Source organism: Enterococcus sp. DIV0756 (genome assembly GCF_051710745.1).
Taxonomy (GTDB): domain Bacteria; phylum Bacillota; class Bacilli; order Lactobacillales; family Enterococcaceae; genus Enterococcus_A.
Map to the genome: position 1 here is coordinate 3002501 of NZ_JBIOLF010000001.1, position 57671 is coordinate 3060171.

The window sequence follows — 57671 nt, forward strand, 5'->3', positions numbered from 1 at the left end:
GAAATCTCCGGATCAAAGCTTACTTACAGCTCCCCGAAGCATATCGGTGTTAGTCCCGTCCTTCATCGGCTCCTAGTGCCAAGGCATCCACCGTGCGCCCTTATTCACTTAACCTTATCTTGACTTTCGTCAAGGGTCTTACTAATTTCCATGAGCGATCATGTTCCTTAGTAATAAATAAGCAATTGAACTTATTAAAAAACTCATTCAACGCGGTGTTCTCGGTTTGTTTAAATTATTGTTTCTGTATCCAGTTTTCAATGAACGATTTGAGAGTAAACCTCTCAAAACTGAACGAATAAAAGCAAGCCTGTGTAGTTTCCGTAACGTTCATCTTAGATGAACTGATTCCTTAGAAAGGAGGTGATCCAGCCGCACCTTCCGATACGGCTACCTTGTTACGACTTCACCCCAATCATCTATCCCACCTTAGGCGGCTGGCTCCAAAAGGTTACCTCACCGACTTCGGGTGTTACAAACTCTCGTGGTGTGACGGGCGGTGTGTACAAGGCCCGGGAACGTATTCACCGCGGCGTGCTGATCCGCGATTACTAGCGATTCCGGCTTCATGTAGGCGAGTTGCAGCCTACAATCCGAACTGAGAGAAGCTTTAAGAGATTAGCTTAGCCTCGCGACTTCGCGACTCGTTGTACTTCCCATTGTAGCACGTGTGTAGCCCAGGTCATAAGGGGCATGATGATTTGACGTCATCCCCACCTTCCTCCGGTTTGTCACCGGCAGTCTCGCTAGAGTGCCCAACTAAATGATGGCAACTAACAATAAGGGTTGCGCTCGTTGCGGGACTTAACCCAACATCTCACGACACGAGCTGACGACAACCATGCACCACCTGTCACTTTGCCCCCGAAGGGGAAGCTCTATCTCTAGAGTGGTCAAAGGATGTCAAGACCTGGTAAGGTTCTTCGCGTTGCTTCGAATTAAACCACATGCTCCACCGCTTGTGCGGGCCCCCGTCAATTCCTTTGAGTTTCAACCTTGCGGTCGTACTCCCCAGGCGGAGTGCTTAATGCGTTAGCTGCAGCACTGAAGGGCGGAAACCCTCCAACACTTAGCACTCATCGTTTACGGCGTGGACTACCAGGGTATCTAATCCTGTTTGCTCCCCACGCTTTCGAGCCTCAGCGTCAGTTACAGACCAGAGAGCCGCCTTCGCCACTGGTGTTCCTCCATATATCTACGCATTTCACCGCTACACATGGAATTCCACTCTCCTCTTCTGCACTCAAGTTTCCCAGTTTCCAATGACCCTCCCCGGTTGAGCCGGGGGCTTTCACATCAGACTTAAGAAACCGCCTGCGCTCGCTTTACGCCCAATAAATCCGGACAACGCTTGCCACCTACGTATTACCGCGGCTGCTGGCACGTAGTTAGCCGTGGCTTTCTGGTTAGATACCGTCAAGGGATGAACATTTTACTCTCATCCTTGTTCTTCTCTAACAACAGAGTTTTACGATCCGAAAACCTTCTTCACTCACGCGGCGTTGCTCGGTCAGACTTTCGTCCATTGCCGAAGATTCCCTACTGCTGCCTCCCGTAGGAGTTTGGGCCGTGTCTCAGTCCCAATGTGGCCGATCACCCTCTCAGGTCGGCTATGCATCGTTGCCTTGGTGAGCCGTTACCTCACCAACTAGCTAATGCACCGCGGGTCCATCCATCAGTGACGCAAAAGCGCCTTTCAAACCGAAACCATGCGGTTTCGATTGTTATACGGTATTAGCACCTGTTTCCAAGTGTTATCCCCTTCTGATGGGCAGGTTACCCACGTGTTACTCACCCGTTCGCCACTCCTTTTCTTTCGGTGGAGCAAGCTCCGGTGAAAGAAAAAGCGTTCGACTTGCATGTATTAGGCACGCCGCCAGCGTTCGTCCTGAGCCAGGATCAAACTCTCATAAAAAGTGTTTGAAACAGTCTTGCGACTGTTAAGCTCAATTGTAATAATTGACTTGCTAGCATATTGCTTGCTATGTTGTTTGCTTCTATAACAGAAGCGCCCCACACATTTGGTTTGTTTTATTCGTTCAGTTTTCAAAGGTCTACATTGTTTGTCGCTTTGTTTCAGCAACTTTTAAATCATAACAGATTGCCGTTTTGATGTCAACAACTTTTTCAAAGTTTTTTTCGAAGAAATTATTGCCATCGCTTTATGCGACTTTGTTAGAATAACTGAAAGTCAGTCATCTGTCAATAACAATTTTAAGTTTTTTTGAGCGGTACTCGCTCGCTTTGGAACATTAAATAATATACCAACATAATCTTCTTCGGTCAATTAAAATTATTGTTTTTTTCAACTTTTTTTTCATTACTGACCGATGTTCTTTGTTGTTCGTGTAAATGTTCGCAAATAACATGAAAGCTGACTGAAAATTCCCTTTTCACAAAAAACTCAATCGCATTTTAGCATTATAAGATGACATCAAATTCTAATAATTCATTGGTCATATCAAAAAAAAGACGCTCAGCTTCACTGAACGTCTAAAAATTTTCAATTCTTAACGCATTGTTGGGAACAATAGAACGTCACGAATTGACTGCACGTCTGTTAGCAACATGACCAGACGATCAATTCCAATTCCCAATCCACCAGTTGGCGGCATCCCATATTCTAACGCTTCTAAGAAATCTTCATCCACACCATGCGCTTCATCGTTTCCTTGTTCACGTTCTTTTTCTTGTGCTTCGAAACGAGACCGTTGATCGATTGGATCATTCAATTCAGTAAAGGCATTTGCAAATTCACGCCCTACAATAAATAATTCAAAGCGGTCAGTAAAACGTCCATCCTCTGCATTTTTCTTCGCAAGTGGCGAGACTTCTACTGGATGACCATAAACAAACGTCGGTTGTTCCAGCGTCTCTTCAACGAAGGTTTCAAAAAATTCATTGATAATATGTCCAATTTCCATATTGTCATTAATCTCAACGTTGTGTTCTTTTGCTAATGAACGTGCGTCTTCAATCGTCATTTCAGGCCAAAAATCAACACCGGTTTGTTCTTTGATTGCATCAACCATGTGAACACGTTTGAATTCAGAACCTAAATTAATAGTTTTTCCATCATAAGTAAGCGTCGTCTCACCAAGAACATTTTCTGCAACATTACGAATGATTCCTTCAGTCAAATTCATGACATCTAGATAATCATGATACGCTGTATAAACTTCCATCATTGTAAATTCTGGATTATGAGTTGTATCGATCCCTTCGTTACGGAAAACACGACCAATTTCATATACCTTTTCCATTCCACCAACAATTAGACGTTTTAAATGCAGCTCAAGCGCTATACGCAAGTAAAGATCCATATCTAAGGCATTATGATGCGTGATAAATGGGCGAGCAGTTGCGCCACCAGCTTCATTATGCAAGACAGGTGTTTCTACTTCAATATAACCCAAACCATCTAAATAACGACGAATTTGGCTGATAATTTGACTGCGCTTAGTAAAACGATCAAAGCTTTCACGATTGCTGATCAAATCCAAGTAACGTTGACGATAGCGTTGTTCCACATTCGTTAAGCCATGATATTTTTCTGGTAATGGTCGTAATGCTTTCGATAGCAGAGTAATTTCTTTGGCTTTGATTGATACTTCACCTGTATCAGTCTTCATGATTTCACCAGTTACACCAAAGAAATCTCCTAAATCTCCCTTTTTGAAAATCGCATACGCTTCTTCTCCAACTTCATCTTTACGAACGTAAATTTGGATTTGCCCTTCACGATCTTGTAAATGTGCAAAACCAACTTTTCCTTTTCCACGCTTTGTCATCATTCGACCAGCGATACTTGCGGTTAATTGTTTTTCAAGAAGCTCTTCTTTGGTATTTGCATCATATGTTTCATGTAGCTCTTTTGAATTTGTTGTACGTTCAAAACGTGCGCCAAATGGATCAATACCTTCTTCACGAAGAATATCCATTTTTTCGCGGCGGACACGCATTTGATCGTTCATTTCTGTCAAATTAGTTTGTTCCTCAGTCACGAATGTTCCTCCTCAGTATGTAATTACTCTTTCTTATAATGCCAATGAATAGACAAAAAATCAAGCCGAATTCCTCATTCGGCTTGAAGTTTAGCTAATTTCCACCTTTGTTTCGGTCTTTTCGACAAGTTGATCTAATAAATCTAAGATTACCTGTTTTTCTTCCGTTTGATTGATGGCCACTTTTGTTTTAGCAGAGCGCGGAATTCCCTTGAGGTAATAACTAGCATGTTGTCGAAATTCGCGACTTGCAATTTTTTCACCCTTCAGGTTGATCAAGCGTTCTAAATGTAATTTAGCTGTTTCAATTTTCTCTCGTGCCGTTGGTTCAGGAATCAATTCACCTGTCTCCAAATAGTGCTGTGTTTGGTGAATCATCCACGGATTACCTAGCGCTGCACGTCCGATCATTACTGCATCAACACCGACGTCTTCAATCATTCGTTTGGCATCTTCTGGCGTACGAACGTCCCCGTTGCCCATAAATGGAACAGTTAATTGATCTGCAACTTGTTTTAATATAGTCCAATCCGCTTTTCCTTCATACATTTGAACCCTAGTCCTACCATGCATAGCAATTGCCGCAGCACCTGCGCTTTGAGCAGCTAATGCATTCTCAACGGCAAAAATATGTTGTTCATCCCAACCAATTCGCATTTTGACAGTCACGGGAATATCTACAGCAGAAGAAACTGCCTCTACCATTTCGTAGACTTTATTGGGGTCCAAAAGCCATTTCGCACCTGCCTCTGCCTTAATGACTTTGTTGACAGGGCACCCCATATTAATATCAATGATGTCTGCTTCCGTATTTTCCTGCACAAATTGAGCTGCTTCTACTAATGATTCTTTATTCCCACCAAAAATTTGTACACTTAATGGATGCTCCCGTTCGTCAATGTAAAGCATCTCCAGTGTCTTTTTGTTTCTGAAATGAATTCCTTGATCGCTGATCATCTCACAGACGACTAATCCAGCACCAAATTCTTTCACCGTCACTCGAAAAGCTGCATTCGTTATCCCTGCCATCGGGGCTACTACAACCCGGTTTGGAACCTCCACATCTCCAATTTTCCATGTGCCATTCAATGGTTTCACTACTATTCCCCCAAAATCTCCTGTTTCAACTCGTAAAGATCCGCTTCACTGTATTCATATTTATTATTGCAGAAGGCACAGACAGCTTCCGCACCATGATCCTGATCAATTAATTCTTGTATTTGCTCTGCACCCAATGTAATGATCGCTGATGCAAATTTTTCTTTTGAGCAATCACATTTAAATTGAACAGGCAGTTCTTCCAAAAATTCCACATCATCTGTTGCTAATAAGTTCCGCAGAATCTCTTCTGGCGTTTGACCGTCATCTAATAATGTAGAAATCCGAGTTGTTTCCTTCAAGCGCTCCTCGATTTGGTCAATAATTTCCTCACTAGCTCCCGGCATAATTTGGATCATAAAACCGCCAGCCGTTTTGATAGAGTCGTCTGTATCAACTAAAACTGAAACACCCACTGCTGAAGGAATTTGTTCTGAAACTGCTAAGTAGTAGGTAAAATCTTCTCCAATCTCACCTGATACGATTGGTGTCTGGCCGGAAAATGGTTCCTTCAACCCCAAATCTTTAATAACCGTAAACATTCCCTCTGTGCCAACTGCACCACGCACATCAATCTTTCCGATTTCGTTTAAAGGTAAGCTGATATGTGGATTTTTAATGTATCCCTTTACGTCACCTTTGCCATTGCTATCAACAACGATAGCTCCTGCAGGCCCATTCCCCTCAACTTTCACCGTCATTTTGTCTTCACCTTTTAAAGTTGCGCCTAGCATCAATGCACCAATCATCGTACGGCCCAACGCTGCAGAAGATGTATTCCATGTATCGTGTCGTCGCTGCGCCTCAGCAATCGTTTCTGTCGCATCCACTGCGTACGCTCTAACAAAACCTTCATAGGCTAACGCCTTAACTAAATAATCACTCATTACTTTGCTCCTCAATATTCTAATGGAGTTTATCCATTTTTTTCCACTCGTGATTGCATCATACTAGGTGTTCCAACTTTTTTCAACTTCTCCGTTCATTGTCAATGGAAAAGTTTAACAATCTTTTCCAATTGAAACATCGCTCCTTAAATTGTTTTACGAGCAAACAATCATTTTCTTTTCTAACAAATGAGCTCTTTCGCCAAAATCAAATCGGTTTGTTGATCTCTACCAACATAAAAAGTATGCTTCCCGATTTCTTTAAATCCAAATGTTTGATAAAAGGATAACGCCTGTTCATTCTTTTCCCATACACCTAGCCAAATAAGCTCACGATTATCTTTACGAGCATGATTAATCGCAAAATCTATCAACTGCCGTCCTAAGCCGCATCGTTTAAACTCCTTGCGAATATATATTCTTTCAACCTCTAATCCATTCATAGCTATCTGTTCTGTCTGTGCCGCACCAGTATTTAATTTCAAATATCCTGCAAGTTCATCAGCTAAATAGATAAAAGAGAAATGTGAATCTGAATTTCCCAGTTCCTGTTTCAATTTTTCTATTGCATAAGCTGAAACTAGATATTCCTCTAAATCTGTCGGATCATTTTGAACTGCAAAAGTATCGCTGAAGGTCCCTATACTAATTTCTTGCAATTTATCTAGGTCATCAAGCGTACATACACGAATTTTTCCTTTCATTTTTTCCTCCTATTTTTTGGCATCTACAAAAAGCAGCTTGGTTGGTTGTTAGTCTGCATAATAAGTTTCTATAAAATCTAACACTATAGACAATTCTGATAATCATCTAAGAAAGGCTTCGCGAACTCGCTCAGCTTTTGAGCAATAAGACCAAAATATTTCTAAATTGTTTCTCAAATTTCGAAATATTTTTGCTTATTGCCGATAAAGCTAGTTCGTGAAGCCGGACATGGATATTCCTGCTGTAAAGCGATTTATTTATGCGAAAATTTTATACTCCCTTTAAGTATAAAGAAACGGCATGTCCAAAGACATGCCGTTTCTTATTATTCTTGATTATCGTTTGTATCGTCTGGTTCAATCTTATCGTCTGAATTTTGATGTTCAGGCGCTTTATCTTCTGCTTGCTTCTCAGCGTCTTTTTCTTCCAAAGCACGTTTTGCTTCTTCGAAAGTTTGAGCTTGAGCTTTTTCACTTGGATAAAGACTTTCAGAACCGGCTGGCATTTCACCCGTTTCAAACAACGACTTGATTGCTTTAGCATCCAGTGTTTCGAATTCCAATAACTTCTCAGCAATCAGTTTATGTTGTTCTTTATGGGTTTCAATAATCTCACGAGCTTTTTCATGAGCCTGCATCAAGATGCTGCGAACTTCTTCATCAATTTCAAAAGCAACTTGTTCAGAGTAAGCTTTCGTCTGTCCATAGTCACGTCCAACAAAGACTTGGTGATTCCCTTCATATTGAACCGGACCAAGCTTATCGCTCATCCCATACTCGGTAACCATGCTTCGAGCTAAACCAGTAGCTTGCTCAAAGTCATTGGAAGCTCCAGTAGTTTGAGCATTGAAGACGATTTCCTCTGCAGTACGTCCACCCAATAATCCAACAATTTGTTCAAACATGTCATCTTTCGACATTAACATTTGATCTTCTTTTGGTAGAGCGATCATATATCCGCCAGCACGTCCACGTGGAATAATCGTTACTTTATGCACGACACGCGCACGATTCAAGACCATCCCAATGATTGTATGCCCCGCTTCATGGTAAGCCACCATTTCACGTTCTCGTTTGCTGATCACACGATCTTTCTTAGCAGGTCCTGCGATTACGCGATCCTCTGCTTCATCCACATCTGAGGCATCAATTTTCTTCTTATTACGACGAGCAGCAACAAGTGCCGCTTCATTTAAAACATTTTCTAAATCGGCACCAGCAAAACCTGGTGTTTGTTGAGCAACGACTTTCAAATCGACATCGTCTGCTAACGGCTTGTTCCGAGCATGTACCCTAAGGATCGCTTCACGTCCCTTAACATCTGGGCGGCCAACTAAAATCTGACGGTCAAAACGCCCTGGACGTAACAATGCTGGGTCCAACACATCTGAACGGTTTGTGGCAGCAATGACGATAACGCCCTCGTTCCCATCAAATCCATCCATTTCGACAAGCAATTGGTTTAAGGTTTGTTCACGTTCATCGTGACCGCCGCCCATACCAGCACCACGTTGACGACCTACTGCATCAATTTCATCGATAAAGATGATCGCAGGTGCATTTTTCTTGGCTGTTTCGAATAAGTCACGGACACGAGAAGCACCGACACCGACGAACATTTCCACGAAATCTGAACCTGAAATTGAATAGAATGGTACGCCTGCTTCACCAGCTACCGCTTTAGCAAGCAATGTTTTACCTGTTCCGGGAGGTCCTTCAAGAAGAACACCAGCTGGGATACGAGCCCCCAGTTCAACGAAACGACGTGGATCTTTTAAGAATTCTACAACTTCAACTAGCTCTTGTTTTTCTTCTTCAGCTCCGGCTACGTCGGAAAAACGAACACGGTTCGCTTTTTTGTCGGCTTCTTTGGCTTTCGATTTACCAAAGTTCATGACCCGGCCATTGCCGCCGCCACCGCCGCCTTGTTGTCCTAACATCATATAGAAGAAGAAAATCATAATCAAGATTGGTAAGAAGCTTACTAATAAAGTAACCCACATACCGCTGCTTGATTCTTCTTCAATTGTTGTCTTCACTTTGTTCTCTTTAGCTAAGTCATTGACTTGGCTTAAGGTTGAATCATTTGGCAATACAATGGTTGAAAAATGAGTCGTTTTTGACTCTGTTCCTCCACCAATGATACTCAAGCCACCTGAATTAGCCACTTCTTGTTTTGCCTTATACTCACCAGTGATCTTATAGACACCACCGGCAGGCTGAATCTTAAGGTTCTTGATTTTGCCATCTTGCATTTGTTCAGTAAAGGTTGAATACTCGATATCTGGCGAAGCTGATTTGTTATCTCCAAAAAGGAAATAAACAACCATGACCATAGCCAAGATGACGAGAATATAATAGAGAGCATTTTTTACTCCCTTATTGTTTTTGTTCATCTGCGTCCTCCTCGCACTTGTTAGCTTATTAGCTTGTTAAAAAAAGTTTTATCAATTTTGACCTTTTAAGTATATCATACTGTGATTTTTTCGGTCACTAATTTGATTGATAAATTTCTGGCTTCAAGACACCCACATATGGCAGGTTCCGATATGCTTCCGCGTAATCCAAGCCATACCCAACAACAAACTCATTTGGGACGTCAAAACCAACATAGTCGGCATGGATGTCTACTACACGACCTTCTGGTTTATCCAACAATGTGACAATTTTCACTGATTTAGCTTTCCGATATTTGAATAAATCCACTAAATAGCCTAATGTCCGACCACTGTCAATGATATCTTCAACGATTAACAAGTCGCGGCCTTCCACATTTGTGTCTAAATCCTTGATGATTTTTACCTCACCTGAAGAGACCGTTTGATTCCCATAACTTGAGACATCCATAAAGTCTAATTCTAAATGAGCATCGATCTCGCGAACGATATCAGCCATAAAAGGTACGGCTCCTTTTAAAATACCAACCACTAATGGATTTTTATCGGTATAATCTTCTGTTAATTGTGCCCCTAATTCGACACAACGTTTTTGAATATCTTCTCTAGTAATCAATACTTTTTCAATATCTTTTGCTAGCATGTAGAAACTCCTTTCATTTCGCTACTTGAAGCGTATAGTCAAGTATGTAGTGTATTCTATCAGTTTCAGTTGTAATACTCAAATAGGAATTGACAAAAGGTAGAAGTGCTAGGATTTCTCCTGCAGAATCTTCGACCACCCAAGCATTATCACGCGCATCCATCGGGATTTTTTTATCGATAAAATAACGACTAATACGTTTTGTTAATGTGTCTGTTAAACGAATTCGATCACCCGATTGACGATGCCGGATTGTTAAAGGCAGCTTAACTGTCAGTGGAAGTGGAACTTGATAGCCCCCTTCTTTTATGGTCGTATCACTTTTCCTTAAAGCAACCATGGCATTATTTGATAAGCGGCAGTGGTCGTTTTCTCCTAAATAGTAATTTTCTTGATGAATACTTGCCTTTTTTTCCAAATAAAATTGCTGATAGCGTCGTGAAAACTGCCACTCATTTCCTAAATCTACAGCCCACTGACTAACGGGACGCTGAATTTGGTCCAGCAACGAAAATAGTTGGCGCTGTGAAACTGTCAGTTTTGTCTGTACGGTTTCTTGCTGAAAGAAGATGGAAAGAAAATAATAACGAGCCCCCTTCTCAATCGGTAGAGTTTCATAGGAGAAGACCCATCGTTGTCCATCAAATCTAATATTTCTTAAATTTTCTTTTAGCCTCTGTGTGATTAACTGATCCGCCCATAGCAACTGTTGATGAAATTGCTGCGCCTGCTCTAATAGTTGCGGGTTTTCTTTTTTTAGCTCGGGCACGACGTTTTGACGGATTCGATTACGAAAATAGTTCTGTGACGTATTTGTAGCATCTTCAAAATAAATCAATTGCTTTTCTACAGCGTAGTTATACAATGACTTTTTTGAAAAAGATAGGAGTGGACGCAATAAAGTCCCGTTCCCAAATGATTGCTGTCGTATAATTCCACTATGCCCTGAAAACGAGCCACCGCGAGTTAAGCGCATTAAAAGTGTTTCCAACTGATCATCCCCGTGATGGGCCGTGAGAAGCAAATCATAATTTTCTTGTTCCATGATTTCTTTAAAAAAAGTGTATCGAACACGGCGTGCCTCAGCTTCAACGTTCTTCTTTGCGGGATGTTGCCAAACCTTTAGATAGAAAGGTACGTTTTGCTTTTGACAATAATCGCGCAAAAAATCTGCTTCCACTTTTGATTCAGTCCGTAATTGATGATCTACATGAGCTACCCCAATAGTTAGACCTTGTCTCTCCATTAGATGTAAAAGAACCATTGAATCAACACCCGTAGAGACTGCTAGCAGAATTTTTTTACCTGCAGCTAGTTCAGGATTTTCACGAAAAAATTCTTGTTTCATGTTAAACTCCTCGATTTTATGTAGAGGGAGCAATTTTCCACCAGTTACCCTCCAATTATACGTTCCGATTATTAAATCAATATGAACTCATTTCAGCCTGCCAGTAAGAAACTGAGCAAGCCTAATTTCCCATAAAAAAAGCTGAAATCCTAAAAGAATTTCAGCTCCTTTATTTTTAACTACGGCGGCCTCCGCGACCTCCGCGTTTTCCTTCGGTATTACGTTTGATCGATGACAAGCGATCATCGCTATCCTTTAAAAAGGAACTCATCAATGAATCGAAGTCTTGTTTGCCGCTATTTTGAGGTTTTCCTTTAGGTGCAGGTTTTGAACGATTATTATCGCGAAACTCACGTTTGAAAGGTTTCTTTTCTGGTTGTTGTTGTGGTTGATCTTGGGCTTTACGAATCGAAAGTCCAACTTTGCCATCATCCCCAACTGAGGTCACTTTCACTGTTACTTCATCGCCGACAGTCAATACGTCATGAATGTCTTTGACAAAACCATTAGATATTTCACTAATATGGACCAAGCCCGTTTTACCCTCTCCCAAGTCGATAAAGGCACCGAAATTGGTGATCCCTGATACTTTTCCTTGCAGCTTAGCTCCTACTTCGATTGACATAAAAAAAATGTTCCTCCTAATTTTTTTTCCAATTTATTTAAAACTGCGATTCAATTATTTAGCAGTTTCGGATTTTACAACTTCGTCAGCAGCTGGTTTGTCCTTTTTAGCTGTGTTTGCTGAATCTGGTAAAACAAAAATCAACTCACCATCTTTTGAATAATAGAAACGACTACGGGCTAGCTTTGCCACATAATTGTCATCCTTCAATAGTTTTACATCTTGTTTTAAACCATCCACCCGATCATCTACCTTAGCAGACTCGGCAACTGTTTTTACTTTGATCTCTTTCAGTTCACTTAAGTGACGTTGCTCATTGAAGATTTGGACTCCCATGACAATAGCGGCAAAAGCAGCAACGGCTATTAACGCTGCTAAACGACGACGTTTAAAAATCAGTTGACGATGTTGCTTTTGAAATTTAAGATATTGCTCTTTTGCATATGGCGTATCTAACGAAGCAATTTTTTGCGTCTCGTTTTCATTCATTCTTGCTCGCTCCTTACATGAAATTCTTTACTATTATATCAATTCAAGATATAATTGTCTATTTGAATTATCCTCAATTCCCGTTATTTTCCCCGCGTGTCTCACTAATAATACGATACATTTGAGCTGCATCTTCTTTTTTTGTTGACTCATGCAACGCTTCTACTGCAACTTCTAGGACTTTATTCCCGAATTGGATACGCAGTTCATCGCCGATTTTTATATCTGTTGAAGATTTTGCTAATTTTCCATTTACTTGGATTCGACCTTTATCAGCAACTTCTTTTGCCACTGTTCGGCGCTTAATGATCCGTGAAATTTTTAAAAATTTATCTAATCGCATGAATTATCCTCTTTTCCAATTTATTCTCAATAATTTACTTCCAAATGGCAACATTAACCATTCGCGAATCGTGAATAAGCGTAGCTGAATTGCCAAAATTAAAAAGGTACTTCCACCAATTAATACACCAAAAACAGCCGCTATTAACGCAAGACTTCTTTTATGGATGATCCCAAAAACAAGACTGATACCGCCATAATAACATAAAAGTACGACTACCATACCGATCAAACAAATAAAAAGGTTTCGCATAAAGCCCCGTTGCGTGCCATAGCTTCGTGTTTCACGGTCACAGGACAAATGTAAGATAAATAAGGCTATAAGTAATCCGATCAAGGTCGAAAGACTAGCACCCACCGTTCCAAAGTGTTTTGTTAATCCCCCAGTGATTACTACTTTCATTAATAAACCTGCTCCCGCAGCTTGTAATGAACTACGATATTCATTTTGACTTTGAGAAATGCTTTGATACGCTTGGACCATTGCCATCAAAAAAATAGAAAAGACAAATAGTACTAGCGGACCATTTCCTTGATAATCTTTGAATAGTGCATAATTTACATAAGGAAGCAGCATAGCTAATCCAATTGAAGCGGCTGCACCAATCGCACAAGTCAGCCTTAAAAAAATCTGGCTTGTCTTAATAAACATTCCTCTATCTTGACTGATCAAATATCTTGTTAACAGCGGTAAAAAACTAGAACTCAGAGCTAAAGCCACGACTAATCCTAATTGAACCAACGGTTGGCCTCGGTCATACACCCCTTTGGCTAGCTTCGCTCCGTGTTCGTTTAAACCAAAATCAACTAGGGCTTTTTTAACGGTAAAAGAATCGATTAATTGAAATAAAATTAACAGACCACTGTAAACTGTCATCAGGCCGCCTTCAAGTACTACTCTTTTACCTAACGCGACCGTCTTTGTATCAAAAATCGGTACTCTTCGTAGGAAATTCGTTCCTAAAACCTTTCGTCGGTAATACCACAAAACTAGAACCGCCGCCACCCCACCAACTAGAGCACCCGACATCGCTACTTTTCCCGTATAATAAACGTCCCAGCCAAACTGCTTAAATGACCAAGCAGCAACAATGATCACGCAGACACGGATCAATTGCTCCACCACTTGTGAAACAGCAGTTGGTACCATCAACAGCTTCCCTTGAAATTCTCCACGAGTAATCGAAAGAAACGGCATAATGATAAATGTAAAGGAAACTACCTGAATAAGAGGAGACAAGTTGCCATCCCCCATCCAATTAGCTAATGGCTGTGCGGAAAAGAAACATAAGGCCCATAGCAATAGCCCAAAACCGCTAATTAGAGGAAATAGTTCTTCCAACGCTTGTCGTTGCTCTCTAGGTTCTTTTTTTTCCGCTACATATTTTGAAATGAACTGCGGTAACCCGGACAAGGCTAGAGTCATGGCGATGCCATAAATCGGATACACTTGCTGGTAGACATAAAAGCCTTCATCTCCCGCAAAATTTTGATATGGAACTCGATAAACGGCGCTCAATAGTTTTGCTATAAATGATGCGGCAGTCAAGACGAAGGCGCCTTGCATCATCACGCGCATTTCTTTATTCGCCAGTGTCTCCACCACCTATTCTTTGTACTTCTGTTCTCGTAATGCACGGACAAACTTACTGATTTCTCGAATCCAAATCGCTTCATCCATCGATTTTGCAATAACTAATTTAATAACCATCTGATCCTTTTCAACGCCTAAAGTTGCTTTCATCTTCGTTGCGCTCAATGCTTCAAAAAGCTGCTCAACTTTATAAGCTTTTGTTCCAACTTTGCTTAAAGTGAAGACAATCTGTTGCTGGCGTTTTTGGATGCTTTCCACCAATGCACGATCGCCGTCCATCTTGATTTGACCAACATTCAGTAAGTTCGCTACCTCGTCTGGATAATCACCGAAACGATCCACTAGATCCGCTTCTACTTCATCCAGCATTTCAGTACTTTCTAACTCGCGAATCCGTTTATAAATTTCAATTTTTTGTCGTTCATCTTCAATATAAGTCCCTGGAATATAGGCATCAATTCCTAGGTTAATCTCTACTGAAGTACGTTCCACTTGGGTATTTTTTCCTTGTTTGCGATCAACAGCCTCAGACAACATTTGTGAATACATGTCAAAACCGACTGCATCGATAAAGCCATGTTGTTGCGCCCCTAGCAGATTTCCTGCTCCACGAATAGATAAATCCCGCATCGCGATTTTAAAGCCCGAACCTAATTCAGTAAAATCCTTGATCGCTTGTAGTCGTTTTTCACTAACCTCATTCAAGATTTTTTGTGGTTCATACATGAAATAAGCATAGGCAATACGATTACTACGACCGACTCTTCCACGTAATTGGTACAGTGTAGACAAGCCCATGTAATCAGCATTTTCCACAAACAACGTATTTACATTTGGGATATCCACGCCTGTCTCGATAATTGTTGTAGTAACCAAAATATCATATTGCCCATCAATGAAATCCATTAACGTATTTTCCAACTGCACTTCCGTCATTTGCCCATGAGCAAAACCAATTTTTGCATCAGGGACTAACATTTGTAATTCTTCTACTTTCCGTTCAATCGTTTCTACTCGATTATATAGATAGAACGCTTGCCCGCCTCGAGCCATCTCTCGCTCAATCGCTTCACGAATTGCTCCTGGATTCGTCTCCATCACATAGGTTTGGATTGGATAACGATTTTCTGGTGGTGTTTCGATCACAGACAAGTCACGAACGCCGAGCATCGACATGTGTAATGTTCGAGGGATCGGCGTCGCTGTCAATGTCAACACATCGACTTGTGACCGCAGTTGCTTCAAACGTTCTTTATGTTTCACCCCAAAACGTTGTTCCTCGTCAATAATTAACAAACCTAAATCCGCGAATTGTAAATCCTGTGACAAGAGACGATGCGTGCCAACTACGATATCGACTTGTCCAGTGCGAATTTGTTCAATCGTTTCGTTCTGTTGTTTTTTTGTACGAAAACGGCTTAGCATCGCTACATTAACTGGAAAATTTTCGAAACGTTCCGTCATAGTGTCAAAATGCTGCTGTGCCAAAATCGTCGTGGGTACAAGAAACGCCACTTGCTTATTTTCTTTGATTGCTTTAAATGCTGCTCTTAAGGCCACCTCTGTTTTACCAAATCCAACATCGCCAACGAGTAAGCGATCCATAGGCCGAGCTTTTTCCATATCGTGCTTAATCTCAGCGGTGCTCCGTAGCTGGTCATCTGTTTCGCTATAAGGAAAGGCATCTTCAAATTCTTTTTGGTACTCATCATCTGGTCCAAATGCATAGCCGCGTTCGGCTTCACGTTTAGCATAAAGTTCAATCAAATCGTCCGCAATATCTTCAATTTTTTTCGAAACTTTCCTCTTTGTTTTCGTCCATTCACTGCCACCTAATTTATTAATTTTCGGCGGTTTTGCTTCCGAAGAAACATATTTTTGGATCAGATTTAATTGCGTCACCGGAATGAATAATTTATCGTCTTTTTGATATAAGATCGACATATAGTCTTGATGGACACCATCGATCTCGATTGTTTCCATCCCCATATATTTCCCAATACCATGATTAGCATGAACAACATAGTCTCCAGCCTTTAACTCATTATAGCTTTTTAAACGTTCTGCATTGGAAATTGTTTGTCGTCGAGCACGTTTTTTCGTTACTTTTTGGAAGATTTCCCGTTCTGTTACAATAACCAATTTGTCTTGCGGCAGCTCAAATCCATTTGTAAGGTTTCCAGTAACAATCTGTGTTTGTCCTGTCAATAATTGATCAGGTGTTGTTTGAACCGCTTTGATCTCCACATCATGAAATTCCTGCGTCAGTTTCTCCTGACGTTCTTGATCAGATACTAGGAATAAAACGGTTTGTCCCTGTTTCTGCCAACGATCAACTTCCGTTTTTAATAAAGGCATTTGTCCGAAAAATTGTTGCATTGATCGATACTGGAAATTATGAATCGCTTCAAAGCGCAGATTTCCCATCCCTTTTTGAAATAGCGAGAAGAAGCTAGTTACTAGTTTACTCTTTTTGATTAACTCATGAGCGTTCATACCAAAGGATTGATCCGAAAAAACACGCAATTCTTCAATTTTTTGCGTATGCCATTCAGCTTCTTCTCGTTCCATTTCTCGTTGCGTTTCCATCATACGTGGATAATCGTCGACAAACAGCTGGGCGTCTTTAGCAAAGTGGTCCAGTAACGAAATTCTTTCTTCATATAATAAATCAGTATAATATTTAGCCTGATCCGTTGGAATCCCATCTTCCCAAGAAGCAATCAGTTGACCAAAATAGTCGTTCAAAAAATTATACTCTTCTTTTTCCTTCGTAACTGCCAAACGGTTTTGCAAGAGTTGATTCACTTTTAACGCGCCTTGTGCTAAATCTTCTGCAGAAAAAACTAGATCGGTCGTTGGTGTGATCCAAATTTCATTCAAATTTTCAACCGAACGTTGCGTTTCTGGTTCAAAATAGCGTAGAGAATCAATTTCAATATCAAACAATTCGATTCGAACAGGAAATTCTGTCGTCAATGGATAAATATCGATGATGCTTCCGCGCATACTAAACTCACCAGGTTTCCCTACCATGGTTTGACGTTCATATCCCATTAGAACCAAACGCTGCGCTAAGGTCTCTAAATCAACCTCGCTACCAATTTTCCAGTGCAGTTGGTTGGATTTCCACGTCTCAGTTGTCGGCAGATATTTCCTTAATGCCGCAGCGGGTACAACGTAGATTCCCTTTTCTCCTTGCGATAGAGCCTGGAGAGTTGAAACACGTTCGGCTCGTGCTTCCGGGGAAGCAAAAGCCATTTCAGCAGAAAGTACTTCATCCACTGGAAACAAATTAACATCGTCAACAATCTGTCGTAACTCCTCAGCAAGTTGATTACTATAATAGAGATTTGGCACAACCACAATTGTTTGTTTTTCAATAGCCTGATGTGTAGCCGCCATCACTAAAGCCTTTGCTGATCCCGAAAGACCAATCAACAATTGCCGTTTTGCTTTATTTTCTAAATTAGATTGCCATTCTTTTACTAATGGAAGCTGATTCATAAATTCAATCAAATTCATTTTTTCTTACTCCTTATATATTCTTTCTAATTTACAAAATGAGTAACAGGATAAATGAATCCGCCCTAATTAAAGCGATTCATTGTTTTCAAAAAGTCATTACCTATAACAAAATCATTCACCGCATCAGCCGCTCGAACAATGCTGTCGGTGATTCTCACTTCATCCTCTTTGCTAAACGTACTTAACACATGGTTCACAACTGTTTTTCCATTCGGACGTCCTATGCCAATCTTAATCCGATTAAACTCTTGCGTACCAATATGTGAAATAATACTTTTCAAGCCATTATGACCGCCAGCACTGCCTTTTTGCCTTAAACGCAGTTTTCCAAGTTCCATGTCTAAATCGTCAGCGATCACTACTAGCTCTTCCAAATAAACACCGAAATACGTCATCAGTGGGCCAACTGCTCGACCGGACTCATTCATGAAGGTCATAGGCTTTACTAATAACACTTTCTCCCCTTCGACGAAATAATCTGCCACTTCTGCTTCAAAAGTATTTTTTTTGAAGACAGCTCCATGCTCTGCTGCCAGTCGATCTACAACCATAAAGCCGACATTGTGTTTTGTATTTTCATATTTTTTTCCTGGATTTCCCAGACCTACTATCATTTTCATCTTGTTTCGCCTCATTCTCTTAGATAAACAATTCATTTTTATACTAGAATTGCTTTTTTTATTTGCATGACAAAATGCTGGATAGTCAAATGACTACCCAGTCCAAAATTTTCTTTATACAGTATAACACAAACTAGCCTGTAGTGACCGTTTTCAGTGTTTTAAGTCTCTCATAAGTTTCTGTTATTTTTGAAAAAAGTTAATAGTACCAGCTTCTTGAACTATTAACACATGAAGCGTTTTCTTCTGAAACAGCTAAAATAACTGTATTATTAATGAGTAAAACACGTGACAAGTTTCATTAATTAGTGTTATCATTCCACTGGAAAACAAATATAAGAAGGGATTGGTACACATGACTGCAACAGCAGCTAGTAAAACCCATCAAAAAGTAATGTTAATCGGAGACGGTGCAGTAGGTTCAAGTTATGCCTTCGCTCTAGTCAATCAAAATATCGCTCAAGAAATCGGTATTATCGATATCGATACCAACCGTACGCAAGGTGACGCAATCGACTTGTCTCATGCTTTAGCCTTTACATCACCTAAAAAAATCTATTCTGCTTCTTACGAAGATTGTCATGATGCTGACTTAGTTGTTATTACCGCTGGTGCACCACAAAAACCAGGCGAAACTCGTTTAGACCTAGTGGGTAAAAACCTACGCATCAACAAAAGTATCGTAGAACAAGTTGTCGCTTCTGGCTTCGACGGAATCTTCTTAGTTGCTGCTAACCCAGTAGATATTTTGACTTATTCTACATGGAAATTCTCTGGCTTCCCTAAAGAACGTGTTATTGGTTCTGGTACTTCTCTAGATACCGCTCGTTTCCGTCAAGCAATCGCTGAATTAGTCGACGTTGACGCACGTAACGTCCATGCATACATCTTAGGTGAACATGGGGACTCAGAATTCCCAGTTTGGTCACACGCAAACGTTGCTGGCTTACAAATTTACGAATGGGTGAAAGACAATCCAGAAGTCGATGAAGAAGCTTTAGTTAACTTATTCTTCGGTGTACGTGATGCCGCTTACGAAATCATCGAGAAAAAAGGCGCAACATTCTACGGAATCGCTGTTGCTTTAGCGCGTATTACTCGCGCAATCTTAAATGATGAAAGTGCCGTATTCCCATTATCTGTATACTTAGAAGGTCAATACGGACAAAACGATATTTATATCGGTGCTCCCGCAGTTATCAACGCTAAAGGGATCCAAAATATTATTGAAATCCCATTAAGCGATGCTGAAAAAGATCGTATGGATGCCTCCGCTTCACAACTTAAAGAAGTTATGGACAAAGCTTTCGCTGATCTAGAAGCTGAAGGAAAATAAAATTTTTCTCTACCGCAAAGAATCTTTGTATTCTTTGCGGCTTTTTTAATATTTGCTAACGTTTCAAGACAAATCACTCGTAATTCATGTATTCTATGGTATATTTAAACTCGGTATATCATTTTAATTAGTAGCTATTATATTGATAAAATTGCTTCGATGATTAATGAAGACCAAATATAAAAAGCAATGAGGAGTTATTTCGATGACAAGAAATGAAAGAAGAAATTCTCGTAGCCGAACACGGATCGGTTTGATTGTTGTTTTAGGTTTATTGGTAGTTTTAGTTGGCGGATACGCTATTCGCAGTACATATTATGCTCAAAGGTTCCTTCCAAACACTGTGGTTAATGGAGTGAAGATCAATAATCTAACGGTAAGCGAAGCAAATCGAAAGATTACCCGCGAGCTATCAGACTCACCTTTCCTAATTAAGATTGATAGCAAAGATTGGAAAGAGATCAATCGCAAAGATTTAGGATGGCAAAATGATTATCTGCCGGGTTTAAAAGCGATGCAAAAAAAACAAAACCCATTTAGCTGGGGAATGCAATTAGTTTCCGCAGCAGAGAAAAAAGATGTTGATGGCAACACCTTAGATGAAGATAAACTAAATGCTGTCGGCGAAGCAGTAAGAGCAGAACTTAATCAGACAAACACGAATCGAACAGCTACGGAAAATGCAAAAGTGACTCGAACAAATGAAGGTTTTGAGATCACACCTGAAAAACAGGGTAATACGATCGACGTCAATGCAGCCGTTGACGCCTTTAAAGAAGCCGCGAAAGACGGCAAACATAATATCAATTTTGATAACTATCTCTCGAAACCTACGATTACCAAAGATGATCCTGAGTTGAAAAAGACTATGGACAAAATGAATGCTGTAGCAAAAATCAAAGCGAACTACAACATCAATGGAGAAAACTTCCAAATCCCTACGTCTGATATCAATAACTGGTTAATTGATGAGAATGGTAAGATGTCCCTCGATCAAGAAAAAGTAACTGCCTATGTCACTGGATTAGGCGAAAAATACAATACTAGTTCAAAACCAACCGATTTCAATAGTACTCGTCGCGGAAAGGTTTCTGTTCCGGCAGGTACATACAGTTGGACTATCAACACCTCAGCGGAAGTTGAAGCTTTAACGAAACAAATTTTAGAAGGTAAAGATTTTACTCGTTCTCCAATTGTTACCGGTGCAACAACAGCAGATAAACCATTAATCGATAAAACCTACATTGAAGTAGATTTACAAAATCAGCATATGTGGTATTACAAAGATGGTAAAGTAGCATTAGAGACGGATATTGTCAGTGGAAAACCAAGTTCACCAACTCCTCCAGGTGTTAATTATGTTTGGTCAAAAGAAACAAATAAAACCCTGCGAGGGAAAAATGATGACGGTACAGATTATGCAAGTCCCGTGAAATACTGGATGCCGATCGATTGGACCGGTGTCGGACTTCATGATTCTGACTGGCAACCTGAATACGGAGGAGAGCTTTGGAAAACCCGCGGATCTCACGGCTGTGTAAATACACCTCCTGATGTAATGACCAGACTTTTCGATATGGTCGAAGTTGGTACACCAGTATTAGTTTTTTAGAAATGCAAAACCAGCGAAAAATTCGCTGGTTTTTTTGTTTCAATTTTTAAAATCATCTTATCGACAATAAACTGTTTATTAAATATGGGAGTTATTCTGCTGAAGTAAATACCTCCGAAACATCGTCATCGTCTTCCAATTTCTCAACTAGACGATCAAGCTTTTCTTGCTGCTCTTCATCTAAACGAACTGTTGTCTGCGGTATCATGGTCAACTCAGCCTGTGCTAGAGTAAATCCATCAGCTTCGAGTTGATCACGTACACTGGTGAAATCCTCAGCTGCTGTATAAATCTCAAAGACCTCTGGCGAGATTTCCATGTCCTCAGCTCCAGCTTCCAACACATCTTCTAACATTGTGTCTTCATCAACTGATAAGGCCTCACGTTCAATCGCGATGTATCCTTTACGATCAAACATGTAATTCACGGAACCAGTTTCACCCAAGTTTCCACCATTTCTTGTAAAGGCAACTCGGACATTAGTAGCTGTTCGATTTCGGTTATCCGTCAACGCATGAACTAGAATAGCCACGCCGCCAGGACCATAACCTTCATAAGTAATTTCATCGTAATGTTCACCCTCGCCTGCTGATGTCGCCTTCTTAATTGCGCGATCAACATTGTCATTAGGCATATTGGCAGATTTTGCTTTATCAATTACCAAACGAAGCGCAGGGTTCGTGTTCGGGTCAGGACCTCCCGCTTTAGCAGCCATATAAATTTCCCGCGACATTTTTTGAAAGATTTTTCCTCTTTTCGCGTCTTGAGCATTTTTACGTCCCTGGATATTGTGCCATTTACTATGTCCTGACATGGTCTATTCCTCCTATTATTTGATCTCTATTATTGTCCACCTGAAACTTTTTTTCGTCAAGAATAAACGCTATTACTATTTTTTACGAATAACACGATAAACAATAATAATTATACAGGCAGTAAGTGCTCCAAAAGAATCTAGCATCACGTCCTGAAATAATGGTGTTCGTCCACCAGTCAACATTTGATGAAATTCATCGGTAGCAGCGTAACCAGTTGCAGCTAACCATGCGAAAAACAGACTTAAGACCGATGATTTTTGTTTCAGTTTAGGCGATAATCCTAAATATAAGCTACCACCCAGAATGAAATAGGTCATAAAATGTGCACCCTTACGAATAAAAAATTCAACAAATTTTACATATCCTTTTGCAGAAATACTTACTTCACTACCTGCGTAATCGAAGGAAATTTTATCAAAGAATTCCTTTAACGGTTCATTTGCTAGAATTCTTTGAATCAACCCAACTTGACTTTGTTGTTGATACGTCATCGATGAACTAATAAATAGAATGACCATCATTAAAACAGCTATACCTAAATAAGCGTTCCCATTTTTCAATTGTTTCTGCATTGCCTTTCCTCCATAAAAAAACCGGTACGACATTCGTACCGGTCATGATTAATTAAATTTAATTACATACGAACTGCAAAACTTGGTGCGTAGTAACTTACAGAACTTACTGTAACAGTCTCACCTGGTTGTGGTGCATGGATGTATTGTCCACCGCCCATTGCAATGGCTACGTGGTAAGTTCCACCAGGGCTACCCCAGAAGTATAAATCTCCAGCTTGTGCTTCGCCAACTGAGATGCGAGCTCCAGCGGATTCTTGAGGGACTGTCCAACCACCAATTTCTCGACCAGTTGCTTGACGGAAAACATAAGAAGTAAACCCAGAGCAGTCAAATCCTGCTGGTGTTTTTCCACCCCATACATATGGTGTACCAATGTACTTCATTGCTTCAGCAACTACGCTTGAACCATTACCAGAAGGTGCTGGCGCTGGACTTGGTGTAGGCGTTGGTGCTGGAGTTGATGGTGTTTGGTTATTTGTTGATGAAGAAGTTGAACCTTGATCATTTGAGCTTGAACTTTCAGTGTTAGAAGGTGTTGTTGGTGTTGCGCCTCCACCTTGGAAATTATCCTCACTTGAAGATTCAGTTGATGATGATTCAACCGTACTTGATTGTGTTTGTTCAGTTGAAGAAGATTCTACTGAAGTTGAAGACTCAACAGTTGAGCTTTCAGTCGTAGTTGTATTGGCAGCTTCTTCTTGTGCTTTACGATCTGCTTCTGCCTTCGCATCAGCCTCTGCTTTTTTAGCAGCTTCTTGTGCTTCTGCAGCTTTACGAGCTTCTTCTTGAACACGTTGTTGCTCTTTAACAGCTGCTTCTTGTTTTTCTTTCAAGCTTGCTTTATCGCTTTCCGCAGTTGCTTGTTCAGCAGCTAATGTTGTTGTTTGAACATTTAAATCAGCTTGTTTAGCAATTAAATCGCCTTTTTGACTTTCAAGAGCCGCTTGATTAGCAGTGATTTGTTCTTGTTGCTTTTTGTTTTCAGCTTGTTTTTGTTCAACTTCTGCTTTATCCGCTTTTTGTTGTTCAACAAGGTCATTGTTGGCCTTGACAATTGTTGTCATTGCTTGAACTCGGCTAACAGCGTCAGTGAATGATTCAGCATTTAACACTACATCAATAACATTCGTACCAGAAGCTTGTTTAACTTGGGTATCACGCGCTTGTTCCTTGATTGCTTCTGAACGTTTTTCGATACGTTTTTGTAATGTATCAATTTGTTTTTGTAATTCTTGTGATTGTTGTCTTAATGATGCTTGTTCGTTCAATAAACCTTGTGCTTTATCGTTAATTGAAGCAACTTCACCTTCTAATGCATTAATTTGTGATTGTGCATCAGTTTGTTGGTTTTGTAAACTTGAAATTTTTGCATCCTGGTCAGCAATTTTACTATCAAATTCATCGGCAGAAGCTGCGGCTGGAGCTGCTAATGCGCTTAATGTTACTGAACATACCATTAATGCTGATAACAAACTTTTTTTCACTCTATTGTCCTCCGACTACTTAAAATTTATTTTTGAATTTTATTAGACTTTTTTCTAACACATTGATGAGTTTACCACAGCTGTGTGTCATGCAGATAATAGCTTTGTTACAAAAACATTTCATTTCACTATTTTTTAGTTACAAACGAGAGCTACAAAAAAACAGAAGAAAATTTCTTCTGTTTTTTTGTAGCTCTTAAAATAGTCAATAAACCTTTATATACCAAGCTCTTCTTCTGACGATCCAATCAATATTTTTTCTAATGGAAAGATTAAAATTACAAACGTTAGAATATTAAAAAGTAAGGTCGGACCTAAGTATCGCGGAACAAAAAAGTCCCCGCTGACTCCTGTAAGACCAAAAATAGTTTGCAATAACAAACTGATTAATTCAAAGAATGTTACACTGATGACTACCGTAAAAAAAAGCGTTAAAATGTTTTGTTGAATTATTTTTTTGAAGAAATAAAACCCCATAACTAGCAAAGGAAAAATTACTGCATAAATACCAATAACACCAATAAAATACAGATCATACAGGATTCCTAAAATCAAAGAAGTTCCTAAAAGAAAGCGTTCATTAACAACACGAGAAACAATCAAAAGAACCAATAATGCTAAATGCGCATTTGCAACATAGATATTGTCCGTCCAAGTTGCAATAATTCTCGTTACATGAGCGTCTATTAAAAATAAGAAAAATAATAAGAACGGTGTAATATATTTTAAAGTTGTTCTACTAATCATTCTGTCGCTCCTGCCATTCTCTGAATAATCGTCACGACTGATATATCATACATCTGAGCATAAGGTTTAATGTACACTTCGCGATTCAAGCCATAACTGTCCGGCTTAACTTTAACCACCGTACCAATTGCCAAGTCCGCCGGTGAATTTCCGCCTAGTCCTGAAGTTTGTACGACGTCTCCTTCTTTGATATCTTGATCACCCGTAATTTCTGAGGCAATCAGCTGCTGCGCCTTCACATCATATTTATTTAGAACTCCAAATGAATTTCCTTTTTCCGAACTTATTCTTACAGGAAAATGATTGCTGCTTTTGTTATCTGACGTTAATAATTGAATTTTAGAGGAGTGGGCATTTACTTCCATTACTCGACCGATCAGACCTTTTTTTGACATGACGGCCATGTTCCCTTCGACTCCATCGCTACTGCCCTTATCAACAATCAGCATATCTTGCCATGTATCAGGGGAACGTGTAATAACATTGGCAGTTACCTTCTCATAGCTAGTCAATGTTTGGTTCAATTCAAGTTCGTCTTTTAAACGTTCAATTTCTTGCGCTTGATTCTTTGTTTGCTGTTTCACTTCATCATATTGATCTACTTCATTTTTTAATTTTTGATTTTCTTCATACGTGTTGATCAAGTTTGAAACGGATTCAACACCACTACTTAGCCAACGTCCTGGTGCAGTAATTACTTTATCAACCACACTAATAGTATCGTTGATGGTCGACTGAACAATATTTGTATCACTGTCCTTCGCACGATTTGCTGCGGTAATTGAGACAGTAGCTACAACAATAATAACAACAATTAATATAATAATAATATTCTTATTTGGATTAAACTTTCTCACTTAGGCACCTCTGAACGCTATAATATAGAATGAATTTTACCACTAAATGAAGGGATTAAAAAGCAAGGACGGTTGATTTTAGAGAATTTTAGTATCTCTCATAAATAAAAAAAAGAGTAGACAATTCGTTTCAAAAAAAACGAATCGATACTCTTAACTAAATATCTTTACTCTGGATCACAGCGATTAAACCATCTGAAAAATTTACTTCAGCGTCTCCTGTCAAAAACTCGTTGCTAGCTAGACTGGTCGGTTGTAAAAAATCAACTGCAGAAAGCTCATATTTCACATTTTTCAAGGTCAATTGCTTTACAGGAGTCAAGCAACAAAATGCTAGATATTTCATGGTTGGGATTTTCTTGATAGTATGATTTCCTGAAGCAATATAGCTTACTATATTTCCTTTATCCGCTATCTTAATCTGAGTCAAAAATGGCTCAAATCGTGGTTCTAGTCCTAACCATAGGTTGGCTAATAAGTGATCTAGCCGTCCCCCTGTCGCACCAATCAAGGTGATATCCGCTTTAGGATAGCACTCAAAGGTACGAACCAGTGCCAATTGCGTATCAGTATCATCTTTTTCAGCAGGCGAAGTCTGTGTTTCTTTTACCTGACTAAAGACTTCTTTTTTTTCAGCTTCATTCAACGAATCAAAGTCACCAATCGCTAAATCAGGAATAATCCCTCGACGCAAAAGAAACAAGTTCCCACGATCAATTCCGATGATTTTATCAAAATTATTCGAAAAAGCAGGCCAGTGATTAGGATCACCGCCTGCAACAAGTAAAATTTTCATTAGTCCATAGCTGCCCGTAGCGCATTGATCTTTTCTTGCGGATTTTCTGCGTCGTAGATATACGATCCAGCAACAAAGACGTCTGCGCCTGCCTTGGCACATTTTCTTGCTGATTCTGGTTGAATGCCACCATCAACTTCAATTTCGTAATGATAGCCATGTTCTTTACGCAAACGATCCAACTCTGCGATTTTTTCAACTTGACTCTCAATGAATGACTGACCGCCGAAACCTGGATTAACCGTCATTACTAGAACTTGATCAACATCGTCTAATACATATTTGATTGATTCAACTGGTGTGCCTGGATTCAAGACAACCCCTGGCTTCACGCCAGCTGCTTTTATCATTTGAATCACGCGATGAATGTGCGGCGTAGCCTCCACATGAGCCATAATGATGTCCGCTCCAGCTTTCGCAAAATCATTGATGTAGTTTTCTGGGTTAGCGATCATCAAGTGAACATCCAATGGTAATTTCGTCACTGGGCGCAACGCACTCACGACAACTTGACCAAAAGAAATATTTGGTACAAAGTTTCCATCCATCACATCAATGTGGATATAGTCCACACCTGCATCTTCTACCATTTTTACTTCTTCACCTAGACGTGCAAAATCCGCACTTAAAATTGATGGGGCAATTTTCATAATCCTTACTCCTTTTTCATTTTAATGTATTTATTTTTCCTTGCAGAAAAAATAAGTCTGATTTTCAAGCCGTATATCATCCAACTAGTAGCATTCAGGATTGTCTTGCTTAATGATATGATTTGGTTTCCCTTATCGATTACACTGCGAAAAGTTGGACTGAAATCCTTTTTCATTTTAATGTATTTATTTTTCCTTGCAGAAAAAATAAGTCTGATTTTCAAGCCGTATATCATCCAACTAGCAGCATTCAGGATTGTCTTGCTTAATGATATGATTTAGTTTCCCTTATCGATTACACTGCGAAAAGTTGGACTGAAATCCTTTTTCATTTTAATGTATTTATTTTTCCTTGCAGAAAAAATAAGTCTGATTTTCAAGCCGTATATCATCCAACTAGTAGCATTCAGGATTGTCTTGCTTAATGATCTGATTTAGTTTTCCTTATCGATTACACTGCGAAAAGTTGGACTGAAATCCTTTTTCATTTTAATGTATTTATTTTCCCTTGCAGAAAAAATAAGTCTGATTTTCAAGCCGTATATCATCCAACTAGCAGCATTCAGGATTGTCTTGCTTAATGATATGATTTAGTTTCCCTTATCGATTAGACTGCGAAAAGTTGGACTGAAATCCTTTTTCATTTAAAGGTATTTATTCACTGAACGTTTTTGAAGCTATTTACTCTTTTTGTAAATAGGACGACGTTTCTCGATTTCTTGTAAAAACTGCAAATAATTATCGTAACGAGTCTGTGCAATCGTACCTTCTTCTAATCGATGCTTCACTTCACAGCCCGGTTCTTTCACATGACGACACTCACGGAAACGACAATTTGGTGCGGCTTCGCGAAATTCTGGAAATTCTTTTGGGAGCTCTTCAGCAGAAATTTCTAGAAATTCAATTGAACTGAATCCAGGAGTGTCCGCTACCAATCCACCAAATAAATCTAATAATTCAACATGACGAGTAGTATGGCGACCACGTCCGAGTGAATCCGAAATTTCCCCAGTCTCTAGATTTAAGTCCGGCGAGACATCATTCAGTAATGTTGATTTTCCTGCTCCAGACTGACCCATAAAAACAGTCAACTGATCCACAAACAGATCCGTTAATTTTTGTTTATCTTGTTCCCCATCAATTACAGGGTAACCAAGGGGTTCATACACGGACCGTATTTCATTTACTAGCGCTTGATCCGCCGCTAAGTCTGTCTTCGATAAATAGATGATTGGATGGATATATTTATTTTCCAAGGTCACTAAGAAACGATCTAATAAATTATAAGAAAAATTAGGTTCAACAAGGCTCGTCACGATTACACCTTGATCAACATTGGCGACTGGCGGACGAACCAATTCATTTTTTCGCGGCAACAATTCAAGAATATAGCCTTCACTATTTTCTTCACTACTAAAGACAACTTCATCTCCAACCAACGGGGTTAATTTCTTTTTGCGAAAATTTCCACGTGCACGTGTCTGATGAATCTTTCCTCCACTGGCAACATAATAAAAACCACTTAAGGCTTTACGAATCTGTCCTTCGATCCGTCTCATCTCCTTTTACTTAAAACTCTCCAAACCGTCTCTCATCTTCAAATCTATTCAGATTCTTTCTTATCAGTATTTTTACAAGTAACCTACTGATCATTAGCAAAATGAGTATTCTTCAATTTCAACTTTATTGTAGCATACTTCAAAATCAATTTCAGTACAAATGACCTAAAAAACCTTTCCTAATAAATTAGGAAAGGTTTTTTTACGATACTGTGATCGTTTCAGCTTTTTGAACATTTTTAGTAACTGCTGGATTGCCATTACGTTGAACCTGAATAGTGGCAGAGTCTCCTTTTTTTAGCGTTACAGAGACTGTCTGTCCCATTGGAGTTGTATTTTTATCTACTTTGAAATCTAACACCTGCGTTAGACTGGTATTTTTAGCATCTTTTAGCATCACTGTAATCGTATCGGGCTGGTCGCCAGATCCAGTATATTTAGCTGATATAGTCACATCAAAACTTGTTTCTTCATTTTCGGGACCTTTTGAAACATAAACTGTTACCGTACTACCAAGTTTAATTGACCCTGCTCCGGGATCTGTACGAATAACTTTATCCTTTTCAACCTCATCCGAAAACTCTTGCTGCTCAGAATATTTTAACCCTAAATTTGTAAGGGTACTTTCCGCTGTTGTCTTATCTTGACCAGATAAATCATTTAGGGTAGCGTATTCTGATCCTGAACTGACTTTTAAAGTAATTGTATCTTTTGAAGTCAATCCTGTTCCACTTACAGGATCTTGACTGATGACCTCGCCCGTTTCAACCGTCTCGCTAAACTCATCCACTCGCTTGATTTGATCTAATGTAATACCAAGTTGTAATAGACTTTCCCGAGCCTCTTCATAGGTCATTTGAGAATAATCCCCAATTTTGATTTTCTTAGGTCCATTAGAAACCTTAAACGTGACTTCATCTTCTTTAGGATCAAGTTTTGTCCCGCTTTTAGGAGACTGACTTAAAATCTGGCCTACTGGTACGTTATCATCGTTGACTTTTTCAGAAACAATGTTCTTTTCTAAAAAACCAATTTCTGTTAGCTCTTCTGTCGCAGCGTCAATCGTCTGGCCTTCATAACTTTTTAGCGTGACCTTTTTTGTCCCTGAGCTAATAAATAAATGCACAGAACGACTTTTTTTAATCATCGTACCTGCTTCGGGATTGGTTTTAACCACAAGTCCTTTTTTTATTGTATCGCTCGGCACTTCGGATGTTTTGCTATCTACAGTTAACTTTGCAGCTTTTAACGTCGTTCGTGCTTCTGCCTCCGTCATATTTTGAACTTGCGGAATTGAAATCTCTGCCGAGCTGGTCATCAAATAGCCGACAACTCCGCCGATTCCCAACATTAGCAATAAGAAAAGGAAAATAAATCGTTTCTTACCTTTTTTCTTTTTCGGCTTTTCTTCAGGAGCAGGTTGCTCTTCTTTCGGCTTTTCCTCTTGGTTCTCTTCTGGCTGAATCGGGGTCAACACTTTTGTTTCATCCAGCATTGCCGTTGGACGCCAAGGCAACTCGTTTGCACGTGCTGGTGTCAATGCTGTTGAAAGATCTGCTGCCATTTCCTCTGCCGTTTTATAACGATCTGCTGGTTCTTTCGCGGTTGCGTGCATGACGATATTTTCCAATGCCTGTGGTACTTCAGGGTCAAACCCTTTTACCGATGGCATTTCATCTTGAAAGTGCTTCAAGGCGATCGTTACAGCTGATTCCCCATCAAAAGGAACGCTTCCGGTGATCATTTCATACAAAATAATCCCCAGAGCGTAAATATCCGATTGCTTTGTTGCCATGCTGCCTCGGGCTTGCTCTGGTGAAAGATAATGTACAGATCCTAACATAGAATTAGTTTGGGTCAGAGAAGTTTCAGATAAGGCGATCGCAATACCAAAATCCGCGATTTTTACCACGCCTGCCTGATCCATCAAAATATTTTGCGGCTTCAAGTCGCGATGGATAATTCCATGTGCATGAGCTAAACTCACCGCAGAAAGAATTTGTTCCATGATATCTACTATTTTGCCGTACGGAATGTGCTGATGCATTTGAATGTAGCGTTTCAAATCCATCCCCTTCACATATTCCATAACCAAATACTGCATCCCGCTTTCTTCATCCACATCGTAAACGCCGACGATATTAGGATGAACCATTTCAGTAGCTGCTAAAGCTTCCCGTTGAAAACGACGAATCGCAGTTTGATCATTTTGAAAATCGAAGCGTAATATTTTGATGGCAACATCACGATCCAAAATCAAATCGTGAGCCAATAAGACGTTCGCCATACCGCCACTGCCGATATTGGCGATGACTTTATAACGTCCATTGACCAATTTGCCTATTTCAATCATGGACGAGCCTCCCCTTCAAAATGGATCAGCAAGACAGTGATGTTGTCCGCACCACCGGCATCATTGGCCGCATTGATCAATTGTTTTGTCTTTGCTTCCAATGTTTGATCACTTTCCACGATTGCTAAAATAGCTTCTTCACTTACCATGTTAGTCAGGCCGTCTGAACACAATAGCAAATAATCGTTCTGATGGCATTGATGCTCTGAAATATCTGTTTTGATCGTTCCAGCGATACCCACTGAACGAGTTAGTACATTCTTTTGTGGGTGGATTGCTGCCATTTCTGCAGTAATTTCCCCAGATTTCAGTAGCTCATTGACTAAGGAATGATCATCTGTTAACTGTTGTAGTTGATTATTTTGGATCAAATAGGCCCGGCTGTCACCAACGTGAGCTAGAACGAATTTTTCATCTAATAAGGCCGTACTAACAATTGTTGTCCCCATTCCTTGCATTTCAGGATGAGCAATCCCTTCTTGATAGATTGCTTCATTGATATTTTGAATTTCATCTGAAAACCATTTAGCGGCTTCTTCAGGTTGTTCAATAGTTGAGGCCGACCAAGCAGCGCCTAAACCGTCCACCGCCATTTTACTAGCAACATCACCAGCTAAATGACCGCCCATACCATCAGCTAATATCGCCAAATACATTCCTGCTTGATTGGTAAAAACATTTGCGTAGTCTTGATTCATATTGCGCCGCTTGCCGATGTCTGATTGAAATTGGATCTCCATCCTTTTGTCCACCTCATTTTTCTATTTTTTTCGCATTGCACAAATAAAGAAGCCGTCTGTCATAAACATTTCTGGATATAAAACCAACATTTGCTCATGAATCGCTGGCTGTAATTTCATTTCTAAATTTAACTCAATTTTTTCAAATTCAGAGTGGTTAGCTAAAAACTCATCCACCACCTGTTGATTCTCTTCTTTAGCAATTGTACATGTACTGTATACCATAATCCCACCAGATTTCAATGTGGGAGCGCAATTCTTTAAAATTTCTAGCTGAATTTTGGGCAATTGAACAAAATCTTGTGGTTGTTTCTGATATTTGATGTCTGGTTTTCGACGCATTAAGCCTAATCCTGAACAAGGAGCATCCACTAAAATACGGTCAAAGGTTTCAGAGGCAAAATTTTCCGCTGCTTCACGCGCGTCCATTTTCTTGGTCACAACAGTATCCGCTACGCGTAATCGCTCCGCATTTTCACGAACCAGCTTTAGCTTGTGATCGTGGATATCCAATGCCGTTACTGACCCCTCATCTTGCAACAATGCCGCGATATGAGTGGTTTTCCCTCCTGGGGCTGCACAGGCGTCCAAAACTTTTTGACCTGGTTTGATCTGCATCGCTTGAGCAACCAGCATCGAGCTCTCATCTTGAATCGTCAACCAGCCATTTTGAAACAATTCACTACCGGCTAAAAACCCTTTATCGGCTACAATCCCGTAAGGTGAAAGTTCGCTGTCACGCGCTTCAATTCCGTCTTCTTCCAAAGCTTCGATCGCCTCTGCACGTGTTAAGAACCGCGTATCAATCCGAGCGCTTACCCGGCTAGGTTCCAATAAAGACAAGCCCAATTTACGGGTCTCTTCTTCACCAACTTCTGCCACAAATTTTTCTGTTAGAAATCTAGGCAAACTAATTTCAGTTGCTAACCGTTCGATCGGATCTTTAATCAGTTCCAACGAAGGGGCACCTTCACGTTGAAATGAGCGTAAGACACCGTTGACAAATTTCCCTGTGCCAGGGTTTCCCTTGGCTTTAGCGATTTCCACCGCTTCATTGATAATCGCATGATCCGGTACCCGATCTAAATAGAGCATTTGATAAATGGATAGTTGCAATAAGCTTTTCACCCATGGATCAACTTTCTTCGCTTTCTTGATAAAAGGCTCAATATTATACGCTAATAAAAGCTGCCGACTAATCGTACCATAAACAAGCTCTGTTAAGAGTGCTGTATCCTTGCCATCGACTTGATTCTTTTGGATTAGCTCATTCAGCAATAAATTAGAATAAGCACCGCCGCGATTGATCCGCTCGATTGCTTCTAACGCAGTAAAACGAACAGAACGTAATAGTTTCTTTGGTATTTTTGCCATTAGCCCACCTGCTGTCCTTCAGCAATAGCTTGACCACTGCCATTTAAAAAGGCTTGGATTGTTTGTTTAGCTTTGCCCGCTGGTTGCAATTCATCAATTGCTAGCATCGTTCCTTGGCCACACGCGATATGTAAGGCTTTTTTTGTACGAGCAACAATTGTCCCTGGGGCAGCAGTAGTGGTTTCTTCTAATGGGGTCGTATGAAAAATTTTCCACCGTACCCCTCCATAGGTTGTAAACGCTACAGGCCATGGATGCATTCCGCGAACCTGATTGTCGACTTCTTCCGCGGTCTTTTGCCAATCAATCGCTTCTTGTTCACGACTGATATTTGGCGAAAACGTGGCTTCCTCTTCGTTTTGCGGTGTTGGCTTTAACTCACCAGAAATAATCTTAGGCAGCGTTTCTAATAACAAGTCTTTACCAACTTGGCTAAGTTTTTCAAACATCGTACCGACATCATCTTGTTTCGTGATGGCAATTTTTTTCTGACTGAAAATGCCGCCTGCATCCATTTTTTTGATCATTTCCATGATTGTTACACCGGTTTCATCTTCGCCTTCCATGATTGCATAATGCACTGGGGCACCACCGCGATATTTCGGCAATAATGATGCATGAACATTGATTGCTCCTAGTCTAGGAACTTGCAATAGCTTCTCAGGTAAAAATTGCCCGAAAGCTGCTGTGATCAATAAATCAGGTGCCAATTCTTTGATTTTCTCCATTTCAGGAGATCCACTGATTTTTTCTGGCTGCAAAACGATTAAGTCATGCTTCAATGCTGCTTCCTTTACTGGTGTAGGAGTGATAATCTTTTTTCTTCCAACAGGGCGGTCAGGTTGTGTGACTACCGCCGCTACTTCATAACCAGCTTCGATCAAGCTCTCTAAAATAGGGACAGAAAAAGCGGGTGTTCCCATAAATATAATTTTAGTCATCGACATGTTCCTCCATATAACGTTCTAAATCTTCTGGTTTGATGATTTCGATCACTTGGTCGATAAACAATTTTCCTTCTAGGTGATCAATTTCATGTTGAAATGCTCGAGCTAAATAGCCGTAAGCTGTGACTTCCATTTCTGATCCTTCGCGGTCATAATAACGGACCATTACTTCATCAGCGCGTTCAACGGTTCCGTATGTTTCTGGAATCGAAAGACATCCCTCAACATCGATGCTAGTTCCTTTGCTTTCGATAATTTCAGGGTTGATAAAATCAAAGCGATCGCCTTCTTCCACTTCAACAACCGCGATACGCAAATTCTTGCCAATTTGCGGGGCTGCAAGCCCAATGCCATCGTGAGCCACCATTGTTTCATACATATCGTCTAACAGCGTAATAATCTCGTCAGTGATGTATTCGATCGGCTCGGTCTTTTTGTTTAAGCGTTCGTCAGGGTGGATAATAATAGGGTAACGCATGTCATTCCTCCATTGATGAGATTTTTTAGATAAAGTACATCGGTTCGTTGTCAATAGCGATCAATAAGCCTTGGCGCTGATCTTTTTGGCTTACTTGTAAAATATCTTCTAAAGTTGCCTGTAGCTTCGGTTCGTTTTTATATTTGATAATCAATTGGTAGTAATACCGATTTTTAATTCGTAAGATTGCGCCAGGTGTCGGTCCTAACAGAATGCTTTGTGGACTTAATTGCTTACGTAATTGTTCTGCTAGTTGAAAGGCTTTTTGAGCCGCCCGCATCTCTTCTTGATGAGAAATCGTTACTTTGACCGTGTAATAATAAGGCGGGTAATCCGTCTGATGACGAATTCGCATTTCTTGTTGGAAAAAGCTTTCGTAATCATGATGCTGTGCTAGCTTGATCGTGTAGTGCTCTGGATTGAAGGTCTGAATAACAACCTCACCAGCTTTTTCTCCACGCCCTGCTCGGCCGCTAACCTGGGTCAACAATTGAAAGGTTCGTTCACTAGAGCGGAAATCCGGTAGATTCAATGCCGTATCGGCATTCAACACGCCAACCAATGTCACATTTGGAAAATCTAACCCTTTTGCGATCATCTGCGTACCTAGCAAAATATCCGCTTCGTGATCTCCGAAGGCCGTTAAGATCTTTTCGTGGGCCCCTTTACGTCGGGTCGTATCCACATCCATCCGTAACACACGAGCCTCCGGAATCAATTCCGCTAGCTCTTCTTGTACTTTTTCTGTTCCAGTTCCAAAATAACGAATCTTATCCTTGCCGCACTCTGGACAACGACGAGGAATCCCCTCTTCATGTCCGCAGTAATGGCAACGCATCGTCTTCGTATCCATATGTAAGGTCAAAGAGATGTCGCAATTGGGACAAGGTAATACAAAGCCGCAATCGCGACACATTACAAATGAAGAATAGCCGCGACGATTCAAAAGTAATACGCTTTGTTCTCCTCTGGCTAAACGGTCGCGTAATTTTTCTTCTAATTTTTCCGAAAAAGAAGAATTCAAACGACGTTGCATTTCTTCCCGCATATCGACAATTTCGACTGTCGGCAAGGCTGCCTGAGAATTGGCGCGTTCATTCAGCTTTAATAACTGGTAAACACCCTTCTGACCTCGCGCGCGTGATTCCAACGATGGCGTCGCACTGCCTAGCACTACAGGACAATGATGGTATTTTCCACGCCAAATTGCTAGATCACGGGCATGATAGCGTGGGGATTCATCTTGTTTGTAGCTAGTTTCGTGTTCTTCATCAATGATGATCACACCTAAATTTTCTAATGGAGCAAAAATGGCTGAACGAGCTCCTACAACCACATGAGCTTCCCCACGCTCTAACTTACGCCATTCGTCGTATTTTTCCCCTTGCGACAAGCCACTGTGTAAAACAGCTACTTCACTACCAAAACGTGCTTTAAAACGAGTCGCCATTTGCGGGGTCAATGAAATCTCTGGTACTAGCATCATAGCAGTCTGCCCATTTGCCAGTACATCTTGAATAACCTGCAGGTAGACTTCCGTCTTGCCGCTACCGGTTATTCCCTCCAATAAGAAGACCTGGTGTTCATGGTTAGCATTTTTTTTGCTAATCGCCTCATAAGCGGCTCTTTGTTCGTCGTTCAACTCTAGTGCCGAAGTTTGGCTAATTTCTCTTTCGGCATAAGGATCTCGATATTTCTCAACCGCAACAAATTCCAGCCAGCCTTTTTTCTCCGCCTGATTCAGATTGGCTAAAGAAAAATCCTCCGCCTTCATTTGTTTGACGGCGATCAATTCTTCATCAGCAAGTGCCGTTAAATAATCTAGCAGTTGTTCTTGCTTATAGGAATTTTTGCGTAAGTCTGCTTTTAACCCTTCTAAATTTTCTGGTGCGAAGCTCCGCTTAATATAGCGCTCCGTCTTCACTTTGTTTTTAGTATGTACCTCATAGCGTAGTTCAACGATCCCTTGTTCACGCAATATAGCTAATTCTTTCAGCCAGCCCTGCGTTTCGGCTTCTTCCCAAGTCAACGAATCAGATTCACCGAAATACTTTGCTTGAACAGCAGCATTTTCCGCAACAAGATACAAACGTTTTTGATAGTCCGCCTTCATAACGCTAGGCAGCATCGTCTGCAAACAAGTTACTTTAAACGCAAACGTCGTCTCTTTCATATAATCCGCCAACGCCAATAATTCCTGATTCAAAACTGGCGTTAAGTCCAACACACGAATAATCGGTTTTAAATTATCCGGCAGCGGTTCTGGCGCAGTTTCAAAACCAACAACAAAACCTTGGACATGCCGCGGACCAAAACCGACCTCTACTCGCATTCCGATTTCTACCGCTAGTTGAGGCGGGATCAAGTAGCTAAACGGCTGATCCGTCTGCATCGCTGGAACATCTACGATCACTTGTGCTAATTTCATTTCTTCCGCCTCCATTCTTAAATATTGTACTCGATTTTTGCTATAAACACCTAAATTAATGAAACTATGTAAGGAAAACTTTGACGCAAAAAAGAAGGGACTGCGCCAAATTATTGGTACAATCCCATTTACGCTTCATCAGCAAAAAACGTTGCTTAATTTTGTTCGTTGCGAATCCGTGCTTCTAAATCACGTTGATCACGTTCCCGTTGCAAATGGCGTTCTTCCTCTTCCATTTTTAAACGTTCCCGTTTGATTTCTGGATGCGGATCATTGATGACTGTTCCAGCATCAATTTCTTCTAAAGCTTGTCCAACACTTTTCACTGATTCAAATGAATCTAAGGTCGGTTGTGCACCTGCATCTAGTTCATGGGCGCGTTTACTAGCTAAGATAACTAAAGAATATTTTGAATTCACATGGTCTAACAACGTATCAATTGAAGGTTTTAACATCATAAGCTTATATCTCCTTTAACATTTTAATATATTTACCAATCACTCGGTCAACTCGATAATGTTCACTGACGATGATATCTTTGATTCGATCGACAGCTTTTGGTACTTGATCATTGACAACAGCATAATCATAAAGGGCCATCATCTCGATTTCTTGGCGCGCAACGCGCATCCGTTCATCAATCACTTCAGGACTGTCAGTACCTCGTCCGACGATCCGCGCCTTTAATTCGGCCAGATCTGGTGGTGTTAAGAAAATGAAGACACCATCAGGCACTTTTTCTTTTACTTGCTGGGCACCTTGGACTTCGATCTCTAAAAAGACATCTTTGCCTTCATCCAATGTTTTGTTTACATAAGTAAGCGGCGTACCGTAATAATTTCCGACATATTCAGCATACTCCAGCATCTCGCCCGCTTCAATCATCGCTTCAAACTCTTCCTTCGTACGGAAATAATAATCAACGCCGTCTACTTCCCCTTCCCGCATCGGACGGGTGGTCATTGAGACGGAGTATTGGAACTCATTATCGTCTCTTTCAAAAATAGCTTTTCTAACCGTTCCTTTTCCAACTCCGGAAGGTCCCGACAATACAATCAACAGTCCTCGTTCAGACATACTAACGCCCTTTCATGCTCTTTTTAGCTAACGCCTATTGTGCACTTTTTTTGTGAATATTTCAAGAGGCATCCGTAAGCTACTTGCTATTTCTTACGAAAATCAACCAAACTATTCAACATTTTGAATTTGTTCACGGATTTTTTCCAAAATTGTTTTTAATTGAACTACGATATCTTTTATCTGAATTGGACTAGATTTTGACCCAATTGTATTAACTTCACGATTCATTTCCTGTAATAAGAAATCCAACTCACGGCCAACAGGTTCGTTGGTTTCCAAAAGTTTTGCTAATTTTTCCAAATGAATACTTAGACGGTCTAATTCTTCATGGATGTCGCCACGTTCCAATAAAATCGCCAGTTCAGTTAGTAAGCGATCTTGGTCGACAGTATTTCCTAAATAGTCTTCTAATTTCGTTTGATATCGTTGTTGAAAATCTGCTTCATACTCAGTTACAAAGCCATTTAACTGAGTCACTAGAGCTTGAACTTTGCTACCGTAGTCCACTAAAACTTTACGAATCCCCGCCCCTTCGGATTCACGACTAGCTGCTAACTGAGTAAATGCTTCATTAGCTACTGCTTGGACTAATTCCTCTAGTGTCTCTTCTTCTGTGGGTTGGTCAACCAGCGTCACAAAATCACTTTGTTCCATCGCCTTGACTAGAACCTGCTCCACAGGGAAATCAACAATACCAAAATGCTCTTTTCCGCCATTTTTCAGCTCATTAACCAATTGCTGTAACAGCGACCAATCAACTGAAACCTGTTTATTTCCACTTTTTAACGGGGTCAAGTTAATAAAAACATCCACACGTCCACGCTGGATTTTTTCCTTCGCAATCTTGCGAATCAAGGACTCGAAAGGATTTAGTTCCTTGGGCATTCGAATCTGTAAATCTAAAAAGCGATTGTTAACGCTCTTTAACTCAATATTTAATTCATAGGCATCATTAGCTAATGCAGCCTGCCCATAACCAGTCATACTTTTCATTATCTCTGATCCTTTCTGTACAGACTACATCTTGCTTAGCGTTTCCTTCAATACCGCAAATTCTTCGTTGCTTAACGTTACACCTTTTCCCATCTTCTCATGGTTTGGTGCCCAATCCCGTAAATCAAATTTTGGCGGACGTTCATTCCAGCTCACTAAATTCAGTTCCTTACGCCAACCTTTTGGATTTTCCGATAAAACTGCGATTTCTTCTACGATTTCATAATTAAACTCTGCCATTCTTGTTCCTCCTAGTATGTAACTATCAGCTACTTCTCATTATACAGGTCATTAATGAGATAGCCGTTTCGCATGTATTTAAAAAAGAGTGCCAGCATGGTCGGTATCGGCCAACGACGGTACATCGTCTCCAAAGGTCCCTCCAGCTGATAAATCTGTAAAACCTGATAATAATCCGAAAAAATATTATGATTCTCAATAAAATCTTCAATTTGCTCCTGGACTGAATAATTTCCATTCAACTTGATTGGCATCTCAAATTGCCGTAGGATCGTTTCAATAAATTCCTGCGGTGTAAAAACACGGACTGGCGAAACATTCACCCAATAGGCAAAAAATTCCATGAATGCTAAACTTACCCGTTCTATCGGTATGTCTTGACGAAAAAACTTTTTCAGCTCTAGATAGAGAGCCCCAAAATCAATTGAAACCTCGGTTTTAAGGTACCGTAAAAAATTTCTCGTTATCGCTTCAAAATCTACTTTACAACTGAAGAAGTAGCGATAGCCTTTCAGCTCGCCTAATGCCCGTTTCGTCTCCAAATAGCCCAAGTCAATATTTTCCGAGGAACGGGCACTATGGAATAGCAGAAGATCCCCTAAACTCCATGGACTTGCCAACACTAGACCTGCAACCTCGTCTGGTAAGCGATACTTTTTGTCTATTCCAGGACCATGAACATCGACAATAATCACTTCCGTAATCGGTTTTCGCAAAGCGATATCAACTGGCAAATTATTGCGATAGCCGCCGTCGACATACAGCTCATTCTTGATTTTAGCCATTGCCATCATCGGGAAAAAGGATGCAGACGCCAGCAACCAATCAATAATCTCCTCGTCGCGGCACTCATTCAGTGAAACAATTACTTCTTGAAAGGCTGGAACCTTTGTCGCAACGACATAAAAGGGGCAACCTCCTTGAACCCTTTCGGCATCCAAATGTTGCTCTAATAGACGCCTAAGAGGGGCTGAAGAAATCCCGCGTTGGCGGAATGACGTACGCACAAATGTCCGTAACTGATCCATTTGTGCCGAAAAATCTAATTCCTCTACTTCCTTAAAGGTGATATCTAAAACCTTATCAGTTTCGATCTCCTCCCACAAAGCTAACGCTTGATTATAATCTCCTTGGGCAATTAATGCACCATTCAAGCCCCCAACTGAGGTGCCCGTAATCACTTCAAATTGAATGTCCTTTTCTAGCAATGCCTTCCAAACGCCAATTTGATAGGCCCCACGAGCACCGCCTCCGCCTAACACCAAACCAGTATGATAGATCAGTTCCTTTCGCCAAACACCCTCGTACAGCTGATAGCCTTGAGTAGTCAACCACTGTTGCAGGATTTGGTTGGCATCAAGTTTTAACTGCAATACTCGTTTGAATTGTTGCCGCGCAGCATTCTCCAATAACGTGAAAGCTGTTTGCCAGTTAAGATCTATTGAGATCAATAAATTTCTAATATGCCATGCTTCGCCTGCATCGGTTTTATCTACCAGCAGCCATTGGGATTTACGTTGTATCCAATAGCCTTCCCCATGTTTTACAGCTGCTAAAAACGCTGATCGCCCTTGACCATGAGAGGCAAAAAATGGAAAAAGCAGCTGTGTCTGTTGGAATTTCTCCCAAAAAGCCAAGACATCTGACATGTACATTTGCTTTAACGCCATCGCTTCCTCCCTTGATTTTTACCGTATGTTCATTTCGCATATTTATTTCAGTATAGCAGAAATCCTGTTGCAACAAAAAGCCTCAAGGCAAGCCTTGAAGCTTTCTGAAAAAGGTCTGTTTCAAAATTTGATAATTTAATACGTACGCTGCTCCATCTCAAATGCCTTGCGCATCGGATCGGTAGCGTTGTTGACAGGTGTCATGGCTATAAGATCTCCCTGAACGATAATTCGGGTCACGCCTTCAATCTCACCACAGGTAATTAACGTTACCTGTTGTTTGTCTGGTTGAACATCCAAATATTTCACTTCTGTCGGCTGCACTCGGACTTTCAGTGTCGTCTTATATGTATAAATATTATGCAGATCAGTTAAATAGATCAAGTCACCCTCTTTAACATTTTCAAGCGGTGTAAATAGTAAACCTGGTCGATCTGCTCGATGGCTAGCCAATGCATAGTTGCCTTCACCGAGTTTTTGATCGGGTGACAACGTCCCCGCTCCATAAAGCAGCACCTCATTGGATAACCCCTTAAAAATCGGTAAATTGATCTCTACGGATGGGATCGCGATCCCACCGATCACTGGTAGTCGTTTGTTACTCAATTGTGCTTGCAATACTGCTTCTGTACTTGCTGGCTCAACCGCATCAAAATCAAATGACGCTTCTTTTTGCATATTTTTATCGAGTTCTGCTCGATCCATTTTCGCTACGGCATAGCGTTCACCATTATATTGCATCAAAAAATATTTGATCTGATTGTTAAAAATCAAAGCCAAACCTACTAGCAATAATAAGAAAAGAAAAATATTTATTAGCCAATTTCTTTTTTTCTTCATCTCAAGCCTCCTGCATTCTCCCGCTAATCATATCATATTCTATTAAACTCTGTGATACTACTTTCACTTAATAGAAAAAAATTTAAAAAAAGAAATAATTAGATGAGAAAGTCGTTATTTATTAAAATGATTTTAAATGTTAAAAAAGCGCCTCAATGTTGCAGTTTTTAAGGGGTTTGTAATCAAATTTTAAAATAAAAGATACGAGCTTTTTTTTTATTATTGAGTTAAAATAATTGTGACAACTATTAGAAAGGGTGAAAATTTGTGCCAGAAACGTTATTTGCATATATTGATTCCACAAGTAATGCTGTGCTCTCAAAAGGTTTTTCACCCAGCGATTTTGTTGATGGAATCGTCCATCAGCCAAAACATTTGTTATTGCTAGATCCAGTTGCAGAAGCGGGAGAATACGAACCCCATACAGGTTTGAAAATCGTTAATAGTCCAGATCAAGTCCAACAATTTTTTAATAATAAGGCCTTTACCCATTCAAAAGGAAGCAAGTGGATCGATTTTAATGATTATGCGATGCTGAAGGAACTAACTCCATTAGAAATTTCTGAATTGCTCTATTTTGGGCATATGCGGACTCATCTGCATTCACCTTTTTTTTATAAGTTACAAAACAATTTTGTCTACTTCAACTTAGGGAATGAAACGATGCGCGTGTATTATCGTTACCTCGATGAATTCTATCGTATCCTAGCTAGCAAATTGACTCGAATCGTCTTGGAAAAAGTCAACGATCGCCGATCTTTTTTCCGCAAAGGCTCTTCAGTCGCTCCTTTAGAAGGTGAGTTATTGAAGGAATTATATCCGATCTTGCAGGAAGGCGCAATTTTTTGCCTCAGTCAATCTGAATTAAAAAATCGTGTTTACAGTATTCCGATCTTTTTATCAGATGAAAAAGGGTGGCGGCGTAGTCCTAAAAATTTTAAAAAAGAACAACAGATTGCGGAAATCACTTACGACAGTGCCAAGCAACTTTGGTCCTTGGAAGTCGAAAATGATGATCCGGTCTTTTCATTCCGATAAGAAAAGCATTTGCCAACTTAGGACAAATGCTTTTTTTGTTTATTGATGACTTTGTTTGTGAATCAAATTGCCGTCCTTCGGCAAGTACAATTGCGGCGCTTTTTCTGCAACTATAATCGCCACAATGGCAGTTACAACAGCAGTTGCAACTCCGCTGACACCATTCATAACCAATGAAAAAATCCATGGATTCATGCCCCACAAAGCATAACTTCCCCAGAAAACGACTCCAGCGATAAAATGCCAGAAAAACCTTGCTCCCGTACCAATGAATGTGCCAAAAATAATATTTTTCCGAGCACTTGCCATATCCTGCTCACTTAACGCTTTTTGAACCTTCTTAGCATAGAGACCTGCAAAACCGGCAAAGGTAAAGGCAATCGGATATTCGATCAATACTTGAATGACGCTAAGATAAACCACTTGGCTTGCAGGAAAATGCAAGATGCCCCAAATGAAGGCTGACATTAGCGCGGGCTTCAATCCCCGACGTAAGGCAAACAATGTTAGCGGAATCATCCCCAATGAAATCGTGAAGCTGCTGCCGATAGTCGTTGGGATGAATGACAATACCAACGCTAACGCCGCCACGACGGTTCCTTCCACTAAAATTCTTGTTTTATACATAAAAAAACTCCTCCTTTTGAACATACAGTCCACAAAGGAGAAGTAAATATCTTTACTTCATCACAATTCCTACGCTCGAATAACCGAAACAGGTACTAGGGTTTAGAGTAATCTCAATCTCAGCCCGAGGGCTCCCCTTTGCGACAGTATTATTCTATTTTCTAGTACATTCAGAGTATAACAGATGTCTGTTTGCTCGTAAATGTATAAAATACTTTTATCGTGAAATACTTTCCTGATCGCCGCTTGGTGATAAGGTTGTCACCTTTTTAATCCGATCAATCGTCAACATCACCAATTGATTGTCCTGGGTACGAATAACAATCGAATCATTCGTGACTACTTTGGGCAACCAGCCTGAGATCGTTTGGAACTTTTCTTCGTTATGTTCATCCTGAACTTGAATGACTACTAAACTATTCTGTAGAGAGGCCATCTTCAGTTTGAGAAAAATATTCTCATTGGCTTGCTCTTGGGCGCGTTTTTCAGCAGAATCATTCAAAAAATCCGAGATGAAACGATACGACGAATTCGAAAATAGCTTGATTAAATTCTTCTTAGGCTTCTCGTTTTTAGTCATTCAGCTTCCTCCTATCAAGAGCATGGTTACGTAGTTTGATTTTACTTAAATTTTGAAGAAAAAACAAGGAATCTAGTCCATTTCAAAAAAAGTTAACCATTCGTTTAAACCTTTCTGAATTAATTCATAAGTTTCCTCAAAATCTCCGGTATACCAAGGGTCAGGAATTCCCTCCCCTGTATGTTCAGAGACACGATCCAAGTAAAGACAAATCTTGTTTTCTGTTCCTTCTGGTGCCATCGCTTGAAGATCGCTGACATTTTCTTGATCCATCCCGATAATGTAATCAGCCTCATAAAAATCTTCAGTTGTCACTTGTCGAGCCCGCATGCCCTTTGCTGAGATATGATGCTCCGCTAATATTTTTTGCGTGCCGCGATGAGGTGGATTTCCGACTTCCCAGCGACTCGTAGCTGCTGAATCGACGTCGAAGTTGTTCTCCTGTTTTTTCTCAAAGGCATCGCGAAAAATCGCCTCTGCCATGGGCGAGCGGCAAATATTTCCCATACAAACGAATAGAATCTTTTTCATGTCATTCCTCCTGTGCTATAGTCAATTTATTGAAATGAAACGAGGGATTGTAAATGAGTAAAATTTATCTTTCCGCCAAACTGCCAGAGCTTGGCACTAAATTATTAGAAGATGCCGGACTTGATTATCGGGTCTATGAGGGCGAGGGGCTAATCTCCAAAAAAGATTTGATTGAAGCCATCGCTGATTGTGAAATATTGATTTGTCCCCTATCAACACAAGTCGACCGCGACGTTATTGATGCTGCGTCGAACTTAAAATTAATCGCCAATTTTGGTGCCGGCTTCAACAATATCGACATTGCTTATGCGAAAGAGAAAAAAATCTATGTAACGAATACGCCAGTTGTCTCTACCAATGCGACGGCCGAATTGACAGCTGGATTGATTATCAGCCTATCTCGCCGAATCGTCGAAGGAGACCGCTTGATGCATGATCAAGGCTTTGACGGCTGGGCACCGCTCTTTTTCTTAGGCCACGAATTAAAGGATAAAACGTTAGGCATCATCGGCATGGGGCAGATTGGTCAAGCCTTAGCTCAAATGATGAACGCCTTTGGAATGAAGATTCTCTATCACCAGCGCCATGCCTTAAGTGCTGAACTTGCGAAAAAATTACAGGTAACCTACTGCTCGCAGGAAGATTTGATTCAGCAAGCAGATATCTTAACCCTGCATGCACCGCTAACAGCAGAAACACATCATCTGCTGACAAGCGAAACCTTTAAACAAATGAAGGACAGTGCTTTCCTGATCAACGCCGCTCGTGGTCCGCTGATTGACGAAGCCGCGTTGCTTCAAGCCTTAAAAACCGGACAAATCGCTGGTGCTGCTTTAGATGTCTACGAATTCGAACCGCAAGTCACCGAAGGGTTAAAAGAGTTATCGAATGTGATCCTAACCCCGCATATCGGCAATGCCAGTGTAGAAGCTCGTAACCAAATGGCTGAGATTGTCGCAAAAAATGCGATTGCCCTCGAAAATCATGAACCAATCAAACATATCGTTAATGGACTGGACTGAGCTTAACGCTCATGCCAGTCTTTTTCATACAACCGATAGGCGAAAAATTCGATATCCTTCGCAAAACGAAACAATTGCGCCGCAATAGTGATGGGCGGTTGATTCGCACCGGCTAATAACCAGTCAGTTAAAATACCGCCGCAGCCATGGGCTAAAAAGCGGGCATAAAATTCTTTATCTGTCTGAGAGAGCTCCCCTTCTTGATCGACTTCATCAAACAGTCGAACAAACAGCCGTTGAGCCAATTCATTGAATTCTTTTGTTAATACTTCTGGCTTCGACTCCACAGTATTCAAATAGAATTGATGACAAATCTGCATCTCTTTTAACATTTTAAGAACGGATTCTTCCCAATTTGTTAAAGCCACCTCATCGGAAACTAAGTACTGTAGCCCTCGCTGATAATACGCGTAATGGAGCAGATCGGCCTTGTCCTTAAAATGATAATAAAATGTTTGGCGGTTCAAGCTGGCCTTTTGACTGATATCTTGAACGGTAATTTTGTCATAACTTTTTTCTTGGCACGCAGTAACCAGTGCCTGAACAAATGTTTCTTTGGTCGCTTTTCCTTCCGCCATTTTTCCACCTTCTATGCTTGATAAGGGTAATTAAAATGTTCATACGCTAACGGTGTCGCCATCCGCCCCCGCGGCGTTCGCTTGATGAATCCCTTTTGGATCAAATACGGTTCGTACATATCCTCCACAGTTTCACGCTCTTCCCCGATGTTAACTGCTAATGTACTTAAGCCGATCGGTCCGCCATGATAGAGTTCAATCATCGTCTTCAATAGCTTCTGATCGACATAATCTAATCCCGCTCCATCAACTTGCAGCAGTCCCAACGCCTGATCTGCCACATTGCGATCAATCACGCCATCAGATTGAACCTGCGCGAAATCACGGATACGCTTCAGCAAACGATTGGCGATTCGCGGCGTTCCTCGTGAACGACGAGCGATCTCCACCGCTCCTTCCTCCACGATTTCCGTTTGAAAAATATCGGCTGACCGCAGCACGATCTCTCGCAAATCCTCTTCCTCATAATATTCCATATGAGAAATGATGCCAAAACGATCCCGTAATGGCGCCGACAGCATCCCTGCACGTGTCGTCGCGCCAACTAAAGTGAATGGCGGCAATGGGAAATGTACCGGATGCGCCGTTGGTCCTTGGCCTACCATGATATCGACATAATAATCTTCCATTGCTGAATACAAAGTCTCTTCAGCTACCCGCGGCAAACGATGAATTTCATCGATAAACAGCACATCGCCGGGTTCTAATTCATTCAAAATCGCCACTAAATCACCTGGTCGTTCGATCGCTGGTCCGCTGGTAGAGCGAATCTGAACATCCATTTCATTGGCAATCACCATTGCCATCGTCGTTTTTCCTAAACCAGGCGGTCCATAAAGCAGCACATGATCTAGTGCTTCTTGACGGTTTTTTGCCGCTTCGATATAAATCGAAAGCTCTTGCTTAACCTTATCCTGACCGATGTATTGTGCAAGATAACGAGGACGCAATGATTTTTCTAAACTTTTATCACTCTCATCTGCATCTGGTGAAAGCAAACGTTCTTCATCCATCTAAGTCGTCCTCCTACTTCTTCATCATTAATTTCAAGGCTGCTCGCAAATAGTCGTCGGTATTTTGCAGACTTTCTTTTTCCAGTACCTTTTCGACCTTCTTGATTTCTTTAGGACTATAACCCAACGCTTGCAAGGCTTCCATCGCTTCAGCAAGTGCGGTGTCGTCGTTGCCTTCATAAAATAGCGACATTGGGTCTTCGACTAATTCGGTCAATTTGCCTTTGAGATCCAAGACCATTTGTTGCGCTGTTTTCTTGCCGACGCCTGGGAATTTCGTCAAATAGGTCACATCTCCGGCTTCAATCGCTTGAATCAAGCCTTGATGATCATCGTTTGCCATGATCGCCAACCCGCTTTTTGGTCCGATACCAGACACCGAAAGCAGGCGTAAAAACAATTCTTTTTCAGCTAACGTTTCAAAGCCGTATAGTAAATGCGCATCCTCACGAATGATCTGCTGGACATAGATCGTCACAGATTGCTCCATTTTACTGCTGTAACGATAAGGATTGCCCGTCGCGATTTGATAGCCGATCCCATTTACATCTAGCACCACATAACTGGGACTGATGAAGGTCAAACGACCTGTAATATACTCGTACATAATTGTTCCTTTCTTTGGATAAGAAAATTAATTTTCGACAGGTAAGCCGCCGTAGGTAGACCTTCTTTTCACGTCTCGGAGGCTGCCGATAAACTGCACATATGTTCTCATTATTCTAGCACAAAATTCGACGGTTAAAAACTCTTACCGCCGAATCCTTGTAATAACCTTAATAAGGCAAAATAATCCGTCATTCGTAATTCCTGCGTAATCGTTAAAGTTGGAACCTCTATCTCCTCATAAAGCAAGCTAGTAGTCAGACAGAGGTCACTTTCTGGCAATAGATTCGTAAACATTACTTGAAAATCATTTGCTAGAAAACGGCGTAAATCCTCCTTCAAGATCGTTTCCTCAAACTCCGGCAAATCAGTCTGAAGACAAATTCGTAATTCGGGCTGAACGGTCAATTCGGGTAAGCGGCGCAAGACTGATAAGTAACGACCAAATAAAATTGATTCACTTCCACCCTGATCCGCTAAAATCTCAGCAACGAAGGCCGCAAGCTTGGGTTGTTGCTGTGTGATCCGTGTCCAAAAGGCTTTTCCATTGATATTAAAATGAATCGTGGGAAATAGGTGGTGATACAAATGGCCGCTAATCAAATAATTTTCAGCGTGTAATTGTTGAAAATTTTCCCATGTGGTGCTGTCATTAATTTTCTTTTCCATAAGTAGAGACATCGCTGCCACTTCATCGATTACTGAAAAAGGTTCTTTTGCTAATAAGCTGCGAATTTTTTGGGCAATAACCGGCACGCGATAATATTCTTCCCGTGTTAATAAATTTAAGAAAAGATTTCCTAGCGAAACTTGTTTACGAAAATAAACGGGCATAACAGGTTTTAACTGACGATAAAAATCATTGAAGAGTGGATCGTCGTTCAAGGCTCGCTGCGTCTTTAAGGACTTTTTTAAAGCATGGTGCTGGACCTCACGTAGTAAATGCGCCGCGACTAAATATTCCAAACGCTGGGCTTTAATCGGATTCAATTCGACTTGAAAAAAACGTTGGATTTCAAGGCTGAGTTTCTCCACCAACTCATGCTGCAGCAAGGTGAACGGCCAACTTTTCCCTCGAAATAAACGCCAATAATAGACCGACAAATACATTCGCACGGTTGGCTCCGGCGCTTGAAAAAGAACTTCTCCCCGCTCAATCGTTAAGTTTAATGGGCCTAATTCTTTGGTTAATTCCTTCAATCTGCGACGGATCGTAGACTCACTACGGTATAATTTAGCACTTAGCTCCTTGATCGTTCGAGCATTTTCGATGATCAACAAGTTGAGCAAACGATAGGTAAAGGAATGTCGAATCACATCAACGATAAACTGATTCTCTTCCATGATTTGATTGGCGATGACTAGACGATAACTGTTGCTCTTTCTTTCAAATAAAGGTAAATCGGTCTCGGTAAAACGACGATATTGTTTACCCAAAGCCTCTAATAAACGCTGCAAACTGCGAACATCCAACTTGAGCATTTCAGCCAAATCATTTTTCTTATACCATTGCCCGTTATCCAGCAACTCCAATACTCGGACACTAAAATAGACCTCTTTTTCGTAATTTTCTAATTCCTGCGCTTTGATGTACATAAAAAAACTCCTTCACGCTTCATTTTAGCAAAAGAGCGCAAGGAGTTGGTACTAAAGACCTTCGAACAAACGAAACAAAATCGGCAGTAACATCACTGTCACCACGCCATTCACACAAATGCACAGTCCAGCAAGAATGCCTTCCAGCTCACCGATCTCGATCGCTCGACCCGTACCAATCGCATGAGAGGTGCTACCTAAAGCAATCCCTTTGGCTACAGGACTCTGAATATTGAAGAGCTGAAAAATCTTCGTTCCGACTAAAGCACCGAAGATTCCAGTCGAAACAACGATCGCCAAAGTCACTGGCGAAATGCCGCCCATCTGATTTGAAAGATCAACAGAGATCGCCGTTGTCACTGATTTTGGCAACAGCGAAACAATGATTCCCTGTTTCAGCGAGAACAAACGACCAATTCCAACACTTACTAAGCAATTTAGAACAACACCAACTAAGGTTCCCAAAATTACCGGCAAAAAATATTTCTTCAGCTTATCGAAATTTTGATAAAGTGGCAGTGCTAAAGCGACTGTCGCCGGTGTGATCATCATGGTAAATAAATTGCCGCCTTTGTTGTACTCCTGATAGCTGATCCCACTAAATTTCAATAAAATGATAATAATGACTACACTTGCAATCAAAGGGTTAATGAAAGGAATGGTAATTTTGCTTAATAGCTTATCCATTGCCACATAAATCAACAACGTAAGAGCTAAACCAAAAAGTGGATTACTCGCCAGCGCTGAAATCATCCGCTTCACCTCTCAAATTCTCGACCTTCTCAATTAGCCGTGATTTTTTTTCATCGCTCTTCATACTGAATTTTTCGACTAACTCGGCCGTTTTCCCAACAGCAATGAGAGAGAGTAATGAACAGACAACTACTGTGCCTAACAAAATCGGCCATGTATATTTAATTGCTCCATAATATTGCATCAACCCGACACCAGCCGGCACAAATAGAATCGTTAAATGATTCAATAGAAAGTTTGCGGTATCCTCAATCGCCGAGGGCTTCAAAAGTTTTGACTGAAAGGATAGGAATAACAGTAAAATACCGATGATACTTCCCGGAACCGGCAACTGAAAAAATAGCCGTACACCTTCTCCAACAATAGAATAGAGGAACAACAAGCTTAATTCTTTAAATAGTTTCACACATATCGCCTTTTCTAAAAATAGGATAGTTCTAGTATAGCGAAAAAAGCAAGCGACTCTCTCCAAGTTTTGTTGTAATTTCATGCATTTTCTGAAAAGGGATTATCGCTAGCGACTGAATACAACTAGACAAGCACTAAAAAAAGTGCGCCGATCTCTCGGCACACTTTATTTCACAAGCTCTTTATATTGACCGTAGCCGGCTGCTTCCATCTCTTCGACTGGAATGAAACGCAACGCTGCGGAGTTGATGCAATAGCGCAAGCCGCCTTGATCTTGAGGACCATCGTTAAAGACATGGCCTAAATGGGAATCAGCTTCCTTGCTGCGGACCTCTACTCGATGCATGCCATGAGAGAAATCTGCCTTCTCAGCTACTCCGCGCTTTTCGATTGGACGGCTAAAAGCTGGCCAACCACATCCAGCGTCATATTTGTCACTAGAAGAAAACAACGGTTCGCCACTGACGACATCAACATAAATACCTTTTTGATAGAAGTCGTCATATTTTCCAGAAAATGGACGTTCTGTCGCATTCTCCTGCGTCACTGCGTATTCCATTGGTGAGAGTTTCTTTTTCAATTCTTCTTGCTCCATGATTCTTCCCCTCTTTCAAGCTTACTTGGAACACGCTGAGCATACACCCGTTGAGAAAAAGTTTCGAAGAATATGCTCATAGTTTATCCGATTTACTGCGAAAAGCTAAAGAACACCGAACCATTCTGTTTCGGTGTTCTTCGTCATTTTTCTAGTAAGTAAACTTTTTCAGCATTTGATTCACTGCACCAACGGGAAAACCGACAATGCTGTAATAATCGCCTTCGATTTTTTCAACAAAGACACCAGCGCCGTTTTGAATACCGTAGGCACCCGCTTTATCCTTGTAGTCATCACTATCGAGATAGCGATTGATTTCCGCATCGGTCAACGAATAAAAGGTCACGGTAGCGGAAGTTAACTTTTTCTCTAGTTGATCCCCCTGACGAATTACCACAGAAGTATAAACCAAATGACTGCCGCCGCTCATACTTTTCAGCATGCCGAATGCTTCTTCTCGGCTTTTGGGTTTGCCTAAGATCTGTTCGTCTAGTACAACAACAGTATCACTGGCGATTACTAACGCTTCTGGGTGCTCAGCAGCAACCACGGCCGCTTTTTGCCGCGCCATCTCCATCACGTAATCCTTTGGTGCATACTGATCTTTAACTTCTTCATTAATATCAGCAGGCTGAATGCTGAAATCAGCCATCAGCCAGTGGAGTAATTCTTGTCTTCTTGGTGATTGTGAAGCTAAAATAACGGTCATACATCTGCTCCTCTTTAGACTAGTGTGGGTCTTGAATTCGTTTGAACATATGCTCCATATCGCTGTTGCTGAAATGAATCAATACCGGACGACCATGGGGGCAATTAAAGGGATTTTCGCATTGAGCCAAATCCGTCAACAAGACGCGCGCTTGTGCTTCGTTCAAATGATGATTGGCTTTGATGGATCGTTTACAGCTCATCATGATCGCTGTCGCTTCTCGGAATTTTTTGACACTGACAGAACCAGTGATTAAAAGCATATCGATCATTTCCCGAATAATGCTTTCCTCTTGTCCTGCCGGATACCACGTCGGGTGGGCCCGTACGATAAAGCTGTTAGGACCAAACTCTTCTAAATAAATACCGACTTCCTGCAGTAATTCGGTTTTCTCTTTCAGTTTGATAGCATCATTGTTGGGATAATCCAGAACAAATGGCACCAGCAACTCCTGCAGATCATCAGAAACGTCGCCAATTTTTTCGCGGAAGTATTCGTATTTGATCCGCTCTTGTGCCGCGTGCTGATCGATGATATATAAGCCGTCTTTACTCTGGGCAAACAAATATGTCCCATGCATTTGACCGAAATATTCCAGCATCGGGAAGCGTTCCTTTGGCTGTTCATTTTCCAGTTTCGTGATGGCCTGTTCAATCACCTTTTCACCTGATTGAGTACTTAGATCAAATTCAGGATGATCGGCATTAGCCGCTTCCTCATAAACTTGCTCTTCTTCCGAGACCACTTCTTCAATCAGCGGTTCCGGTGTTTCTTCCACGATCGTCGCTTTCTCTTGTTCTGTTTCAAGTGGAACAACCATCGTTTTCTTAACGATTTCTTCCTTTAATGGTACCGGTGTTTCGACGGGCTCTGCTGGTTTCGGTTCGACGTAAAAAATCCCCGTTTTAGGATCATAGTTCAAATCACTCTTTTTCTTCGGCTGCTCCTCTAACGGCAGGTCCAATTGTTCCGTTTGGATTTTTTCGACCTTACGTTTGAAGCTGGGATTTTCACCGACATCAGGAATCAAATTGATCTGGCGCAGACTCTCAGCGATTCCGCGACTGATCAGCTCCATCAATTCTTTTTCTTTAGACAAACGAACTTCTTGTTTCGTTGGATGCACATTTACATCGACGAGTAGCGGGTCCATCGTAATCTCAAGTACCGCAATTGGGTACCGACCCACCATCAACTTCGACTGGTAGCCGTTGATGATTGCCTTGTTCAGTGCATAGTTTTTGATATAGCGACCATTGATGATCACCGATAAATAATTGCGGCTGGCCCGCGTGACTTCTGGTAATGACACATAGCCATTCAACGTGAAATCTAAATCTTTCGCTTCGACCTTCAGCATTTTTTTCGCCGTGGCTACGCCATAAATTCCAGCCAAGGTTTGCTTCAAATCCCCTGTGCCGCTGGTGCTCAGCATCTTGTGACCGTCATGGACCAGACGAAAGGCGATGTTTGGATGACTCAAGGCCATCCGATTGACGATATCCCCAATATTCGACAGTTCCGTTTGCAGCGACTTCACATATTTTAAACGCGCAGGCGTATTGAAAAACAGGTTTTCTACGGTGATTTTTGTTCCTGTCCGCAAGGAAGCTGGACGGTGTTCTTCAATTTTTCCGCCTTTTAAGAAAAGGTAGGAACCCTGTGTTTCATCGGCAGTCGCCGTCTCCAAAGTCATCTCAGAAACAGAGGCGATCGACGGTAAGGCTTCACCGCGGAACCCTAATGTTCGAATACGAAACAGATCATCGCGGTTATGGATTTTACTGGTCGCATGACGTTTAAAAGCATTCTCAACATCGTCTTGACTGATACCCTCGCCGTTGTCTACGATCTGAATTTTTTTCAGACCCGCCTCTTCGATTAGGATATCAATTTGTGTGGCCTTCGCATCAATCGCGTTCTCAACCAGTTCTTTGACGACCGAGGCTGGACGTTCAACGACTTCCCCGGCAGCGATTTGATTGGCTAAGCGTTCGGATAATTCTTGGATCTTTCCCATCGAATTCCCCCTTGTTTAAATCCGTTTTTGTAACTCGTATAGGAAGTTTAATGCTTCCATCGGGTTCATTTCAAGTAGATTGGCTTTTTTGATACTGTCGACTACACCAAGTTCAGCAGTTGACACTTCGCTAAATAGCGAAAGCTGTTCGGTTTCTTCAATGACCTCCACATTTTTTTGCATAGGCGCATCTGATTCTAACGCAGATAAAATTGTTGCTGCACGTGAAAGCAGTTCAGTTGGCATCCCGGCAATTTTCGCAACGTGAATCCCATAGCTTTTATCTGCGGGACCATCCATCAGCTTGTGCAGGAAGACGACTTCGCCGTTTTGTTCGACCGCGCCAACATGAACATTCTTCAACTGAGGCAGACTTTCTTCCAACACCGTCAACTCATGATAGTGGGTTGAAAATAGTGTTTTGGCCTTCACATTTTTGTGGATGTACTCAATAATCGCTTGTGCTAACGCCATTCCATCATAGGTTGCTGTTCCGCGACCTAATTCATCGAATAAAATCAAGCTATTTGGTGTCGCGTGACGCAAGGCTTGATTGGCCTCCATCATTTCCACCATAAAGGTTGATTGGCCGGCAATTAAGTCATCACTGGCACCGATGCGGGTAAAGATTTGATCAAAAATCGGCAGCTCAGCACTTTCCGCTGGGACAAAGCAGCCCATTTGTGCCATGATCACCGTTAAAGCGAGCTGACGCATGTAGGTACTTTTACCGGACATATTCGGTCCAGTGATCAGCAGCAGCATCTCATCAGGACTCATGTGAACACTGTTAGGAATATATTCCTGATGTCCCAAAACCTTCTCCACGACTGGATGACGTCCTTCTTTGATTTGCAGGTTATGCGTCCCAACCTCCATCGTTGGCTGTACATACTGATAACGTTCACTGACAGTCGCGAAGCTTTGCAAGACATCTGTCGCACTCAAGCTTTTCGCAAGTTTCTGCAAGCGAGTAATGGCTTTTTTGACTTCATTTCGGACTTCTAAGAAAAGATTGTACTCAAGCGCAACGGATTTTTCCTCCGCTTCCAAAATCAAGGTCTCTAATTTTTTCAGCTCCGGTGTAATAAACCGTTCCGCATTTGCTAACGTTTGCTTCCGCTCGTACTTGCCCTCTTCTAGGTTGGCAAGATTCGACTTCGTGATTTCGATATAGTAGCCGAATACGCGGTTATAACCGACCTTCAACGTTTTGATCCCGGTGGCTTCACGTTCGCGCGCTTCTAATTCTGCCAGCCATGTTTTTCCATTAGTCATCGCTTCACGGTATTGATCTAGCTGTTCACTATAGCCATCTTTAATGACATTGCCTTCAGTGATTTGCAGTGGCGCTTCGTCCTTGATCGCTTTTTCGATCAAGTTCACTAAATCATCCATTGGTTCCATGTCTACCAATAAATCATTCCATTCCCCTTGATTGATGCCAGTCAATAATTGACGGATCTGGGGCACTTGCATCAGAGATGTTTTTAATTGAACCAGATCACGGCCATTGACATTACCAAAGGCCACTCGACCCGCTAAACGTTCCAGATCATAAACCTTCGTCAATGTTTCGTTCAGGTCCATTCGTTCAAAATAAGCGTTCAATAAGGAAGAAACCATCGCTTGACGGGCATTGATCTGACGCTTCTGGATCAATGGACGATCGATCCATTGCTTCAATAATCGGCCGCCCATCGCGGTTTTCGTTTCATCCAACAGCCATAAAAGAGTGCCTTGTTTTTTGCCGGTCCGAATCGAACGAGTTAATTCCAAGTTGGTTTTTGAGAAATAGTCCAGCTTCAAGAAATGCTCCGGCTGGTATTCTTCTGCTTTTTGGATATGACCTAAGCTGCGTTTTTGTGTGACAGATAAGTACGTCAGTAATTTGCCGGTCGCTTCTTTTTCTAGTTCGTCTGTGATATCAGCGGTCAAGAAGCTGAATTCTGCGTTGTCTTCGATCGTCTCCTGCTTAGAAAAGACTAAGCCCAGACGTTCAGCTAAGTTTTTCTGTAGGCCTTCGGGTATCTCGCTACCTAAAACAATTTCTTTTGTTTGTAAAGCTGTCGCTTCATTCATTACGGCTTCTTCATCATGCAGTAACGCTGTTTTTAATTCACCAGTTGAAAGATCCACATAGGCGAAACCGAATTTATCTTTGACTTGAGTGACAGCAGTCAAAAAGTTATTGGCTTTGGCTTCGATGCCCTTGCCTTCCATCAGTGTTCCCGGTGTGATCAATTGGACAACTTCCCGTTTGACCATGCCTTTTGCCTGCTTCGGGTCTTCCATTTGTTCACAAATGGCAACCTTATAGCCTTGTTCAACTAATGTGTCGATATAGCCTTGGGCAGAATGATGCGGGACGCCGCACATAGGGATTGGATCATCCGCATTCCGATTACGACTGGTCAGAGTCAGCTCTAATAACTGCGAAACCTTGATCGCGTCTTCATTAAAAAGCTCGTAAAAGTCCCCTAATCGGTAGAATAAAAAAGCATCTTTATATTGTTCTTTGATCGCCAAGTATTGTTCCATCATTGGCGTATTTTTCGTCTTTTGAGGCATTAGTGCTCTCCCTCCCTCGTAGCTTCATCTGCTTCTATGGCCGCATTCACTTCTTTTTGGATCATCGTGGTCAAATGCTGAAGCAGGTCATTGGCTTCATATAACTGTTCGCGATACGCGACAACCAATGGATGTTGATCGAATTCCTTAGTCAGGCGATCTGCTTCTTTCAACGCTTCACGCTCGGCTTCTGGTTTGCCGTAATGGGCAAACTGGACCGCGTCTTTTTGCGCAGCTTTGATGCCTTCTTCTAATTGCTGAAGTGTGTCGTTTTCTGCCACTCGCTTTTGGAGCTGCTGGTAGCGTACGATCACTTCATTTTCACCTAATAATGCTGTTAAATGAGATAAAGCCGCTTCGACGGCGGCTTCATTTGCTAGATTCATTTTATCCCTCTGCTTCTATTCTCTAAATGGGCGATCCTCATTGATCAGGATCGTTTCAATTTTTTGTCCGTGGCCATTTTTGTCAATGTCGATCACACAAGCGGATAACACCGTGCGACCTTCTTCAATCACTTCAAACCGCTGCGGCAATGCCGTTAAAAATTTTTCAATGATCGGTTCTTTTTTCATGCCTAAAATCCCGTCATACGGCCCAGTCATCCCAACATCGGTCAAATAAGCGGTGCCCTTTGGTAAAATACGGCCATCATTGGTTTGGACATGGGTATGGGTCCCCACTACCGCTGAGACGCGGCCATCCGCGAACCAGCCCATCGCTTGTTTTTCGCTGGTAGTTTCGCCATGAAAATCGACAAAGATATACGGTGTGCGTTTTTGCGCTTCCGTAATCAGCTGATCAGCGATGCGAAAAGGATCATCCAAATCGGTCATAAATGAACGCGCCTGCAAGTTGATGATCGCTAACTCCAACTCATTCACCTTTACAAACAAATGACCTTTGCCTGGTACGCCTGCTGGAAAGTTTGCTGGTCGGATCATTTTTTTCGCATCAGAAATAAAGTCAAAAATCGCTTTATTATCCCATGTATGGTTTCCCATTGTAACAACGTCAACCCCGTCTTGCAAAAACTTCTTGTAGATTTTTTCCGTAATGCCACGGCCTGCCGCCGCATTTTCGCCGTTGACGATTGTCAACTGTGGATGGTATTTTTTCTTTAATCGCGGTAAATAATCACTCAACATCTGCCGACCTAACGAACCAAC

52 protein-coding genes, 2 rRNA genes and 1 riboswitch (2 of these 55 running past the window's edge) are annotated in these 57671 nt (G+C 41.1%); of the genes, 4 read left to right on the plus strand and 50 right to left on the minus strand.

Features of this window, described 5'->3' with window-relative positions; all coding sequences use genetic code 11:
• The 15 genes from IGI44_RS14450 to pth form a co-directional block, all read right to left on the minus strand.
• Positions 1-114: ribosomal RNA gene (locus IGI44_RS14450) — 23S ribosomal RNA — on the minus strand (it extends 2798 nt beyond the left edge of the window).
• 242 nt (positions 115-356) lie between these two features.
• Positions 357-1915, minus strand: a 16S ribosomal RNA gene (locus IGI44_RS14455).
• Together the 16S and 23S rRNA genes form the textbook arrangement of a ribosomal RNA operon.
• Before the next feature lie 595 nt (positions 1916-2510).
• Positions 2511-3974, minus strand: coding sequence for a lysine--tRNA ligase (gene lysS, locus IGI44_RS14460; protein ID WP_438789003.1), 1464 nt, complete (start codon positions 3972-3974; stop codon positions 2511-2513).
• Positions 3975-4094: 120 nt separating this feature from the next.
• A complete protein-coding gene (gene dusB, locus IGI44_RS14465; protein ID WP_438789004.1) occupies positions 4095-5093 on the minus strand; it encodes a tRNA dihydrouridine synthase DusB in 999 nt (332 codons plus the stop codon).
• Positions 5094-5104: 11 nt separating this feature from the next.
• Positions 5105-5989 carry an Hsp33 family molecular chaperone HslO gene (gene hslO / locus IGI44_RS14470; RefSeq protein ID WP_438788441.1) on the minus strand — a complete coding sequence of 295 codons (885 nt, stop codon included), beginning with the start codon at positions 5987-5989 and terminating at the stop codon, positions 5105-5107.
• 182 nt (positions 5990-6171) lie between these two features.
• Positions 6172-6693, minus strand: coding sequence for a GNAT family N-acetyltransferase (locus IGI44_RS14475; protein ID WP_438788442.1), 522 nt, complete (start codon positions 6691-6693; stop codon positions 6172-6174).
• A 326-nt stretch (positions 6694-7019) separates the two neighbouring features.
• Complete coding sequence (gene ftsH, locus IGI44_RS14480; RefSeq protein WP_438788443.1) at positions 7020-9089, minus strand: ATP-dependent zinc metalloprotease FtsH; 2070 nt, start codon at positions 9087-9089, stop codon at positions 7020-7022.
• Positions 9090-9186: 97 nt separating this feature from the next.
• Positions 9187-9732: a hypoxanthine phosphoribosyltransferase gene (gene hpt / locus IGI44_RS14485; protein WP_438788444.1), complete on the minus strand. Its 546-nt coding sequence runs from the start codon at positions 9730-9732 to the stop codon at positions 9187-9189.
• 13 nt (positions 9733-9745) lie between these two features.
• The gene (gene tilS, locus IGI44_RS14490) at positions 9746-11080 is read right to left on the minus strand and encodes a tRNA lysidine(34) synthetase TilS (RefSeq protein WP_438788445.1); all 1335 of its coding nucleotides are present in this window, start codon (positions 11078-11080) and stop codon (positions 9746-9748) included.
• A gap of 175 nt (positions 11081-11255) precedes the next feature.
• On the minus strand, positions 11256-11705 hold the full coding sequence (locus tag IGI44_RS14495; RefSeq protein WP_438788446.1) for a S1 domain-containing RNA-binding protein: 450 nt from the start codon (positions 11703-11705) through the stop codon (positions 11256-11258).
• A 54-nt stretch (positions 11706-11759) separates the two neighbouring features.
• Positions 11760-12194 carry an FtsB family cell division protein gene (locus tag IGI44_RS14500; protein ID WP_438788447.1) on the minus strand — a complete coding sequence of 145 codons (435 nt, stop codon included), beginning with the start codon at positions 12192-12194 and terminating at the stop codon, positions 11760-11762.
• A gap of 73 nt (positions 12195-12267) precedes the next feature.
• On the minus strand, positions 12268-12537 hold the full coding sequence (locus IGI44_RS14505; protein ID WP_438788448.1) for an RNA-binding S4 domain-containing protein: 270 nt from the start codon (positions 12535-12537) through the stop codon (positions 12268-12270).
• A gap of 3 nt (positions 12538-12540) precedes the next feature.
• Positions 12541-14103: a putative polysaccharide biosynthesis protein gene (locus IGI44_RS14510; protein ID WP_438789005.1), complete on the minus strand. Its 1563-nt coding sequence runs from the start codon at positions 14101-14103 to the stop codon at positions 12541-12543.
• Between the two features lie 39 nt (positions 14104-14142).
• Entirely contained in the window at positions 14143-17655 is a 3513-nt protein-coding gene (gene mfd / locus IGI44_RS14515; RefSeq protein WP_438788449.1) for a transcription-repair coupling factor, read from the minus strand.
• A 65-nt stretch (positions 17656-17720) separates the two neighbouring features.
• Complete coding sequence (gene pth / locus IGI44_RS14520) at positions 17721-18278, minus strand: aminoacyl-tRNA hydrolase (RefSeq protein ID WP_438788450.1); 558 nt, start codon at positions 18276-18278, stop codon at positions 17721-17723.
• Between the two features lie 355 nt (positions 18279-18633).
• On the opposite strand from pth, the gene IGI44_RS14525 reads away from it, so the two are divergent.
• Both IGI44_RS14525 and IGI44_RS14530 read left to right on the plus strand, forming a co-directional pair.
• A complete protein-coding gene (locus IGI44_RS14525) occupies positions 18634-19614 on the plus strand; it encodes an L-lactate dehydrogenase (RefSeq protein ID WP_316405716.1) in 981 nt (326 codons plus the stop codon).
• A 205-nt stretch (positions 19615-19819) separates the two neighbouring features.
• Complete coding sequence (locus IGI44_RS14530) at positions 19820-21226, plus strand: L,D-transpeptidase family protein (RefSeq protein ID WP_438788452.1); 1407 nt, start codon at positions 19820-19822, stop codon at positions 21224-21226.
• Positions 21227-21317: 91 nt separating this feature from the next.
• On the opposite strand, the gene IGI44_RS14535 is transcribed toward IGI44_RS14530, so the two are convergent.
• The 20 genes from IGI44_RS14535 to IGI44_RS14630 all read right to left on the minus strand — a co-directional run bounded on the left by IGI44_RS14535 (position 21318) and on the right by IGI44_RS14630 (position 41855).
• Positions 21318-22040 carry a YebC/PmpR family DNA-binding transcriptional regulator gene (locus tag IGI44_RS14535; protein WP_438788454.1) on the minus strand — a complete coding sequence of 241 codons (723 nt, stop codon included), beginning with the start codon at positions 22038-22040 and terminating at the stop codon, positions 21318-21320.
• Between the two features lie 75 nt (positions 22041-22115).
• Positions 22116-22616, minus strand: a complete 501-nt coding sequence (locus IGI44_RS14540; RefSeq protein WP_438788455.1) for a VanZ family protein — start codon at positions 22614-22616, stop codon at positions 22116-22118.
• Between the two features lie 62 nt (positions 22617-22678).
• Positions 22679-24103: a C40 family peptidase gene (locus IGI44_RS14545; RefSeq protein ID WP_438788456.1), complete on the minus strand. Its 1425-nt coding sequence runs from the start codon at positions 24101-24103 to the stop codon at positions 22679-22681.
• 216 nt (positions 24104-24319) lie between these two features.
• Complete coding sequence (mreD, locus tag IGI44_RS14550) at positions 24320-24850, minus strand: rod shape-determining protein MreD (protein ID WP_438788457.1); 531 nt, start codon at positions 24848-24850, stop codon at positions 24320-24322.
• Complete coding sequence (gene mreC / locus IGI44_RS14555) at positions 24847-25707, minus strand: rod shape-determining protein MreC (RefSeq protein ID WP_438788458.1); 861 nt, start codon at positions 25705-25707, stop codon at positions 24847-24849. The genes mreD and mreC overlap by 4 nt, the downstream gene beginning before the upstream one ends.
• 157 nt (positions 25708-25864) lie before the next feature.
• Positions 25865-26503: a thiamine diphosphokinase gene (locus tag IGI44_RS14560; RefSeq protein WP_438788460.1), complete on the minus strand. Its 639-nt coding sequence runs from the start codon at positions 26501-26503 to the stop codon at positions 25865-25867.
• Entirely contained in the window at positions 26503-27153 is a 651-nt protein-coding gene (gene rpe, locus IGI44_RS14565) for a ribulose-phosphate 3-epimerase (RefSeq protein WP_438788462.1), read from the minus strand. Before rpe ends, IGI44_RS14560 begins: the two co-directional genes overlap by 1 nt.
• 677 nt (positions 27154-27830) lie before the next feature.
• A complete protein-coding gene (gene rsgA / locus IGI44_RS14570; protein WP_438788463.1) occupies positions 27831-28712 on the minus strand; it encodes a ribosome small subunit-dependent GTPase A in 882 nt (293 codons plus the stop codon).
• Positions 28713-28914: 202 nt separating this feature from the next.
• Entirely contained in the window at positions 28915-31065 is a 2151-nt protein-coding gene (gene pknB / locus IGI44_RS14575) for a Stk1 family PASTA domain-containing Ser/Thr kinase (RefSeq protein ID WP_438788464.1), read from the minus strand.
• Complete coding sequence (locus IGI44_RS14580; RefSeq protein ID WP_438788465.1) at positions 31062-31805, minus strand: Stp1/IreP family PP2C-type Ser/Thr phosphatase; 744 nt, start codon at positions 31803-31805, stop codon at positions 31062-31064. The genes pknB and IGI44_RS14580 overlap by 4 nt, the downstream gene beginning before the upstream one ends.
• A gap of 21 nt (positions 31806-31826) precedes the next feature.
• Entirely contained in the window at positions 31827-33179 is a 1353-nt protein-coding gene (rsmB, locus tag IGI44_RS14585; RefSeq protein ID WP_438788466.1) for a 16S rRNA (cytosine(967)-C(5))-methyltransferase RsmB, read from the minus strand.
• Positions 33179-34120, minus strand: coding sequence for a methionyl-tRNA formyltransferase (fmt, locus tag IGI44_RS14590; RefSeq protein ID WP_438788467.1), 942 nt, complete (start codon positions 34118-34120; stop codon positions 33179-33181). The genes rsmB and fmt overlap by 1 nt, the downstream gene beginning before the upstream one ends.
• A complete protein-coding gene (def, locus tag IGI44_RS14595) occupies positions 34113-34604 on the minus strand; it encodes a peptide deformylase (protein ID WP_438788468.1) in 492 nt (163 codons plus the stop codon). The genes fmt and def overlap by 8 nt, the downstream gene beginning before the upstream one ends.
• Before the next feature lie 25 nt (positions 34605-34629).
• Complete coding sequence (gene priA / locus IGI44_RS14600) at positions 34630-37032, minus strand: primosomal protein N' (RefSeq protein WP_438788469.1); 2403 nt, start codon at positions 37030-37032, stop codon at positions 34630-34632.
• Between the two features lie 155 nt (positions 37033-37187).
• Positions 37188-37490 carry a DNA-directed RNA polymerase subunit omega gene (gene rpoZ / locus IGI44_RS14605; protein ID WP_010745310.1) on the minus strand — a complete coding sequence of 101 codons (303 nt, stop codon included), beginning with the start codon at positions 37488-37490 and terminating at the stop codon, positions 37188-37190.
• A 4-nt stretch (positions 37491-37494) separates the two neighbouring features.
• Positions 37495-38109, minus strand: a complete 615-nt coding sequence (gene gmk / locus IGI44_RS14610) for a guanylate kinase (protein WP_438788470.1) — start codon at positions 38107-38109, stop codon at positions 37495-37497.
• Positions 38110-38220: 111 nt separating this feature from the next.
• On the minus strand, positions 38221-39105 hold the full coding sequence (locus tag IGI44_RS14615) for a YicC/YloC family endoribonuclease (protein WP_438788471.1): 885 nt from the start codon (positions 39103-39105) through the stop codon (positions 38221-38223).
• 24 nt (positions 39106-39129) lie between these two features.
• A complete protein-coding gene (locus IGI44_RS14620; RefSeq protein WP_216409533.1) occupies positions 39130-39345 on the minus strand; it encodes a YdbC family protein in 216 nt (71 codons plus the stop codon).
• A gap of 29 nt (positions 39346-39374) precedes the next feature.
• Entirely contained in the window at positions 39375-41015 is a 1641-nt protein-coding gene (locus tag IGI44_RS14625; RefSeq protein WP_438788472.1) for a patatin-like phospholipase family protein, read from the minus strand.
• Positions 41016-41150: 135 nt separating this feature from the next.
• Entirely contained in the window at positions 41151-41855 is a 705-nt protein-coding gene (locus IGI44_RS14630) for a class A sortase (protein WP_438788473.1), read from the minus strand.
• Positions 41856-42122: 267 nt separating this feature from the next.
• On the opposite strand from IGI44_RS14630, the gene IGI44_RS14635 reads away from it, so the two are divergent.
• Positions 42123-42893 (plus strand): hypothetical protein, encoded by a 771-nt coding sequence (locus IGI44_RS14635; protein ID WP_438788474.1) that lies wholly within the window; start codon positions 42123-42125, stop codon positions 42891-42893.
• A 39-nt stretch (positions 42894-42932) separates the two neighbouring features.
• Here IGI44_RS14635 and thiT read toward each other — a convergent pair whose 3' ends face one another.
• The 3 genes from thiT to IGI44_RS14650 form a co-directional block, all read right to left on the minus strand.
• The gene (gene thiT / locus IGI44_RS14640; RefSeq protein WP_438788475.1) at positions 42933-43520 is read right to left on the minus strand and encodes an energy-coupled thiamine transporter ThiT; all 588 of its coding nucleotides are present in this window, start codon (positions 43518-43520) and stop codon (positions 42933-42935) included.
• Positions 43521-43569: 49 nt separating this feature from the next.
• Positions 43570-43668, minus strand: a riboswitch (TPP riboswitch).
• Positions 43669-43737: 69 nt separating this feature from the next.
• Complete coding sequence (locus IGI44_RS14645; protein WP_438788476.1) at positions 43738-44100, minus strand: hypothetical protein; 363 nt, start codon at positions 44098-44100, stop codon at positions 43738-43740.
• Positions 44101-44172: 72 nt separating this feature from the next.
• Positions 44173-44631, minus strand: a complete 459-nt coding sequence (locus IGI44_RS14650; protein WP_438788477.1) for a low molecular weight protein-tyrosine-phosphatase — start codon at positions 44629-44631, stop codon at positions 44173-44175.
• 53 nt (positions 44632-44684) lie between these two features.
• Here IGI44_RS14650 and IGI44_RS14655 point away from each other — a divergent pair, with 53 nt between their 5' ends.
• Positions 44685-45653: a 2-hydroxyacid dehydrogenase family protein gene (locus IGI44_RS14655; RefSeq protein ID WP_438788478.1), complete on the plus strand. Its 969-nt coding sequence runs from the start codon at positions 44685-44687 to the stop codon at positions 45651-45653.
• Between the two features lie 2 nt (positions 45654-45655).
• Here the strand turns inward: IGI44_RS14655 and IGI44_RS14660 are convergent, their stop codons facing one another.
• The 12 genes from IGI44_RS14660 to IGI44_RS14715 all read right to left on the minus strand — a co-directional run.
• Complete coding sequence (locus IGI44_RS14660; protein WP_438788479.1) at positions 45656-46231, minus strand: TetR/AcrR family transcriptional regulator; 576 nt, start codon at positions 46229-46231, stop codon at positions 45656-45658.
• Between the two features lie 11 nt (positions 46232-46242).
• Entirely contained in the window at positions 46243-47244 is a 1002-nt protein-coding gene (gene ruvB, locus IGI44_RS14665; RefSeq protein WP_438788481.1) for a Holliday junction branch migration DNA helicase RuvB, read from the minus strand.
• Positions 47245-47257: 13 nt separating this feature from the next.
• A complete protein-coding gene (gene ruvA / locus IGI44_RS14670; protein ID WP_438788482.1) occupies positions 47258-47851 on the minus strand; it encodes a Holliday junction branch migration protein RuvA in 594 nt (197 codons plus the stop codon).
• Between the two features lie 134 nt (positions 47852-47985).
• Positions 47986-49446, minus strand: a complete 1461-nt coding sequence (locus tag IGI44_RS14675; RefSeq protein ID WP_438788484.1) for a helix-turn-helix domain-containing protein — start codon at positions 49444-49446, stop codon at positions 47986-47988.
• 51 nt (positions 49447-49497) lie between these two features.
• Positions 49498-50196, minus strand: a complete 699-nt coding sequence (locus tag IGI44_RS14680; protein WP_438789006.1) for an LrgB family protein — start codon at positions 50194-50196, stop codon at positions 49498-49500.
• On the minus strand, positions 50177-50605 hold the full coding sequence (locus IGI44_RS14685; RefSeq protein WP_438788486.1) for a CidA/LrgA family protein: 429 nt from the start codon (positions 50603-50605) through the stop codon (positions 50177-50179). Before IGI44_RS14685 ends, IGI44_RS14680 begins: the two co-directional genes overlap by 20 nt.
• A 168-nt stretch (positions 50606-50773) precedes the next feature.
• Positions 50774-51202, minus strand: a complete 429-nt coding sequence (gene msrB / locus IGI44_RS14690; RefSeq protein WP_216409547.1) for a peptide-methionine (R)-S-oxide reductase MsrB — start codon at positions 51200-51202, stop codon at positions 50774-50776.
• A gap of 151 nt (positions 51203-51353) precedes the next feature.
• The gene (locus IGI44_RS14695; RefSeq protein WP_438788488.1) at positions 51354-51911 is read right to left on the minus strand and encodes a Maf family protein; all 558 of its coding nucleotides are present in this window, start codon (positions 51909-51911) and stop codon (positions 51354-51356) included.
• A 19-nt stretch (positions 51912-51930) separates the two neighbouring features.
• Positions 51931-53931, minus strand: coding sequence for a DNA mismatch repair endonuclease MutL (mutL, locus tag IGI44_RS14700; RefSeq protein ID WP_438788490.1), 2001 nt, complete (start codon positions 53929-53931; stop codon positions 51931-51933).
• A gap of 15 nt (positions 53932-53946) precedes the next feature.
• Positions 53947-56502, minus strand: a complete 2556-nt coding sequence (gene mutS, locus IGI44_RS14705) for a DNA mismatch repair protein MutS (RefSeq protein WP_438788491.1) — start codon at positions 56500-56502, stop codon at positions 53947-53949.
• Complete coding sequence (locus IGI44_RS14710) at positions 56502-56888, minus strand: YlbF family regulator (protein WP_438788492.1); 387 nt, start codon at positions 56886-56888, stop codon at positions 56502-56504. The genes mutS and IGI44_RS14710 overlap by 1 nt, the downstream gene beginning before the upstream one ends.
• A 15-nt stretch (positions 56889-56903) precedes the next feature.
• Positions 56904-57671, minus strand: the 3' portion of a protein-coding gene (locus IGI44_RS14715; RefSeq protein WP_438788493.1) for a TIGR00282 family metallophosphoesterase. Its footprint extends 27 nt past the window's final position; only the last 768 of its 795 coding nucleotides appear in the window; the start codon falls outside the window, past its right edge; its stop codon occupies positions 56904-56906.

Coding starts and splice junctions, on each gene's coding strand:
- fmt (WP_438788467.1), bottom strand. CDS start 34,120: ATGACTAAAATTATATTTATGGGAACACCCGCTTTTTCTGTCCCTATT.
- pknB (WP_438788464.1), bottom strand. CDS start 31,065: ATGATTGAAATAGGCAAATTGGTCAATGGACGTTATAAAGTCATCGCC.
- def (WP_438788468.1), bottom strand. CDS start 34,604: ATGCGTTACCCTATTATTATCCACCCTGACGAACGCTTAAACAAAAAG.
- mfd (WP_438788449.1), bottom strand. CDS start 17,655: ATGAATTTGATTGAATTTATGAATCAGCTTCCATTAGTAAAAGAATGG.
- ruvA (WP_438788482.1), bottom strand. CDS start 47,851: ATGTACGAGTATATTACAGGTCGTTTGACCTTCATCAGTCCCAGTTAT.
- IGI44_RS14530 (WP_438788452.1), top strand. CDS start 19,820: ATGACAAGAAATGAAAGAAGAAATTCTCGTAGCCGAACACGGATCGGT.
- mutS (WP_438788491.1), bottom strand. CDS start 56,502: ATGCCTCAAAAGACGAAAAATACGCCAATGATGGAACAATACTTGGCG.
- IGI44_RS14645 (WP_438788476.1), bottom strand. CDS start 44,100: ATGACTAAAAACGAGAAGCCTAAGAAGAATTTAATCAAGCTATTTTCG.
- IGI44_RS14580 (WP_438788465.1), bottom strand. CDS start 31,805: ATGGAGATCCAATTTCAATCAGACATCGGCAAGCGGCGCAATATGAAT.
- IGI44_RS14495 (WP_438788446.1), bottom strand. CDS start 11,705: ATGTCAATCGAAGTAGGAGCTAAGCTGCAAGGAAAAGTATCAGGGATC.
- tilS (WP_438788445.1), bottom strand. CDS start 11,080: ATGAAACAAGAATTTTTTCGTGAAAATCCTGAACTAGCTGCAGGTAAA.
- IGI44_RS14695 (WP_438788488.1), bottom strand. CDS start 51,911: ATGACCGTTATTTTAGCTTCACAATCACCAAGAAGACAAGAATTACTC.
- IGI44_RS14540 (WP_438788455.1), bottom strand. CDS start 22,616: ATGCAGAAACAATTGAAAAATGGGAACGCTTATTTAGGTATAGCTGTT.
- IGI44_RS14525 (WP_316405716.1), top strand. CDS start 18,634: ATGACTGCAACAGCAGCTAGTAAAACCCATCAAAAAGTAATGTTAATC.
- mreD (WP_438788457.1), bottom strand. CDS start 24,850: ATGATTAGTAGAACAACTTTAAAATATATTACACCGTTCTTATTATTT.
- IGI44_RS14650 (WP_438788477.1), bottom strand. CDS start 44,631: ATGAAAAAGATTCTATTCGTTTGTATGGGAAATATTTGCCGCTCGCCC.
- rpoZ (WP_010745310.1), bottom strand. CDS start 37,490: ATGATGTTAAAACCTTCAATTGATACGTTGTTAGACCATGTGAATTCA.
- hslO (WP_438788441.1), bottom strand. CDS start 5,989: ATGAGTGATTATTTAGTTAAGGCGTTAGCCTATGAAGGTTTTGTTAGA.
- pth (WP_438788450.1), bottom strand. CDS start 18,278: ATGAAAATGATAGTAGGTCTGGGAAATCCAGGAAAAAAATATGAAAAT.
- priA (WP_438788469.1), bottom strand. CDS start 37,032: ATGAAATTAGCACAAGTGATCGTAGATGTTCCAGCGATGCAGACGGAT.
- lysS (WP_438789003.1), bottom strand. CDS start 3,974: ATGAACGATCAAATGCGTGTCCGCCGCGAAAAAATGGATATTCTTCGT.
- IGI44_RS14710 (WP_438788492.1), bottom strand. CDS start 56,888: ATGAATCTAGCAAATGAAGCCGCCGTCGAAGCGGCTTTATCTCATTTA.
- IGI44_RS14655 (WP_438788478.1), top strand. CDS start 44,685: ATGAGTAAAATTTATCTTTCCGCCAAACTGCCAGAGCTTGGCACTAAA.
- IGI44_RS14615 (WP_438788471.1), bottom strand. CDS start 39,105: ATGAAAAGTATGACTGGTTATGGGCAGGCTGCATTAGCTAATGATGCC.
- IGI44_RS14510 (WP_438789005.1), bottom strand. CDS start 14,103: ATGCAAGGCGCCTTCGTCTTGACTGCCGCATCATTTATAGCAAAACTA.
- IGI44_RS14675 (WP_438788484.1), bottom strand. CDS start 49,446: ATGTACATCAAAGCGCAGGAATTAGAAAATTACGAAAAAGAGGTCTAT.
- hpt (WP_438788444.1), bottom strand. CDS start 9,732: ATGCTAGCAAAAGATATTGAAAAAGTATTGATTACTAGAGAAGATATT.
- thiT (WP_438788475.1), bottom strand. CDS start 43,520: ATGTATAAAACAAGAATTTTAGTGGAAGGAACCGTCGTGGCGGCGTTA.
- rsmB (WP_438788466.1), bottom strand. CDS start 33,179: ATGGCAAAAATACCAAAGAAACTATTACGTTCTGTTCGTTTTACTGCG.
- IGI44_RS14560 (WP_438788460.1), bottom strand. CDS start 26,503: ATGAAAATTTTACTTGTTGCAGGCGGTGATCCTAATCACTGGCCTGCT.
- IGI44_RS14535 (WP_438788454.1), bottom strand. CDS start 22,040: ATGTCAGGACATAGTAAATGGCACAATATCCAGGGACGTAAAAATGCT.
- ftsH (WP_438788443.1), bottom strand. CDS start 9,089: ATGAACAAAAACAATAAGGGAGTAAAAAATGCTCTCTATTATATTCTC.
- rsgA (WP_438788463.1), bottom strand. CDS start 28,712: ATGAGACGGATCGAAGGACAGATTCGTAAAGCCTTAAGTGGTTTTTAT.
- IGI44_RS14625 (WP_438788472.1), bottom strand. CDS start 41,015: ATGGCGTTAAAGCAAATGTACATGTCAGATGTCTTGGCTTTTTGGGAG.
- IGI44_RS14660 (WP_438788479.1), bottom strand. CDS start 46,231: ATGGCGGAAGGAAAAGCGACCAAAGAAACATTTGTTCAGGCACTGGTT.
- IGI44_RS14475 (WP_438788442.1), bottom strand. CDS start 6,693: ATGAAAGGAAAAATTCGTGTATGTACGCTTGATGACCTAGATAAATTG.
- mutL (WP_438788490.1), bottom strand. CDS start 53,931: ATGGGAAAGATCCAAGAATTATCCGAACGCTTAGCCAATCAAATCGCT.
- ruvB (WP_438788481.1), bottom strand. CDS start 47,244: ATGGATGAAGAACGTTTGCTTTCACCAGATGCAGATGAGAGTGATAAA.
- msrB (WP_216409547.1), bottom strand. CDS start 51,202: ATGGAGCAAGAAGAATTGAAAAAGAAACTCTCACCAATGGAATACGCA.
- IGI44_RS14620 (WP_216409533.1), bottom strand. CDS start 39,345: ATGGCAGAGTTTAATTATGAAATCGTAGAAGAAATCGCAGTTTTATCG.
- IGI44_RS14630 (WP_438788473.1), bottom strand. CDS start 41,855: ATGAAGAAAAAAAGAAATTGGCTAATAAATATTTTTCTTTTCTTATTA.
- IGI44_RS14500 (WP_438788447.1), bottom strand. CDS start 12,194: ATGAATGAAAACGAGACGCAAAAAATTGCTTCGTTAGATACGCCATAT.
- IGI44_RS14505 (WP_438788448.1), bottom strand. CDS start 12,537: ATGCGATTAGATAAATTTTTAAAAATTTCACGGATCATTAAGCGCCGA.
- gmk (WP_438788470.1), bottom strand. CDS start 38,109: ATGTCTGAACGAGGACTGTTGATTGTATTGTCGGGACCTTCCGGAGTT.
- rpe (WP_438788462.1), bottom strand. CDS start 27,153: ATGAAAATTGCCCCATCAATTTTAAGTGCGGATTTTGCACGTCTAGGT.